The 57135-nt window shown below is 65.1% G+C and carries 56 protein-coding genes and 1 tRNA gene (1 of these 57 only partly in view); 41 read left to right on the forward strand and 16 right to left on the reverse strand.

The window, feature by feature from the left end; genetic code table 11:
* On the forward strand, positions 1-1115 hold a 1115-nt coding region (locus X741_RS154355; RefSeq protein ID WP_023777680.1), incomplete at its 5' end, for an RNA polymerase sigma factor.
* A gap of 3 nt (positions 1116-1118) precedes the next feature.
* Here the strand turns inward: X741_RS154355 and X741_RS154350 are convergent.
* The 6 genes from X741_RS154350 to hrcA all read right to left on the reverse strand — a co-directional run bounded on the left by X741_RS154350 (position 1119) and on the right by hrcA (position 6846).
* Positions 1119-1745 (reverse strand): glutathione S-transferase family protein, encoded by a 627-nt coding sequence (locus tag X741_RS154350; RefSeq protein WP_023777681.1) that lies wholly within the window; start codon positions 1743-1745, stop codon positions 1119-1121.
* Positions 1746-2082: 337 nt separating this feature from the next.
* Positions 2083-3063: a cysteine synthase A gene (gene cysK, locus X741_RS154345; protein WP_023777682.1), complete on the reverse strand. Its 981-nt coding sequence runs from the start codon at positions 3061-3063 to the stop codon at positions 2083-2085.
* 179 nt (positions 3064-3242) lie between these two features.
* Positions 3243-3860 (reverse strand): LysE family translocator, encoded by a 618-nt coding sequence (locus X741_RS154340; protein WP_023777683.1) that lies wholly within the window; start codon positions 3858-3860, stop codon positions 3243-3245.
* 187 nt (positions 3861-4047) lie between these two features.
* A complete protein-coding gene (locus X741_RS154335; protein ID WP_031249998.1) occupies positions 4048-5424 on the reverse strand; it encodes a sorbosone dehydrogenase family protein in 1377 nt (458 codons plus the stop codon).
* 72 nt (positions 5425-5496) lie between these two features.
* Positions 5497-5694 (reverse strand): hypothetical protein, encoded by a 198-nt coding sequence (locus tag X741_RS154330; RefSeq protein ID WP_013892036.1) that lies wholly within the window; start codon positions 5692-5694, stop codon positions 5497-5499.
* Positions 5695-5763: 69 nt separating this feature from the next.
* Positions 5764-6846, reverse strand: coding sequence for a heat-inducible transcriptional repressor HrcA (gene hrcA, locus X741_RS154325; RefSeq protein ID WP_023765306.1), 1083 nt, complete (start codon positions 6844-6846; stop codon positions 5764-5766).
* A 198-nt stretch (positions 6847-7044) separates the two neighbouring features.
* Between hrcA and rph the strand changes: the two genes are divergently transcribed.
* The 8 genes from rph to X741_RS154285 all read left to right on the forward strand — a co-directional run bounded on the left by rph (position 7045) and on the right by X741_RS154285 (position 12684).
* Complete coding sequence (gene rph / locus X741_RS154320; protein ID WP_023777685.1) at positions 7045-7761, forward strand: ribonuclease PH; 717 nt, start codon at positions 7045-7047, stop codon at positions 7759-7761.
* A 176-nt stretch (positions 7762-7937) separates the two neighbouring features.
* Positions 7938-8348 (forward strand): VOC family protein, encoded by a 411-nt coding sequence (locus X741_RS154315; RefSeq protein WP_023777687.1) that lies wholly within the window; start codon positions 7938-7940, stop codon positions 8346-8348.
* Complete coding sequence (rdgB, locus tag X741_RS154310; protein ID WP_023777688.1) at positions 8348-9040, forward strand: RdgB/HAM1 family non-canonical purine NTP pyrophosphatase; 693 nt, start codon at positions 8348-8350, stop codon at positions 9038-9040. The genes X741_RS154315 and rdgB overlap by 1 nt, the downstream gene beginning before the upstream one ends.
* Entirely contained in the window at positions 9037-10200 is a 1164-nt protein-coding gene (hemW, locus tag X741_RS154305; RefSeq protein ID WP_023777689.1) for a radical SAM family heme chaperone HemW, read from the forward strand. Before rdgB ends, hemW begins: the two co-directional genes overlap by 4 nt.
* Positions 10201-10202: 2 nt before the next feature.
* Positions 10203-10526, forward strand: coding sequence for a low molecular weight protein tyrosine phosphatase family protein (locus X741_RS154300; protein WP_023777690.1), 324 nt, complete (start codon positions 10203-10205; stop codon positions 10524-10526).
* Positions 10527-10551: 25 nt separating this feature from the next.
* The gene (locus X741_RS154295; protein WP_023777691.1) at positions 10552-10989 is read left to right on the forward strand and encodes an EamA family transporter; all 438 of its coding nucleotides are present in this window, start codon (positions 10552-10554) and stop codon (positions 10987-10989) included.
* A gap of 416 nt (positions 10990-11405) precedes the next feature.
* Positions 11406-12314, forward strand: coding sequence for a 16S rRNA (cytidine(1402)-2'-O)-methyltransferase (gene rsmI / locus X741_RS154290; RefSeq protein WP_023777692.1), 909 nt, complete (start codon positions 11406-11408; stop codon positions 12312-12314).
* Positions 12307-12684 carry a YraN family protein gene (locus tag X741_RS154285; protein WP_023777693.1) on the forward strand — a complete coding sequence of 126 codons (378 nt, stop codon included), beginning with the start codon at positions 12307-12309 and terminating at the stop codon, positions 12682-12684. Before rsmI ends, X741_RS154285 begins: the two co-directional genes overlap by 8 nt.
* 99 nt (positions 12685-12783) lie before the next feature.
* Here X741_RS154285 and X741_RS154280 read toward each other — a convergent pair whose 3' ends face one another.
* Positions 12784-13590, reverse strand: coding sequence for an undecaprenyl-diphosphate phosphatase (locus X741_RS154280; RefSeq protein WP_023777694.1), 807 nt, complete (start codon positions 13588-13590; stop codon positions 12784-12786).
* Positions 13591-13910: 320 nt separating this feature from the next.
* Here X741_RS154280 and X741_RS154275 point away from each other — a divergent pair, with 320 nt between their 5' ends.
* The 9 genes from X741_RS154275 to X741_RS154235 all read left to right on the forward strand — a co-directional run bounded on the left by X741_RS154275 (position 13911) and on the right by X741_RS154235 (position 22646).
* Positions 13911-14603 carry a glutathione S-transferase family protein gene (locus tag X741_RS154275; protein WP_023777695.1) on the forward strand — a complete coding sequence of 231 codons (693 nt, stop codon included), beginning with the start codon at positions 13911-13913 and terminating at the stop codon, positions 14601-14603.
* Positions 14584-15738: a tRNA epoxyqueuosine(34) reductase QueG gene (gene queG, locus X741_RS154270; protein WP_023777696.1), complete on the forward strand. Its 1155-nt coding sequence runs from the start codon at positions 14584-14586 to the stop codon at positions 15736-15738. Before X741_RS154275 ends, queG begins: the two co-directional genes overlap by 20 nt.
* Complete coding sequence (locus tag X741_RS154265) at positions 15735-16634, forward strand: SDR family oxidoreductase (protein ID WP_023777697.1); 900 nt, start codon at positions 15735-15737, stop codon at positions 16632-16634. The genes queG and X741_RS154265 overlap by 4 nt, the downstream gene beginning before the upstream one ends.
* A 50-nt stretch (positions 16635-16684) precedes the next feature.
* Positions 16685-17764, forward strand: a complete 1080-nt coding sequence (gene mepA / locus X741_RS154260; protein WP_023765321.1) for a penicillin-insensitive murein endopeptidase — start codon at positions 16685-16687, stop codon at positions 17762-17764.
* A gap of 178 nt (positions 17765-17942) precedes the next feature.
* Positions 17943-18962 (forward strand): glucokinase, encoded by a 1020-nt coding sequence (locus X741_RS154255; protein WP_023777698.1) that lies wholly within the window; start codon positions 17943-17945, stop codon positions 18960-18962.
* Between the two features lie 143 nt (positions 18963-19105).
* Positions 19106-20965, forward strand: coding sequence for an ABC transporter ATP-binding protein (locus X741_RS154250; RefSeq protein ID WP_023777699.1), 1860 nt, complete (start codon positions 19106-19108; stop codon positions 20963-20965).
* Positions 20962-21825, forward strand: a complete 864-nt coding sequence (gene dapB / locus X741_RS154245; protein ID WP_023777700.1) for a 4-hydroxy-tetrahydrodipicolinate reductase — start codon at positions 20962-20964, stop codon at positions 21823-21825. Before X741_RS154250 ends, dapB begins: the two co-directional genes overlap by 4 nt.
* A gap of 40 nt (positions 21826-21865) precedes the next feature.
* Complete coding sequence (locus X741_RS154240; protein WP_023777701.1) at positions 21866-22486, forward strand: 2,3-bisphosphoglycerate-dependent phosphoglycerate mutase; 621 nt, start codon at positions 21866-21868, stop codon at positions 22484-22486.
* A gap of 75 nt (positions 22487-22561) precedes the next feature.
* Positions 22562-22646: transfer RNA gene (locus X741_RS154235), tRNA-Leu, on the forward strand.
* A gap of 72 nt (positions 22647-22718) precedes the next feature.
* Here the strand turns inward: X741_RS154235 and X741_RS154230 are convergent.
* Positions 22719-23462 carry a cation transporter gene (locus tag X741_RS154230; RefSeq protein WP_023777702.1) on the reverse strand — a complete coding sequence of 248 codons (744 nt, stop codon included), beginning with the start codon at positions 23460-23462 and terminating at the stop codon, positions 22719-22721.
* Between the two features lie 62 nt (positions 23463-23524).
* Between X741_RS154230 and X741_RS154225 the strand changes: the two genes are divergently transcribed.
* Positions 23525-23950: a helix-turn-helix domain-containing protein gene (locus X741_RS154225; protein WP_023777703.1), complete on the forward strand. Its 426-nt coding sequence runs from the start codon at positions 23525-23527 to the stop codon at positions 23948-23950.
* 65 nt (positions 23951-24015) lie between these two features.
* On the opposite strand, the gene X741_RS0134520 is transcribed toward X741_RS154225, so the two are convergent.
* Positions 24016-24549, reverse strand: a complete 534-nt coding sequence (locus X741_RS0134520) for a DUF6428 family protein (RefSeq protein ID WP_245272698.1) — start codon at positions 24547-24549, stop codon at positions 24016-24018.
* 42 nt (positions 24550-24591) lie between these two features.
* On the opposite strand from X741_RS0134520, the gene X741_RS154220 reads away from it, so the two are divergent.
* From X741_RS154220 to X741_RS154185, 8 genes are all read left to right on the forward strand, one after another.
* Complete coding sequence (locus X741_RS154220) at positions 24592-24948, forward strand: metalloregulator ArsR/SmtB family transcription factor (protein WP_023765328.1); 357 nt, start codon at positions 24592-24594, stop codon at positions 24946-24948.
* Entirely contained in the window at positions 24941-25636 is a 696-nt protein-coding gene (locus tag X741_RS154215) for an MIP/aquaporin family protein (RefSeq protein WP_023777704.1), read from the forward strand. Before X741_RS154220 ends, X741_RS154215 begins: the two co-directional genes overlap by 8 nt.
* Positions 25633-26040, forward strand: coding sequence for an arsenate reductase (glutaredoxin) (gene arsC / locus X741_RS154210; protein ID WP_023777705.1), 408 nt, complete (start codon positions 25633-25635; stop codon positions 26038-26040). The genes X741_RS154215 and arsC overlap by 4 nt, the downstream gene beginning before the upstream one ends.
* Positions 26040-27254 carry an MFS transporter gene (locus X741_RS154205; RefSeq protein ID WP_023777706.1) on the forward strand — a complete coding sequence of 405 codons (1215 nt, stop codon included), beginning with the start codon at positions 26040-26042 and terminating at the stop codon, positions 27252-27254. Before arsC ends, X741_RS154205 begins: the two co-directional genes overlap by 1 nt.
* A gap of 133 nt (positions 27255-27387) precedes the next feature.
* Complete coding sequence (locus X741_RS154200) at positions 27388-28749, forward strand: DUF1800 domain-containing protein (RefSeq protein ID WP_031250003.1); 1362 nt, start codon at positions 27388-27390, stop codon at positions 28747-28749.
* A gap of 14 nt (positions 28750-28763) precedes the next feature.
* A complete protein-coding gene (locus tag X741_RS154195; protein WP_023777708.1) occupies positions 28764-29948 on the forward strand; it encodes a DUF1501 domain-containing protein in 1185 nt (394 codons plus the stop codon).
* Between the two features lie 137 nt (positions 29949-30085).
* On the forward strand, positions 30086-31750 hold the full coding sequence (locus X741_RS154190) for a cyclic nucleotide-binding domain-containing thioredoxin-disulfide reductase (RefSeq protein ID WP_023777709.1): 1665 nt from the start codon (positions 30086-30088) through the stop codon (positions 31748-31750).
* 24 nt (positions 31751-31774) lie between these two features.
* Positions 31775-32083, forward strand: coding sequence for a UBP-type zinc finger domain-containing protein (locus X741_RS154185; RefSeq protein WP_023777710.1), 309 nt, complete (start codon positions 31775-31777; stop codon positions 32081-32083).
* A 28-nt stretch (positions 32084-32111) separates the two neighbouring features.
* On the opposite strand, the gene X741_RS17920 is transcribed toward X741_RS154185, so the two are convergent.
* Positions 32112-32288, reverse strand: a complete 177-nt coding sequence (locus tag X741_RS17920; RefSeq protein ID WP_023777711.1) for a hypothetical protein — start codon at positions 32286-32288, stop codon at positions 32112-32114.
* Positions 32289-32385: 97 nt separating this feature from the next.
* Positions 32386-34371: a BTAD domain-containing putative transcriptional regulator gene (locus tag X741_RS154180; protein ID WP_023777712.1), complete on the reverse strand. Its 1986-nt coding sequence runs from the start codon at positions 34369-34371 to the stop codon at positions 32386-32388.
* A 263-nt stretch (positions 34372-34634) separates the two neighbouring features.
* Between X741_RS154180 and X741_RS154175 the strand changes: the two genes are divergently transcribed.
* From X741_RS154175 to X741_RS154165, 3 genes are all read left to right on the forward strand, one after another.
* Complete coding sequence (locus X741_RS154175) at positions 34635-35723, forward strand: pyridoxal-phosphate dependent enzyme (RefSeq protein ID WP_023777713.1); 1089 nt, start codon at positions 34635-34637, stop codon at positions 35721-35723.
* A 15-nt stretch (positions 35724-35738) separates the two neighbouring features.
* Positions 35739-37220 carry an aspartate aminotransferase family protein gene (locus X741_RS154170; RefSeq protein WP_023777714.1) on the forward strand — a complete coding sequence of 494 codons (1482 nt, stop codon included), beginning with the start codon at positions 35739-35741 and terminating at the stop codon, positions 37218-37220.
* Between the two features lie 83 nt (positions 37221-37303).
* Positions 37304-37660 carry a hypothetical protein gene (locus X741_RS154165; protein WP_023765343.1) on the forward strand — a complete coding sequence of 119 codons (357 nt, stop codon included), beginning with the start codon at positions 37304-37306 and terminating at the stop codon, positions 37658-37660.
* A gap of 40 nt (positions 37661-37700) precedes the next feature.
* On the opposite strand, the gene X741_RS154160 is transcribed toward X741_RS154165, so the two are convergent.
* Positions 37701-39218: a winged helix-turn-helix domain-containing tetratricopeptide repeat protein gene (locus X741_RS154160; protein WP_031250007.1), complete on the reverse strand. Its 1518-nt coding sequence runs from the start codon at positions 39216-39218 to the stop codon at positions 37701-37703.
* Between the two features lie 239 nt (positions 39219-39457).
* Between X741_RS154160 and X741_RS154155 the strand changes: the two genes are divergently transcribed.
* From X741_RS154155 to X741_RS154135, 5 genes are all read left to right on the forward strand, one after another.
* The gene (locus X741_RS154155) at positions 39458-39697 is read left to right on the forward strand and encodes a DUF1127 domain-containing protein (RefSeq protein ID WP_023765345.1); all 240 of its coding nucleotides are present in this window, start codon (positions 39458-39460) and stop codon (positions 39695-39697) included.
* Positions 39698-39857: 160 nt separating this feature from the next.
* Positions 39858-40229, forward strand: a complete 372-nt coding sequence (locus X741_RS154150) for a hypothetical protein (RefSeq protein ID WP_013891997.1) — start codon at positions 39858-39860, stop codon at positions 40227-40229.
* A gap of 122 nt (positions 40230-40351) precedes the next feature.
* Positions 40352-40978: a CDGSH iron-sulfur domain-containing protein gene (locus tag X741_RS154145; protein ID WP_023777716.1), complete on the forward strand. Its 627-nt coding sequence runs from the start codon at positions 40352-40354 to the stop codon at positions 40976-40978.
* A gap of 303 nt (positions 40979-41281) precedes the next feature.
* Positions 41282-43324: a hydantoinase/oxoprolinase family protein gene (locus tag X741_RS154140; RefSeq protein WP_023777717.1), complete on the forward strand. Its 2043-nt coding sequence runs from the start codon at positions 41282-41284 to the stop codon at positions 43322-43324.
* Positions 43325-43589: 265 nt separating this feature from the next.
* Entirely contained in the window at positions 43590-45761 is a 2172-nt protein-coding gene (locus X741_RS154135) for a malate synthase G (RefSeq protein ID WP_023777718.1), read from the forward strand.
* 121 nt (positions 45762-45882) lie between these two features.
* Here the strand turns inward: X741_RS154135 and X741_RS154130 are convergent, their stop codons facing one another.
* From X741_RS154130 to gshB, 3 genes are all read right to left on the reverse strand, one after another.
* Positions 45883-47415: a YifB family Mg chelatase-like AAA ATPase gene (locus X741_RS154130; RefSeq protein WP_023765350.1), complete on the reverse strand. Its 1533-nt coding sequence runs from the start codon at positions 47413-47415 to the stop codon at positions 45883-45885.
* Between the two features lie 190 nt (positions 47416-47605).
* The gene (locus X741_RS0134525; RefSeq protein WP_156937876.1) at positions 47606-48670 is read right to left on the reverse strand and encodes a hypothetical protein; all 1065 of its coding nucleotides are present in this window, start codon (positions 48668-48670) and stop codon (positions 47606-47608) included.
* 64 nt (positions 48671-48734) lie between these two features.
* Complete coding sequence (gshB, locus tag X741_RS154125) at positions 48735-49688, reverse strand: glutathione synthase (RefSeq protein ID WP_023777720.1); 954 nt, start codon at positions 49686-49688, stop codon at positions 48735-48737.
* Positions 49689-49935: 247 nt separating this feature from the next.
* Here gshB and X741_RS154120 point away from each other — a divergent pair, with 247 nt between their 5' ends.
* Positions 49936-51180: a glycosyltransferase family 2 protein gene (locus X741_RS154120; RefSeq protein ID WP_023777721.1), complete on the forward strand. Its 1245-nt coding sequence runs from the start codon at positions 49936-49938 to the stop codon at positions 51178-51180.
* Positions 51177-51584, forward strand: a complete 408-nt coding sequence (locus X741_RS154115; RefSeq protein WP_023777722.1) for a GtrA family protein — start codon at positions 51177-51179, stop codon at positions 51582-51584. The genes X741_RS154120 and X741_RS154115 overlap by 4 nt, the downstream gene beginning before the upstream one ends.
* A gap of 22 nt (positions 51585-51606) precedes the next feature.
* On the opposite strand, the gene X741_RS154110 is transcribed toward X741_RS154115, so the two are convergent.
* Positions 51607-52224 carry a class I SAM-dependent methyltransferase gene (locus X741_RS154110; RefSeq protein ID WP_023777723.1) on the reverse strand — a complete coding sequence of 206 codons (618 nt, stop codon included), beginning with the start codon at positions 52222-52224 and terminating at the stop codon, positions 51607-51609.
* Positions 52225-52395: 171 nt separating this feature from the next.
* Between X741_RS154110 and X741_RS154105 the strand changes: the two genes are divergently transcribed.
* The 4 genes from X741_RS154105 to X741_RS154090 form a co-directional block, all read left to right on the forward strand.
* The gene (locus X741_RS154105; RefSeq protein ID WP_023777724.1) at positions 52396-54213 is read left to right on the forward strand and encodes a hypothetical protein; all 1818 of its coding nucleotides are present in this window, start codon (positions 52396-52398) and stop codon (positions 54211-54213) included.
* Positions 54214-54402: 189 nt separating this feature from the next.
* Complete coding sequence (locus tag X741_RS154100) at positions 54403-55752, forward strand: EAL domain-containing protein (protein ID WP_023777725.1); 1350 nt, start codon at positions 54403-54405, stop codon at positions 55750-55752.
* A gap of 154 nt (positions 55753-55906) precedes the next feature.
* Positions 55907-56674 (forward strand): SDR family oxidoreductase, encoded by a 768-nt coding sequence (locus X741_RS154095; RefSeq protein WP_023777726.1) that lies wholly within the window; start codon positions 55907-55909, stop codon positions 56672-56674.
* Positions 56671-57135 carry the beginning of a 2-dehydro-3-deoxygalactonokinase gene (locus tag X741_RS154090; protein WP_023777727.1) on the forward strand. Its footprint extends 522 nt past the window's final position, so only the first 465 of its 987 coding nucleotides appear in the window; its start codon is at positions 56671-56673; its stop codon lies beyond the right edge, outside the window. The genes X741_RS154095 and X741_RS154090 overlap by 4 nt, the downstream gene beginning before the upstream one ends.

The raw sequence follows: 57135 nt of genomic DNA on the forward strand, positions 1-57135 counted from the left end.
TCGAACGCTGGCCGCGCACCGGCGTGCCCGACAAGCCGGAAGCCTGGCTGCTGGCGGTGGCGCGCCGGCGGCGTGTCGATGCGGTGCGGCGGCGGCTGACCAGCGAAGCCGGCCGCGAGCATCTCAGGCTGATCGCCGAGGAAGCGGAGGCGCGCATGACCAACGAAGACTTGCCCGACGAAGACATGCCCGACGAACGCTTGCGGCTGATGTTCGCCTGTGCCCATCCGGCGATCGAATCGAGCGTCCGCGCGCCGCTGATCCTGCAGACCATTCTGGGTTTCGATGCCGCGACCATCGCCTCCGCCTTCCTGGTCTCGCCGGCGACGATGGGCCAGCGCCTGGTGCGTGCAAAGACCCGAATCCGTGAAACCGGCATTCCGTTCCGCGTGCCGGAGCGGGCCGAACTCGGCGAGCGGCTGGACGCGGTGCTGGAAGCCATCTACGCCGCCTTCGCCGAAGGCTGGTCGGACCCGGCCGGCACCGAAACACAACGCCGCAACCTGGCGACCGAAGGCATCTGGCTCGGCCGGCTGGTGGCCTCGCTGATGCCCGATGAGCCGGAGGCGCTGGGTCTGCTTGCGCTGATGCTGTTTGCCGAGGCCCGCCGGGCCGCGCGGCGCGATGCCGAAGGCGACTTCGTGCCGTTGGCGCTACAAGATTGCGAGCTGTGGGACCGTGCCCTCATCAATGAGGCGGAGGCGCTGCTGTCCCGCGCCGCGCAGAGCCGCGTCATCGGCCGTTACCAGCTCGAGGCCGCAGTCCAGTCGGCGCACACGGCGCGACGGCTGACCGGTCGCACCGACTGGGTGGCGATCCGCGAGCTCTATGACGCGCTGTTTTCGATCGTCGGATCGCCCGTCGTGGCGATCAACCGTGCGGTGGCGATCGCCGAGGCCGAGGGCGCCGTGGCGGGACTGGCGGCCCTTTACGTGCTGGGTGACGACAAGCGCCTTGACGACTATCAGCCCTATTGGGCCGCACGCGCCGGCCTTCTGGCCAGGCTCGGGCAAGTGCCGCAGGCCACCCAAGCCTATGACCGGGCGATCGGCCTCGAGCGCGATCCGGCCGTACGGCGCTTCCTGCAAGGCAAACAGGCAGCGCTGCGAAATTGACCTTCAGCCCGGCCACATCTCGTGCGACGTGTTGAGCGTCTTCATCAGCGGATGGCCGCGCAGCTTCGCCCACAGGCGTTCAATGTTCGGCCATGCCACCCGCGCCGCCTCGATGTCGGGATGCCAGGCCACCAGCATGACGAGATAGATGTCGGCCAGCGAAAGGCCGTCGCCGACCAGCCAGTCACGGCCTTTGAGCGCGTTGTCGAGAACGGCGAAGCCACGATCCATCTCGGCGACCGCCGCCTGCTTGACGGCTTTGGTGCCGTCGGTGTCGGCCGTGTAGCGAGGCGCGTAGTAGAAACGCAGCACCGCCGGATAGAGCACCGACGACATGAAGGCCATCCAGCGCAGGAAATCGACGCGGGCCGGCGTGCCGATCGCCGGCGCCAGGCCGGCCTCGGGATGGCGCTCGGCCAGCAGGATGCAGATCGCCGCCGATTCGGTCATCGACTGCCCGTCCGGCAAGGTCAGCACCGGCACCTGGTTCAGCGGGCTGATGTCGAGGAAGGCCGGATCCGGCCGGTCGGTCTTCGGCACGTCGATCTGCTCAAACGGCGCGTTCGCCAGCGCCAGCGCCGCCTCGACGACGAAGCCGCCGCTGCCGGGACGTGTGTAGAGTTTGTACATCGGATTCTCCCCCGGCCCGCACCAATCAGGCCGTAGGGGATATGGACCGGAAGCAGGGTTATGCTCAAGCGGGCGGCGGTCGCCACGGCTGGTTTTTTCAGCGGGCCAGATGGCTGGTCGATGCAGAACTTTCTATGCTGTCGGGCCAGCGCCCCCCTCTGTCCTGCCGGACATCTCCCCCACGAGGGGGGAGATCAGCTTCGCCACCGATTTCGCCAATCGCAGGCGGTGCGAGAAAGGCGGGACGACCAACACGGCCAATCTCCCCCCTCGTGGGGGAGATGCCCGGCAGGGCAGAGGGGGGCGCGAAGGATCTCGGCGCTTAAGTTCCGCGCGCCTACGCCCCCAGCCCTTCGAACAGGATCGTCGACAGGTAGCGTTCGGCGAAGTCGGGGATGACCACGACCAGGGTCTTGCCTTTGTTTTCCGGCCGCGAGCCGACGACGATTGCCGCCTGCAGCGCGGCACCCGATGAAATGCCGACCGGCACGCCTTCGAGGCGGGCGACGAGACGGGCATTGGCGACAGAGTCCTCGTTCGAGACCTTGACGATCTCGTCATAGATCGTGGTGTCGAGGATTTTCGGCGCGAAGCCGGCGCCGATGCCCTGGATTTTGTGCGGACCGGGCTGGCCGCCCGACAGCACCGGCGATGCCTCCGGCTCGACGGCGACGACATGCAGCGAGGGCTTGTGCTTCTTCAGCACCTGGCCGACGCCGGTGATGGTGCCGCCGGTGCCGATGCCGGCAACGAAGATGTCGACCTCGCCATGCGTGTCGTTCCAGATCTCCTCGGCCGTCGTCTTGCGGTGGATCTCCGGGTTGGCCGGGTTTTCGAACTGCTGTGGGATGATCGCGTTGGGGATGGTCGCGGCCAGCTCGTCGGCCTTGGCGATGGCGCCTTTCATGCCTTTCGGGCCCTTGGTCAGCACCAGTTCGGCACCGAGCAGCGCCAGCATCTTGCGGCGCTCGACCGACATCGTCTCCGGCATGGTCAGGATCAGCTTGTAGCCCTTGGCCGCGGCGGCGAAGGCGAGCGCGATGCCGGTGTTGCCGGAGGTCGGTTCGATCAGCGTGGTCTTGCCGGGAGAAATCTTGCCGGCCGCTTCCAGCGCCTCGATCATCGCCACGCCGATGCGGTCCTTGACCGAAGCGATCGGATTGAAGAATTCGAGCTTGGCGACGAGCTTGGCGACGATGCCCTTTTCCTTGGCGAATTTGTCGAGCCGCACCAGGGGCGTGTCGCCGATCGTGTCGGTGATGGAATTGTAGATGCGGCCGCGGCCGGGGGCGCGGGCGGAGGTGACGGGCTTGTTCATTGGTTTCGCTCCCAGGAGTCAGGCAAGTAATTTCAGGCAATTGGGCAAAGGGCCTTCGGTCGCGCAAGATAGACCGTCAGCGAAGAATATCCGAGTGGGGCGCATGTCTAAAGCGCCTCCGTCTCGGAAAAGCGTTTTCCGAAAAGGCCGATATCTGGAATATTTTGGCAGAGCAGAGGCTATTGGCGGGCAGCGATCGCCGCCGCGGCGCCGACCATGAAGCCGGCGGCGGTGCGGTTCAGCACCTTCAGCGCACGCGGCGATTTCAGGAACCAGCGCGCCTTGGCGGCCAGCGCAAGGTAGGGCACCAGCACCACGAACAGGACGACGATCGTCAGCGCGACCAGAATGCCGTAGTCGGCCAGCGTGATGGTCTTCAGGTCGACGATGGTGGGCGTGATCGCCAGGTAGAAGATCATCGTCTTCGGATTGCCGAGCGTGACGGTCAGCCCGGCGGCGAAGCTCGACGCCAGCCCGCCCTTGCCCTTCCGGGCTTCGACGGTTTCAGCGGTGATGCCGGCGGTCCAGAAACGCCAGCCCAGAAATGCCAGATACGCGACGCCGGCCCATTTGATCGCCAGGAACATCATGCCGAAAGTCTGCGCGACGAAGGCGAGGCCGAGGACCACGGCGGTCAGGGAGGTGAGGTCGCCGAGCATCAGGCCAAAGGACATGGCCAGCGACGAACGGAAGCCGGAGCCGAGCGCCCGCGCGACCAGCGCGGTGACGCCGGGACCGGGAATGGCGGCGGCTATGCCGAGGGCGGCACTGTAGGCGAGAAAGCCGGTGAGGGTCATGGCTGGTGGTCCCGGATTGGCCTGCCTTGTCGCATGGAACGGACCAGAATTGAATTCCCTGAAGTCGGATTCCATTACACCAGACATCTGTGACACGTCGCGAAGGCCTCCTATCCGGCGCGCTTCGCGACCACCTATGCCCGGGGCGAGTCCGGGTGAGGGGGCCAGCGCTGCCCAGCAAGACTCGTCAGGAACGGCCGCCATCGTAGGTGACGCGCCAGATGGTGCCGTTGCCGTCTTCGGTCACGATCAGCGCGCCATCCTTGGCCACAGTCACGCCGACCGGCCTGCCCCACACCTCGCCGTTGGAGACGACGAAGCCGGTCATGAAATCCTCGTATTCGCCGGTCGGCTTGCCATCCTTGAACAGCAGGCGCACGACCTTGTAGCCGGTCCTGTTGCCGCGGTTCCAGGAGCCGTGCAGGGCGACGAAGGCATCGCCGCGATATTCCTTGGGAAACCCGGTGTTCGCGGGCAGGTCCTTGCCGTCGTAGAAGGCGATGTTGAGCGGCGCCGAATGCGCCTGCATCAGCACATCGGGAATATCGACCTTGCCGGCAAGGTCGGGGCGCTCGCCCTTGTGGCGCGGATCTTCGTTGTTGCCGATATAGTACCAGGGCCAGCCATAGAAGGCGCCTTCCCTGACCGATGTGGCGTATTCGGCTGGCACATTGTCGCCGAGCGCATCGCGCTCGTTGACGACGCACCACAGCGCGCCGGTCGCCGGCTGGACGGTCATGCCCGAGCAGTTGCGCAGGCCGGTGGCGACGGTGCGGCCGTTCTTGCCGTCGGGGTCGAAGGCCTGCACGTCGGCGCGTCCCTCTTCGGAGCCCCAGCTGGCGCCGAGCGGCTTTGACTTGATCCATGCATCGAGTCCGCCCCTCGGCCTCTTGCCCATGTCCCCGGCGGCGTTCGAGCCCGAGCCGACCGACAGATAGAGCGTCTTGCCATCGGGCGAAAAGGCGATGTCGCGGGTCCAGTGATGGTTCGATGGAATGTCGTCGACGATGGTTTCCGGGTCGGCGGATGCCTTGAGATCGCCATTGCGGTAGGCAAAGCGCACGATGCTGTCGCTGTTGGCGACATAGACCCATTGCGGGTCGCTGCCCGGCGGGTAGAAGGCAATGCCGTAGGGCTGGTTGAGATCGCCGGCGAAGATGCTTTTCTCGGCGGGCTTGGCGCTGCCCTCGGTCAGGCGGTAGACGCGGATCTGGTTGGCTTCGCTGTCGGCGACGAACAGGTCGCCATTGGGTGCCGCGCGTACCACGCGCGGATTGTCGATGCCGGACGCGATCAGCTCGGCCGAAAAGCCTTCCGGCAGTTGCGGTTTGGCGTCCGCCGGCCTTTCGGCAAGGCCGGCGCTGTTCGAGGCCGACTTGGCGAGATTGGGCTTCGGCAGGTCTTCCGGCTTGATCAGGCGGCGCACGCCGGGCTTGTCGGCGCGCCAGTCGCCAAAGGCGGCCGGACCCTTCAGCACCGGCTGGTCGGCCTGCTGGGCGAACGCCGCGGTCGCGAGGAGCAGTGCGGAAAGCCCCAGTCCGGCCATTCGGGTCCCAGCGATCATTGTCGTCCCTCCACCTGGTCGCGAACGAAGTCAACGGCCGGTTTGTCCCTGGGTTCCGTCTTGCTTCCGGGTTCAGGTCCCGGCGGCGTAAAAATCGTCGTCGAGGCGCTTTTCCAAGGCGACGAGATCCGCCGGCAGCGGCAGGCCCATGGCGCGCATTTCGCGCAGCTTCTCGCGCAGCTGTTCCTGGATTTCGTGCTGGTCTTCCGGCTGGTTGACCATTTCCTCCAGCAGCAGGCTGATCCGGGCCTTGAACTCTTCGAGCGCCATTCTTTTTCTCCTTGGCGGCCAGGAAGCGCAGGAAGTCGCCGCTCGCAGGCCGGCTGAATATCAATATACCTAGCGCAGCATGCGCGATATCAGCTGCGCCGTGTAATCCACCATCGGCACGATGCGCGCGTAATTCAGCCGGGTCGGGCCGATGACGCCGAGCGCGCCGACGACGCGGGCATCCTTGTCGCGATAGGGCGCGACCACCAGCGACGAGCCCGACAGCGAGAACAGCTTGTTTTCCGAGCCGATGAAGATGCGCACGCCCGATCCCTGCTCGGCCAGGTCAAGCAACTGGATCAACCCGTCCTGCGTCTCCATATCCTCGAACAGGTGCCGCAGCAGTTCGATATCGGCCTGCGCGGTGACGTTTTCGAGCAGGTTGGCCCGGCCGCGCACGATGAGCCGCGCCGGCAGGCCGCTTTCGGCGCCCGCCCATACCGCCAGCCCCTTCTCGACGAGATCCTGCGACAGCGTGTCCAGCGCTGCCCTTGTCTCTTCCTTGATGCGAGCGATCTCGGTCCGTGCCTCGGCCAGCGTGCGGCCCCGAATATGCGCGTTGAGGAAATTCGAGGCCTCGTGCAATTGCGAGACGGTGATGCCGGCGGGCAGCTCGACGACGCGGTTTTCGACGTCGCCATTCTGCGACACCAGCACGGCAAGCGCCTTGGTCGGCTCCAGCTGGATGAATTCGATGTGCTTCAGCGCCACCTCGTTCTTGGCGGCCAGCACCAGGCCGGCGCCGCGCGACATGCCCGACAGCATCTGGCTGGCCTCGGTCAGCATATGCTCCAGCGTCGCGCCCGAGCCCGAGGCCCGCACCTGTGCCTCGATGGTGCGGCGCTCCTCGTCGGAGAGGTCGCCAAGTTCCATGAAGGCATCAACGAAGAAACGCAGGCCCGCCTGCGTCGGCAGCCGGCCGGCCGAGATATGCGGCGCATAAATCAGCCCGAGATGTTCCAGGTCGCTCATCACATTGCGGATGGTGGCCGGCGACAGCGAGGAGGGCAGGATGCGCGACAGGCTGCGCGAGCCCACGGGCTCGCCATCCCTGAGATAGGAATCGACGATGCGCCGGAAGATGTCGCGTGAGCGCATGTCGAGTGATTGAAGTGCGGGCGATTGCGAACTCGGATCGACTGCCTTGGTCATACGGCCAAAAACCTCCTTGTTCAGGATATAGACTTCGGCACGGTGGGCGCAACCCGGTGTCTGCATCAGATCGCCCGGCGTCTGTGTCAGATCGCCCGGTGCCGCGTTTGCGCTCAGCCGGCCATTTTCCTTTGCGCCATGCTCCCCATGCGGCTACAAGCCGGCCAAGATTCCGAAAATGACAAGAAAGAAGCCTGAATGCGCCCCTCCAAACGCCAATTCGACGAAATGCGCGCCATCTCCTTCGAGCGCGGCGTCTCCAAGCACGCCGAAGGCTCGTGCCTGGTGAAGTTCGGCGACACCCATGTCCTGTGCACGGCGAGCCTCGAGGAGAAGGTGCCGGGCTGGATGCGCAATTCCGGCAAGGGCTGGGTGACGGCCGAATATGGCATGCTGCCGCGCTCGACCGGCGAGCGTATGCGCCGCGAGGCATCCGCCGGCAAGCAGGGCGGCCGCACGCTGGAAATCCAGCGTCTCATCGGCCGTTCGCTGCGCGCCGTGGTCGACCTGCAGGCGCTGGGCGAACAGCAGATCACCGTCGACTGCGACGTCATCCAGGCCGATGGCGGCACCCGCACCGCCTCGATCACCGGCGGCTGGGTGGCGCTGTACGACTGCCTGCGCTGGATGGAAGAGCGGCAGATGACCAGCGTTTCCAAGGTGCTGAAGGACCATGTCGCGGCGATTTCCTGCGGCATCCATGACGGCCAGCCGGTCATCGACCTCGATTATATCGAGGATTCCTCGGCCGGCACCGACGCCAATTTCGTCATGACCGGCAAGGGCGGCATCGTCGAGATCCAGGGCACCGCCGAGGGCGAACCGTTCTCCGAAGGGCAGTTCGCGGACTTGATGGGCCTGGCCAAGAAAGGCATCCAGCGCCTGGTGAGTTTGCAGCAGATGGCGGTGGCTTAGGGTTAAATGCCGAGCTTGAGCGCCCCCCTCTGCCCTGCCGGGCATCTCCCCCTCGAGGAGGGAGATCGGCTATGGTTGCGGGTTTCGCCAATCATCAACGTTGAGGCGCCGTCAGCGAAACTGCCAATCTCCCCCCTTGAGGGGGAGATGGCCGGCAGGCCAGAGGGGGGCGCCTCGTGACTCCCTCTGCCATTCTTGAGTCAGCGCTCTACGTCACAGACTTGCACGCAGCCGAACAATTCTATCGCGACACCCTCGGCCTTCACCTCCTCGGCAAGGTCGAAGGCCGCCACCTTTTCTTCCGCTGCGGACCCGGTGTGCTGCTCATCTTCAACGCCGAGGCGACCAAAATCCCACCCGCGCCCGATGCCAAGCTGAAGGTGCCGCCGCATGGCGCGGTCGGCGAAGGCCATCTCTGCTTTGCGGCGACCGCCGTGGAAATCGCGGCCTGGAAGGCCCATCTCAAGGCGAGGAACGTCGCCATCGAGAGCGAATTCGAATGGCCGCAAGGCGGCCGTTCGATCTATATACGCGACCCCTCGGGCAATTCGATCGAGTTTGCCGAGCCAAGAATCTGGGGCCTTTGATGCATTCGCCAACTGTTCACTCGCCAACTGTTCACTCACTTGACGGCAAGAAGATCGTCGTTGCCAGCCACAATGCCGGCAAGCTGCGCGAATTCGCCGATCTGATGGGACCGTTCGGTTTCGAGGCGAAGTCGGCCAAGGACTATGGCCTGCCGGAACCCGACGAAACCGGCACCACTTTCGAGGAAAACGCCTACATCAAGGCGCTGGCCGCCGCGAAGGCGACCGGACTGCCAGCGCTGTCCGACGATTCCGGCCTGTGCGTCGACGCGCTCGACGGCGCGCCCGGCGTCTACACCGCCAACTGGGCCGAAACCCCCGACGGCGGCAGGGATTTCGCCATGGCCATGCAGCGCACCGAAGTGGCGTTGCAGGAAGTCGGAGCCGCGTTGCCGGAGCACCGCAAGGGCCGCTTTGTCGCCGTCATCTGCCTCGCCTTTCCCGATGGCGAGGCCGAATATTATCGCGGCGAGGCCGAAGGCACGCTGGTGTGGCCGCCGCGCGGCGAGCTCGGCTTCGGCTACGACCCGGTGTTCTTGCCGGATGGTTTCGACAAGACGTTTGGCGAGATGAGCGCCGAGGAAAAGCATGGCTGGAAGCCTGGCCAGTCGACCGCGCTGTCGCACCGTGCCCGTGCCTTCCAGAAATTCGCCCAGGCACGATTGGATCTGGCGAGATTGGGCGAGGCATGAGCATGCTGCTCGACCGGGCCCCCGGCTTCGGCGTCTATGTGCATTGGCCGTTCTGCGCGGCCAAATGCCCTTATTGCGACTTCAACAGCCATGTTCGCCACCAGCCGGTCGACCAGGAGCGCTTTGCTTCTGCCTTCGAGGCGGAACTGGCGACGATGCGCCAGCGCACCGGCCCGCGTGAGGTCACAAGCATCTTTCTCGGCGGCGGCACGCCCTCGCTGATGAAGCCGGAAACCGTGGCCAGGGTTCTGGACGCCGTGGCCAGGAACTGGACCGTGCCTGACGGCATCGAGGTGACGCTGGAGGCCAATCCGTCCTCGGTCGAGGCCGAACGGTTCCGCGGCTACCGGACGGCCGGCGTCAATCGCGTCTCGCTTGGCGTGCAGGCGCTGAACGACAAGGATTTGCGCTTCCTCGGACGCCTGCACAATGTCGAGGAGGCCTTGCACGCCATCGGGCTCGCGCGGGAAATATTCCCAAGGCTGTCCTTCGATCTCATTTACGCGCGGCCCGGCCAGACGCCGGAGGCTTGGGCATCGGAGCTTGAACAGGCGATCGGCCATGCCGCCGACCATCTGTCGCTCTACCAACTGACCATCGAGGAAGGCACGCCCTTCCACGCGCTGCACGCTGCGAAGAAATTCATCATCCCCGACAACGACCACGCCGCCGACCTCTATGCGTTGACGCAGGAGATCACCACGGCACATGGTTTGCCGGCTTATGAGATCTCAAACCACGCCCGGCCGGGCGCCGAAAGCCGGCACAACCTCACCTACTGGCGATATGGCGAATATGTCGGCGTCGGTCCCGGCGCGCATGGCCGCTTCGTCGAGCATGGCCGCCGCACGGTGACGATCGCCGAGCGGATGCCGGAAACCTGGGCCAATCTGGTCGAGGCCAAGGGCCACGGCATCACCGGCGGCGAGATCCTGACGCGCTCGGAAGAGGCCGACGAGTTCCTGCTGATGGGGCTGAGACTCGCCGAAGGCATCGATCTGTCGCGCTACGAGGCGTTTTCCGGCCGCGGCCTGTCGAGCGCGCGGCTGTCGGTGCTGCAGGGCGAAGGACTGGTGGCGCCGATCGGCAATACACGGCTGCGCGCCACACCGGCCGGCATGATCGTGCTCGACGCCGTGGTGGCGGATTTGGCGCGCTAACTTTGAAAAACGTCCTCTTCGTCTGCAGCCAGAACCGCTTGCGCAGTCCCACGGCCGAACAGGTCTTTTCCAAGCGCCAGGATATCGAAGTCGCGTCGGCGGGAACCAACCACGACGCCGATACGTCGCTGACGCATGAGCTGGTCGCCTGGGCCGACATCATCTTCGTCATGGAAAAGGTGCACCGCACCAAGCTGCAGAAGAAATTCAAGGCCAGCCTGAACAAGGCCCGGGTCATCTGCCTCGATATTCCCGATGACTATGAGTTCATGGATCTGGAGTTGATTGAGCTTCTGAAGGCGCGCGTTTCACGCTATCTCGGTTGAAACCCTCACGCGCGAGGCCGCCCGAATGAACCTGACCTTCTCCTCCTGGCAATTCTGGGCGCTGCTGTCGGCGGCTTTCGCGGCCCTGACGGCGATCTTCGCCAAGGTCGGCATCGAGAACATCAGTTCCGATTTCGCCACCTTCATCCGCACGGTCATCATCCTGGCCGTGCTCGGGGCGATCCTGCTGGCCAGCGGCCAGTTCCAGTCGCCGGTCACGATCTCGGCAAAGACCTGGCTGTTCCTCGGCCTCTCCGGCCTGGCGACCGGGGCCTCCTGGCTCTGCTATTTCCGCGCGCTGAAGATCGGCAATGCGGCGCAGGTGGCGCCCATCGACAAGCTAAGCGTCGTGCTTGTGGCGGTGTTTGGCGCGGTCTTTCTCGGTGAGCGCCTCTCCGGAGCGAACTGGCTTGGCGTCGCCCTTATCGCGGCGGGTGCTGTGCTGGTCGCCTATCGGGGGTAGTGGCACGCTATGGCGTGCGCTCTTCGTTTCAAGACGGGTGATGAAGATATCGAAGCGATTGGGCATCGTCCGGTCAGTGCTCCGTCGTGCTTTGGGGTTCGGTGTCGGAAAGCCTGATGGTCGTGGGCACGGTGCTCATCGGCAAGCCGCGTGCGGGCCGCTTGCAGGCAGCCGTTTGTCCTTGGCAACGCGGTTGCGGCCGGCATAGTAGGGCTCGAAAGCATCCTGTATCTTGAGGCTGTCCATCATCTCCTCCCGGGGAATTAGGGACTAAATCTGCCAAACCCGGTTTCGTTCCCTACTGTGGCAAAGGAATGGCGATTGCCTTACATCGACGTGAGCTTTTGCAAGCCCGCGCCAGCCATGCCAAACAAGGATTTGGCATGGGCCAAACAGGCCGAAGGGAGAGTTGATCAGTGACCGGTGAGACGGGCAAGCGCAGCTATGTGGTCGGGCAGGCCGAGATCGCGGCCCGGCCGCTGGAGCCGGCGCTCTATCTGGTGGCGACGCCGATCGGCAATCTCGCCGACATCACGCTGCGCGCGCTGGAGACGCTAGCCGCCGCCGACATCGTCGCCTGCGAGGACACGCGAGTGTCGCGCGTGCTGCTCGACCGCTACGGCATCCGCCGCCGCACCACGGCCTATCACGAGCACAATGCCGGCGAGGCTGGGCCGAAGCTGATATCGGCGCTTCAGGCCGGGCAGAGCGTGGCGCTGATTTCCGATGCCGGCACCCCACTGGTGTCCGATCCAGGCTACCGGCTGGTCGGCGAAGCGCTCGACCAGGGCATTCGCGTCGTGCCGATCCCCGGTCCGTCGGCGCCGCTTGCCGCGCTGACGGCGTCGGGTCTGCCGTCGGACGCTTTCCTGTTCGCCGGCTTTTTGCCGGTCAAGGTTGGCCAGCGGCTGTCGCGGCTGGAAGCGCTGAAAGCCGTGCCGGCGACGCTGATCTTCTTCGAATCGCCGCGCCGGCTGGCTGAGTCGCTCGGCGCCATGGTTGAAGCCCTGGGCGGCGAACGCAAGGCCGCTATCGGCCGCGAATTGACCAAGACCTTCGAGGAGATGCGCACCGGCACGCTGCAAGCGCTGGCCGATCACTATGCGGCGGCCGATACGCCGAAGGGCGAGATCGTCGTCTGTATCGGTCCGGCAGAGGCCAAGGCGGACGAGCCGGCCGATATCGACCGGTTGCTTTTGTCGCTCGCCGCCGAGATGCCGACCTCCAAGGCGGCGGCGGAAGCGGCCAAGATGACCGGCGGGCAGAAGCAGACGCTTTACCGGCGGCTCTTGGAACTGAAGGATATGGAAGGCCACAGTGGCTGAGCGCCCGAGCGCCAGCCGCCAAAAGGCCTATCGGCGCGGCCATCGCGGCGAGTGGCTGGCCGCGGTGGCGCTGATGCTGAAGGGTTACCGGATCCTGGCGCGCCGCCACCGCACCCGCTTCGGCGAGATCGACCTCATCGCGCGCCGCGGCGACCTGGTGCTGTTCGTCGAGGTCAAGGCGCGACGCACGCTGATGGAGGCTATGGAGGCTATCGGCCACGAATCGGAGCGCCGCATCGAGGGGGCGGCCGACATCTGGCTGTCGCGGCAGGCGGATTATGGCAAGCTGTCGATGCGGTTCGACATGGTCGCCGTGCTGCCTTGGCGCTGGCCGGTGCATGTCGAGAACGCGTTTTATGGGAGGAGTTAGAGGGTTACTTACCGGCGTTGCTCGCCCTTCGCTGGCTCAGGGCGTTCGTCGTTCGGAAAGCCAAGCAATTGGCTTTCCGTCCGCTACGCGGACCACTCCTCACCCCCAGATCATCAACGCCACCAGTCCGACGCCGCCGACCACCAGCCGCCACCAGCCGAACAGCGAATAGCCGTTGCGCGAGACGTAATCGAGCAGGAAGCGCACCACGATGAGTGCCGTGACGAAGGCGGCGACGAAGCCGATGGCGATGATCGGCAGGTCGGCACTGCTCAGCACATTGCGGTTCTTGAACAGGTCGAAGGCGAAGGCGCCGACCATGGTCGGAATGGCGAGGAAGAACGAAAACTCCGCCGCCGCCCGCTTGTCGACGCCCAAAAGCAGCGCGCCGACGATGGTCGAGCCCGAGCGCGATGTGCCGGGAATCAGCGACAGGCACTGGAACAGGCCGATCTGCAGGTAAAGCCGGGTCGGAAACCGCTCGACGTCGCGATAGACTGGCTTGAGGTTCATGCGGTCCACCGCCAGCAGCACGACGCCGCCGATGATCAGCATGATGCAGATCAGCCTTGGGGATTCGAACAGCACCGTCTTGATGAAATCATGCGCCAGCGCGCCGATGATCGCCGCCGGCAGGAAGGCGATGAGGATGCCGATGACGAAATGCCTGGTCAGCCGGTCGTGCGGCAGTTCGAGCAGCATTTTCCAGAGGCGGCGGAAATAAACGCTGAGGATCGCCAGGATGGCGCCGAGCTGGATCAGGATCTCGAAGGCCTTGCCGGTCGAGTGGAAGCCGAGGAAATGGCCGGCGAGCAGGATATGACCGGTCGAGGACACCGGTATGAACTCGGTCAGCCCCTCCAGCAGGCCGAGCAGCAGGGCTTCGACGAAGGTCTGGCTTTCCATGGCTACCTCGGCATTTGCGTGATGGCTGACAGAACGGCTTGCTTGTCATGGCCTGCAAGTCCCCCTATAGGTCGCAGCACCCTGACGGCCCGCTAACCGGGCGGCCAAGACTTACCGGTGCGCCCTGCGATTCGCCAGTGTGGCAATCCGGAATTCGCCACAGCTGGGACGAGCGCGATGCGCGAATTCCGGATTCTGAGCCACACTGCCAACTTAAGTTCTGGTGTGGTTTGGATTTGAAGTTCCTGAACGCGGATGCCGTTGAGGGGACAGGAACTTCAAATCCGAACCACACCAGTGCGCTTTATCATCGCGGAACCATGCTGACGCTTTTCCACCATCCCATGTTCGCCACCTGCCGCTTTGTCCGCCTCGCCTTTGGCGAGTATGGCGAGGAGCTGGCGCTGATCGAGGAGAAGCCGTGGACGCGGCGCAAGGAGTTCCTGGCGCTGAACCCGGCCGGCACGCTGCCGATCCTTTTGGCCGAAGGCGACGTGCCGATCGTCGGTGCGACGGTCATCTCGGAATATCTCGACGAGACGCGCGGGGTCTTGAAGCGCGACAAGCGGCTGTTTGCCGAGGACCCGATGCAGCGTGCCGAAATCCGCCGGCTGATCGACTGGTATCTCAACAAGGCCGAAAGCGAGGTCACAAGGCATCTGGTGCGCGAGCGCGTGCTGAAGCCGATCATGCCGGAAACGGCGGGCGGCGGCTCACCCGATTCAGGCGCGATCCGTGCGGCGCGCGCCAACATCCGCCAGCACATGAAATACACCAACTGGCTGGCCGGCACCCGCCATTGGCTGGCCGGTTCCAGGGTCACCTATGCCGATCTCGCCGCCGCCGCGACGCTGTCGGTGCTCGACTATCTCGGCGAGATCGACTGGCGTGAACACGCTGCCGCGCGCGAGTGGTACACGCGGGTGAAGTCGCGGCCCTCCTTCCGGCCGCTTTTGACCGACCGGGTGCGCGGCCTGTCGCCGGTGTCGCATTATGCGGACCTCGACTTCTGACGCCGCGAAACTGCGCGCGCTGATCGACGCGGAGGCGCGTCGCGCCGGCTTCGACGCCGTCGCCGTCACCTCTCCCGATGCGATCCCGTTGGCGCCGTCGCGGCTGGCCGAATTCGTCGCCGACGGTTTTCACGGCTCGATGGACTGGATCGCCGAGACGCTTGCGCGGCGCAGCGAGCCTTCCACGCTCTGGCCTGAAGTGCGCTCTATCATCGTGCTGGCGATGAACTACGGACCGGACCACGATCCGCGCGACCTGCTGGCCAGGCGCGACCGGGGCGCGATCTCGGTCTATGCGCAAAACCGCGACTATCACGAGGTGATGAAGGGGCGGCTGAAGGAGATCGCCGGCAAGATCGTCGCGCGCGCCGGCGGCGACGTCAAAGTGTTCGTCGACACCGCACCGGTCATGGAAAAGCCGCTGGCGGAAGCCGCGGGCCTGGGCTGGCAGGGAAAGCACACCAATCTAGTCAGCCGCGAACACGGTTCCTGGCTGTTCCTCGGCACTATCTTCACCACCGCCGAACTTGCGCCCGACCGGGCCGAGATCGACCATTGCGGCTCCTGCCGCGCCTGCCTCGATGCGTGCCCGACCGATGCCTTCCCGGCGCCCTATAGGCTCGATGCGCGGCGCTGCATCTCCTACCTCACCATCGAGAACAAAGGGCCGATCCCGCATGAATTCCGCGAGGCGATCGGCAACCGCATCTATGGCTGCGACGATTGTCTAGCCGCTTGCCCCTGGAACAAGTTCGCCAGGGCGGCTTCCGAGGCAAAACTCGCCGCGCGCGACGATCTGCGCGAACCGGCGATCACCGACCTGCTCGAACTGGACGATGCGGCCTTCCGTGCCTTCTTCTCGGGCTCGCCGATAAAGCGCATCGGCCGCGACCGCTTCCTCCGCAACGTTTTGATCGCAGCCGGCAATTCCGGTGATCCCGCGCTCGCCGGCACCGTGCGCGGACTGCTGGACGATGCCTCGCCTCTGGTGCGGGGCGCGGCAATATGGGCGCTGGCGCGGCTTGTGCCCGATGCCGAATATGCCGAACGGGCCGCCATCGGCCTGGCAACCGAGAACGATGCGGCGGTGCGCGAGGAATGGCGCCTGGCGCGGCCAACCAGGGCACATGCATGAGCGAAAAACAGGTCTTCATCTTCGGCGCCGGCTACTCGGGCAAGGCCTTTGCCCGGGCCAACCCGGGTGCTGCCGCGATCATCGGCACCACGCGCTCGCCCGACAAATTCGAGGCGCTGCGCCAGGCCGGCATCGCACCGCTGTTGTTCGACGGCGCGCTGACCGCTGAAGTCGGCGAGGCGCTGAAGAAAACGACGCATCTGGTGATCTCGGTCGCCCCCGACGACGCCGGCGATCCCGTGCTGAATGCCGCCCGCGCGGCGATCGCTCGAATGCCGGCGCTGGAGTGGATCGGCTATCTCTCCACCGTCGGCGTCTATGGTGATTATGCCGGCGCCTGGGTCGATGAAACAGCCGAATGCCGGCCGGTGTCGAAGCGCTCGGTGATGCGGGTCGCGGCGGAACAGGATTGGCTGAAGCTCGGCCGGGATATCGGCCGGCCGGTGGCGATCCTGCGGCTATCGGGCATTTACGGTCCGGGCCGCAACGCCCTGGTCAATTTGGAAAACGGCACCGCGAGGCGATTGGTCAAGCCGGACCAGGTGTTCAACCGCATCCATTGCGACGACATTGCCGGCGCGCTCTGGCAGCTCATCGGGAGCAACAAAGGCGGCATCTTCAACGTCACCGATGATGAGCCGGCGCCGCCGCAGGATGTCGTCGCCTATGCCGCGTCGCTGATGGGCGTCACGCCGCCGCCCGAAATTCCTTTCGACACTGCCCAACTTTCGCCCATGGCGCGGTCCTTCTATGGCGAAAACAAACGGGTCGCCAATGCGGCGATCAAGGCGGCGGGCTATCGTTTTCGCTTTCCGGATTACCGCACCGCCTTCGACCATATGTGGGCTGACGGCAACTGGCGCGACGGCGAGGCGCGCAGCCCGATGAAGCGCTGACTGTTGCGTGCTATGATTCGGTCTTGGGCTTGCGTTGGGGATCCGGTTTCATGAATACGGCGATGCGGCTGGGCAAGAAATCACTGTTGGCGGCGGCACTTGGCCTGCTCGCTCTCGCTGCGCAGCCTGCAATGGCCGAGGAGCGGGCCAAAGACCTGTTCGGCGCCAAGAAACTGCCGGCGGCGACCGCGGCGCAGTCGATCGGCTTCTACTCCAAGGGCTGTTTCGCCGGCGGCGTCGCCATTCCAATGGACGGCCCGACCTGGGAGGTGATGCGCCCCTCGCGCAACCGCCGCTGGGGCCATCCGGCGATGATCGCGGTGATCGAGAAATTGTCGCGCGACGCTGCCGCCGATGGCTGGCCCGGCCTTTTGATCGGCGACATTTCGCAACCGCGCGGCGGCCCGATGATGACCGGCCATGCCTCGCACCAGATCGGCCTCGACGCCGATATCTGGCTGACGCCGATGCCCAGCCGACCGCTGTCGACGGCACAGCGCGAATCGATGAGCGCCACCTTGATGGTCGACGAGAAGACCCATCTGGTGAAGGACGCATTGTGGACGCCGCAGCACACGGCGCTTCTGAAACGGGCGGCAAGCTATCCGCAAGTCGAGCGCATCCTGGTCAATCCGGGCATCAAGAAAAAGCTCTGCGACACCGTCAAGGGCGACCGCGCTTGGCTGCGCAAGGTCAGGCCGTTCTGGGGCCACGACTATCATTTCCACATGCGCATCGGCTGCCAGCCGGGTTCGCCCAATTGCAAGGCCCAGGAAACGACGCCGGATGATGACGGCTGTGGCAAGCCATTGGCCTGGTGGTTCACGCAGGAGCCGTGGCGGCCCAACAAGAACCCCGATGCGCCGAAAGCCCGTGACGTGATGACGATGGCGAACCTGCCCAGCGAATGCCGCGCCGTGCTCGACGCGCCGGGGCCGGCCTCGGCCGAAGCCGCGACCTACCATGGCGGCGCCGTGCCGGTCGCGGTGGTCGCATCCGAACCGGAAGCGCCGGCACAGCCCGTCACCACGGTCAGCGGCGCTGGCGATTTGCCAAGCGCGGCCAATGCGTTCGCAGCCACCCCCAGGATGGGCGCTCCGGTGCCACGTCCGCGACCGCCGGCGAACTGACCGCCGCGCACAATGATAGCGTCCCTCGCCCCGTTTACGGGAGAGGATGCCGGCAGGCAGGTGAGGGGCGGCGCCGGCGCTTGAAAACTGGCACTGAAGCGGCTTTCCCTTTGCGGGACCATGCGCTAGTCAACGACGAGGCAGCGAGAAGCTGCCGAGAACGAGGCGGACGAAGAGCATGGCAGGCGATGACGACACTTTGCTGCGGTTTCCGATCCTGATCGGCGACATCGGCGGCACCAATGCGCGCTTTTCGATCGTGCTCGACGCCAATTCCGAACCTACCGAGCCGCAAATCGTCCAGACCGCCAACTACAACACCATCGACGAGGCGATCCAGGCGGCCGTGCTCGACCGCTCGTCGGTGCGGCCCAATTCGGCGGTGCTGGCGGTGGCCGGGCCAGTCGACGGCGACGAGATCGAACTCACCAACTGCCCTTGGGTGGTCAAGCCCAAGCAGATGTTTGCCAATGTCGGCCTGAGCGACATCGTCGTGCTCAACGATTTCGAGGCGCAGGCGCTGGCCGTCGTCGCGCTCGGCGAGGAGCACATGGAAAAGATCGGCGGCGGCACGCCGGAGCCCAATGCCGGACGTGTGGTGCTCGGACCCGGAACGGGCCTCGGCGTTGCCGGGCTGGTCCATGCGCTGCGCCACTGGATCCCGGTGCCCGGTGAGGGCGGCCATATGGACATAGGCCCACGCACGCCACGCGATTTCGAGGTTTTCCCGCATATCGAGAAGCTCGAGGGCCGCATTTCGGGCGAACAGATCCTGTGCGGACGCGGTCTCGTCAACGTCTACCGGGCGGTGGCCAAGGCCGACGGCAAGCCAGCGCCCTTCACCACGCCGGCCGAGGTCACCGGCGCGGCATTGGCCAAGACCGATCCGGTCGCGCAGGAAGCGCTGGAGACTTTCGTCACCTGCCTCGGGCGCACCGCCGGCGACCTTGCCCTTGTGTTCATGAGCCGTGGCGGCGTGTTCTTGACCGGCGGCATCGCGCAGAAGATCGTGCCGGCGCTGAAGCAAGGCAATTTTCGCGCTGCCTTCGAGGACAAGGCGCCGCACAGCGCGCTGATGCGCACCATGCCGGTCTATGTCATCACCCATCCGCTGGCCGCACTTCTGGGCCTTGCCGCCTATGCCAGGAACCCGTCGCTATTCGGCGTCCAGACGGCGGGCCGGCGCTGGCAGGCCTGAAGCTCAAGGGCCGCGATCCGCTTGGGCGCCCGCGACGAAGTTAATCAGCCGCGGCCATAGGCAAGCCGGCCGCATGGCGCTAAGAGGGGTGCCGAATTTGCAGCCCGGTCCTACGAGGCGGAAAACCACAAAGCGCTCCCGATTTGACCCTTCAAGCCCCACACAAACAGAAAGTCCGGCCCAGCGAGGTCACGGCGGTGCTCCGCCGCATCCTCGCTGAAAATGGCAATGAGTATCGCTGGACCTATGTCGTTGCCGTCACCTGCCTGCTGATTGTTTCCGGCACCACTGCCTTCACGGCGTGGATCATGGCCCCGATGATCAACCAGATATTCTACGAACGGCGCGGCGATATGATCGTCTGGATCTGCGCCGGTTTCATGGGCGCCTCGGTGCTGCGCGGCTTCGCCGGCTATGGCCAGGCCGTCGCGCTGGCCAAGATCGGCAACAATCTGGTCGCGCGCTACCAGAAGCGCAGCTTCGACCATCTGATGAAGCTCGGCGTCGACTTCTTCAACGATACGCGTTCCGGTCGGCTGGCGGCACAGGTCAACGAGAATGTCGGCGGCGTTCGCGATCTTCTGTCGCTGACGCTGACCTCAATCAGCCGCGACGCGGTCACGCTGGTCGCTCTCGTCGGCGTCATGATCTACCAGGATCCGGTGTTGTCGCTCAGCTCGCTGCTGATCGGCCCGCCGCTGATCTGGGCCGTCGTCTACATCACCCGCCGGCTGCGGCGCATCAACCGGGAATCCGTGCTGATCAATTCGCGGCTGAACGGATCCGTGCAGGAGGCCACGCAGGGCATCGCCATCGTCAAGGCCTTCACCCTGGAGCAGGAACTCGCACGCCGCATCGGCATCATGGCCGATACGGCCGAGCAGCGTAACAACAAGATCGCCCGCGTCTCGGAGCGGCTGTCGCCGATTTCCGAGATCCTGGGCGGCCTCGCCATTACCTCCGTGCTTGCCTATTCCGGCTACCGGGCGTTGGTGCTGGGGCAACCGCCGGGCGCGGTGTTTTCCTTCATCACCGCGCTGATCATGGCCTACGACCCGGCAAGACGCCTGGCGCGCACACAGGTGGGCATGGAACGTGCGCTGGTCAACGCGCGCATGATTTACGAGCTGCTGGACCTGGAGCCGAAACAGGGCGACGCGTCCGATGCCGTCGAGGCCAGGATCACCACCGGCGAGGTGCGGTTCGACAATGTGACGTTCGGCTACAGCGCCGACCTGCCGGTGCTGAGGGATCTGAGCTTTACCGCCGCCGCCGGCAAGGTGACGGCGATCGTCGGTGCGTCGGGCGCCGGCAAATCGACGCTGGTGGCGCTCCTGCAGCGCTTCTACGACGTCGACCAGGGCACCATCGAGGTCGATGGCCAGGACATCTCGAAAGTGACCAAGCATTCGCTGCGGCAGTCGATCGCCTATGTGGCGCAGGCACCTTATCTGTTCGAGGGCACGATCCGCGACAACATCCGCTACGGCCGTCTGTCGGCCACGGACGCCGAGATCGAACAGGCGGCCAAACAGGCGGCAGCCGACGAGTTCATCCGCCAGCAGCCGCAAGGTTACGACACGCCGGTCGGCGAAGGCGGCTCGACCCTTTCCGGCGGCCAGCGCCAGCGCGTCTCGATCGCCCGCGCCATCGTGCGCCAGGCACCGATCCTGCTGCTCGACGAGGCCACATCGGCGCTCGACAACGAGGCCGAGGCGCGCGTCCAGGAGGCGCTGACGCATGTCATGCAGGGGCGCACGACGATCGTCATCGCGCACCGGCTGTCGACGGTGATCAATGCCGACCACATCATCGTGCTGGAAGAGGGACGGCTGGTCGAGGAAGGCACGCACGCGACACTGATGGCCGACCCGGACAGCATCTATGCCCGCTTCCACCGCATACAGGGCGTCAAGGGCCTGGGGCTTGTCGACGACAGCGCGCCGATCCAAACTTCGGGTCGAGACCTAGGGACGCGGAACATCGCCGGGAGCACGGCATGAGCGAGACATCGGCAACGACCGGCAAGCCTGCAAGCGATGGCAAGCCTACAGGCGATATGGGCCTCGTGGTCGTGGGCGCGGCCGGCCGCATGGGCCAGACGCTGATCCGCGCCATCCACACCATTCCGGGCGCGCGCGTCATCGGCGCCGTCGAGCGGGCGGGCTCACCCCATCTGGGCAAGGATGCCGGCGAGCTGGCGGGCATCGGCATCATCAATGTGCCGATATCAGACGATCCGCTGCCGGCCTTCGCCAAGGCCGACGGCGTGCTCGATTTCACCACGCCGGCCTCGACGGTCGAGTTTGCCGGCTACGCGGCACAGGCGCGCATCGTCCATGTCATCGGCACCACCGGCTGCTCGGCGCAAGACAATGCGAAAATTGCTGCCGCCGCGCGCCACGCGACGATCGTCAAGTCGGGCAATATGAGCCTCGGCGTCAATTTGCTGGCGGTGCTGGTCGAACAGGCAGCGCGCGCGCTCGACGCCGACGATTTCGACATCGAGATCCTCGAAATGCACCACAGGCACAAGGTCGACGCGCCGTCCGGCACCGCGTTGCTGCTCGGCGAGGCTGCCGCCGCCGGACGCGATATCGCGTTGGCCGGCAATGACGTGCGTTCACGCGACGGCCACACAGGCGTGCGAAAAACCGGCTCGATCGGCTTTGCCACGCTGCGCGGCGGCTCTGTCGTCGGCGACCACAGCGTGATCCTGGCCGGCACCGGCGAGCGCATCACGCTGTCTCATCATGCCGAGGACCGTGCCATCTTCGCCCGCGGTGCCGTCAAGGCGGCGCTTTGGGCACGCGGCAAGAAGCCGGGGCTGTATTCGATGCGGGACGTGCTCGGCTTAAGCTGAGGCGGACCGTCACATCTTGTAGCGATTGTAGGGAGCAAACATGTCGAGAACCCTCGTGCTCGTGCGCCACGGCCAGAGCGAATGGAATTTGAAGAACCTGTTCACCGGCTGGCGCGACGTCGACCTGACCGAGCAGGGCCATGCCGAGGCCAAGGCCGCCGGGCAAAAACTGAAGGCGCGTGGCCTGAAGTTCGACATCGCCTTCACCTCCGCCCTGGTCCGGGCGCAGAAGACCTGCCAGCATATTCTCGACGCCGTCGGCCAGAGCGACCTCCAGACCATCCGCGACCAGGCGCTGAACGAGCGCGACTATGGCGACCTTTCCGGCCTCAACAAGGACGATGCCCGCAAGAAATGGGGCGAGGACCAGGTGCACGTCTGGCGCCGCTCCTACGACGTGCCGCCGCCCGGCGGCGAAAGCCTGAAGGACACCGGCGCGCGCGTCTGGCCCTATTACCTGCATGACATGCAGTCGCACGTGCTGCGCGGCGGCACCGTGCTGGTTGCCGCCCACGGCAACTCGCTGCGCGCGCTGATCATGGCGCTGGACGGCAAGTCGGGCGAGGAGATCGTCAAGCTCGAACTCGGCACTGGCGTGCCGGTCATCTACCAGCTCAACGCCGATTCCACCGTCGCGTCGAAGGAAGTGCTGGAGGGCTGAGCCGGCAAGCGGCGAACCGCTTTGAAAAAAGCGCGTTGACAGCAATCACTTGCCCGCTTACATGAGCCCGCACCAGCCCAGATGGCGGAATTGGTAGACGCGCACGGTTCAGGTCCGTGTTCCGCAAGGAGTGGAGGTTCGAGTCCTCTTCTGGGCACCAAATTCCCGTTTCGAACCGTTTTATGTGGTTCAGACGCTTAGACAAAAAGCCCGGTTCGTCCGGGCTTTTTTGTTATTCCGCGGCAGCAAGCTGTCGGCCCTGGCTGTACTCAGACCAAGCCTGTCTCAGGATCTGAACGGACGAGGTCAGGAATATCCCGGCCATCAGTGCGGCGACGACGAGATCCGGCCAGGCGGTGGATGTGCTCCAAACCCCTATGGCGGCAGCCATCACCACCACATTTCCGATGGTGTCGTTGCGCGAGCAAAGCCAGACCGAGCGGACATTCGCGTCGCCATCCTTGTAGGGACGCAGCAGCAGGACGGAGGCGAGGTTTGCCGCCAGCGCCATGAAGCCGATGACACCCATGACCTCCGCACTCGGAACGCCGAGGATCATGGTCTGGTAGGCCGTCGAGCCGAACACCCACAGCGCCATAACGAACAGCGACAGGCCCTTGAACAAGGCCGCCGTCGCGCGTGTCTGCAGGGTCGCGCCGATCACGGCGAGGCTGAGGCCGTAGGTGACGGTATCGGCGAGGAAGTCCAAGGCATCGGCCTTGAGGGCTTGCGATCCGGCCAGCTGCCCGGCAACCATCTCGGTGAGGAACATCGCGCCGTTGATCGCAATGACAGCCCAAAGCACGCGTTTGTAGCGAATATCCATGCCATCGAAGAGGGCCACGCCGCCCGAGCAGCATGAGGCATTCGCCGAGCCCACACCTGCCGCTTCCGCCTTGCCGATCCCGGCCGGCAGCACCAGAGGCGGCGGGCCTGCGCAGATCGTTGTTTCGTGAGCGCAGCAATCGTGAGCCATTGAAAATCTCCATGTTTCAAGCCACTCTAGTTCCTCTAGCCACTAGAGGTTCAAGGGGTTTTATGGATTTCTCAATCGGCAAGCTTTCGCGGCGAACGGCGGTGAAGGTCCCCACCATCCGCTACTATGAGCAGATCGGCCTGCTGCCGGCGCCACCGCGCACCGACGGGCAGCAAAGACGCTACGCCAAGGGCGCCGTTTCGAGGCTGGCTTTCATCAAACACGCCCGCGAACTGGGCTTTGAGATCGACGCCATTCGGACGCTGCTGGCGCTTCAGGACAGACCAGAGCAGTCCTGTGCGTCAGCCGACGCCATAGCCAAGGCCCGGCTGGCGGAAGTCGAGAGCAGGATCGCCAGCCTCAACGCTCTGCGACTGGAGCTGGCACGCATGGTCGATGAGTGCGCCTGCGGCCGGGTGGCTGAATGCCGGGTCATCGAGACTTTGGCTGATCGGAGCCATGAACACGGCCCTTTGGCCCTGGGGTGAAGTGTCCAATCCGCGTGGGCTCTGCTCGGCGGCCAGCCAAATGTCAGCTGCAGCACGGCTTTCCCTCAATTGCCGGTGCAACATGAAACGCTGGCCTTCTGTTGCGCCTCGAGCCATCGGTCGCGCGGCTTGCAGCTCGCTGGCCGCGGTGACAAGTCGACACGCACGGTGCCCGCGACGATTTCGGGCAGGGCCGCGCTGTAGAGTTGCATGGGCCGCACGCCGTCGCTGACCTCGAAGGTCAGCTTGGCCGAATGGTCGAGCCCGACATGCTCGGTTACCTTGCGGATGATGGCTGAGAACCTGGCCGCCGGCATATGCGTGCGTTCGGCCTCATCCACATCAAGCAACTGCACAAAGATCTCCGACCAGGATTCGGGATTGGCGCCGCAATCGAGCGCGGCGAACTGGCCGGCCTTCACTTCGGTCACGTGGTAGCCAGACCGCACCGCGTGTCCGTCATAGACAAACACCAGGGCTTTTTCCCCGTGGGCGGACAGGAACCCAAGCAAGCCCTCTATGGTGATGTCGGCCGAGCCGGGCGGCAGGATATGGTCGAATTCGGGGTGGTCGAATTCGGTGTTGTCAGGGCCGACCATCTGCGGTAATCCTTATTTTGATATTTTTAGGATTATTGAAATATGGATGAACGTCAAGCCCTTTCCGCATTCGGGGCGCTGTCGCAGGAAACGCGCCTGAGGCTTTTGCGGCGGCTGGTCATTGCCGGGCCAGACGGCATCGCCGCCGGCGTCCTGGCCGAGCAGATGGAGGTCTCGCCCTCCAACGTCAGCTTTCACCTGAAGGAACTTGAACGCGCCGGCCTGGTCGCTGCGCGGCGAGATTCCAGGTCGATTGTCTATAGCGCCGCGTATGACGCGCTGACCGGCCTTATCCGGTTTTTGATGGAGGATTGCTGCTCCGGCCGGCCGGAAATCTGTTCGCCGGCGCTCAACCCGACATGCTGCGTCCCGAACGATGGAAGCCGTGCCGATGCCTGAATACAGCGTGCCGCGCCGTGTCGCGGCCGAGGCGCTCGGTACTGCTTTCCTCGTCGCCACGGTGGTCGGCTCCGGCATCATGGCCGAGACGCTGACGCAGGACAAAGCTGTTGCGTTGCTCGGCAACACGCTGCCGACAGGCGCCATTCTTGTGGTCCTCATCACCATCCTGGCGCCCATCTCCGGAGCGCATTTCAATCCGGCGGTCACGCTGGTCTTCACAGTCCTGCGGCAGCTGCCGATGAGCTTGGCTGGACTGTACATCGTGGCCCAGACCCTCGGCGGCATTGCCGGCACGGTGACGGCGCACGCAATGTTCGGCCAGTCGTTCGTGCAGGCCTCAACGCATATACGCACCGGCGGCGCTCAATGGCTGTCTGAAGGTGTCGCGACCTTTGGCCTGGTCGCCGTCATCCTGGCGGGCGTGCGGTTCGAGCGGAAAGCTGTTCCCTGGCTGGTCGGTCTCTACATCACCGCCGCTTACTGGTTCACGGCATCGACGTCGTTCGCCAACCCCGCGGTTGCCCTGGCGCGTTCGCTGTCCAACACCTTTTCCGGCATTCGGCCTGCCGACCTTCCCGGGTTCATCGTCGCCGAACTGGCCGGCGCACTCATCGCCGCCGGCACGATGAGCTGGCTGCTTTCGCCAGCCTCGACCGTCGCACACACCGAAAGGGCAGCACCATGACTGTCACCATCTATCACAACCCGGCTTGCGGCACGTCACGCAACACGCTGGCTCTGATCGAAGCGAGCGGCGAAACGCCCGAAATCATCGAGTATCTGAAAAATCCACCCTCGCGCTCTCGCCTTGTCGGCCTGCTCAAGGCCATGAGCATGCCCGCGCGGGCGCTGCTGCGTGAGAAGGGCACGCCCTATGCCGAGTTGGGCCTGGCTGACGCAAAATGGAGCGAGGACGAGTTGATCGACCAGATGCTCGCCCATCCAATTCTTATCAACCGGCCGATTGTCGAGACCCCGCGCGGCACGCGGCTTTGCCGGCCGTCGGAACTGGTGCTGGACTTGCTCGACCACCCCGTGGTCAGCTTCACCAAGGAGGATGGTGAAGCGGTGACCTATCCCGCCCGTTGATGAGCCGAGACCAATCGACGCCGGACCGTCGCGTCATCGTCACGACGCTCGGGCTCACGCAAATCATGGCGTGGGGCTCTTCCTACTACCTGCCGGCCGTGATTGGCCCTGCCGTGTCGGCTCGAACCGGCTGGCCGTTTCCCTGGGTGATCGGCAGCCTGTCGCTCGGGCTGTTGGTCGCGGGCCTGATATCGCCGCATGTCGGGGCGGCAATCGAACGCCATGGCGGCCGCATGACACTCGCCTTCAGCGCCGTTTGCCTCGGCATCGGCCAAGCCGTGCTTGCCGCGTCGCCGAACCTGCCCGTCTTCGTCGCCGGCTGGCTCATCATGGGTTTCGGAATGGGCGCCGGCCTTTACGATGCGGCCTTCGGCACGCTCGGACGGCTGTATGGGCGCGGTGCCCGTTCGACGATCACCAGCCTGACGCTGTTTGGCGGCTTCGCCAGCACGGTGTGCTGGCCGATTTCGGCGCTTCTGCTCGATGCGTTCGGCTGGCGCGGCGTGTGCCTGGTGTATGCGGCAATCCAGCTCCTGGTGGCGTTGCCCGCCTATCTGCTCGTGCTGCCGCGTGGCGTTCCCGCCGAACCCCCGCTCGCGGCGGCCACCGGCCCGGAAGCCGGCCTGGCGCCGCGCAGCCTGCCCCTGATGGCCACGCTGGCGGCAAGCATCACGCTGTCGGCGGTCATATCATCGACATTGTCGGTGCATCTGCTGACCGTGTTGCAATCGACTGGGCTTGCACTCGCTGCCGCGGTTGGCCTTGGCGCGCTGGTTGGCCCTTCGCAGGTCGGTGCCCGGGCCGTAGAGATGGCCATCGCCCGCTATCATCATCCGATATGGACCAAACTGGCCTCGGTGGCATTTGTCGTCTTCGGCGTTGCTGCGCTGTGGACCGGACTGCCGATGCTGCCCGTCGCCCTTGCGCTTTACGGCGCCGGCATCGGCCTGGAATCCATCGCGCGTGGCACGTTGCCTCTGGCGCTGTTTGGCGCCCCCGGTTACGCGAAACTGATGGGACGGCTTGCCATGCCAAGCTTGATTGCCCAGGCCGCCGCGCCTTCGCTGGGCGCTCTCTTGCTGGAGCATGTCGGCGCGTCGGGCTTGCTGTCGGTGCTGCTTGGGCTCGCCCTTGTCAATGTCCTATTGGTCGCCGCTCTGCTCACTTTTAAACGCAACTCCTCGCGACCTGTCCGCACCATCGTACCATCCTAGTCTAGATCGGATACACCGGTCGCGTACCACTATTGCACGATAGCATACCTCCACCGGCCGCTTTTTTTTGCTGGTTGGCAACGTATGTTGCCCAGTACGTTCAATATTGAGTCCATGGACAGGGTGGGAATGAGTGGTTTTCGCATCCGCTTCGATTGGTTATCATCGTTTCGGACTCGGGCCGCGATCCCGCGATCTGTCTCTATTGGATGGCGATCCACGCACTGTTCTTCTCAATGAGCTGGATGAGCCGGACATTGCCCTCCTTACTGGTGGAGGTCTCCTGTCCGCCGCCGAAATCATCACGCAACGACATCGCCAGGATCACCTTCCGCGCGGCTATCTCGCGGCGGCGATCCGCCGCCTCACCTTCTTCGTGCCGATCGATCGCCGGGTGCTCGAAGCGGAAGTGCGGGCCCGGATAGACCGCGCCCTGATCGCCAGGACAGGGCTCGTCGAGCGGCTGGTGACATTCTGGATGAACCATTTCGTGGTCGAGACCAGTGCCAATGGCACTGTCCGGCGCACCGCGGCGGCATTCGAGCGGGAAGCCATCCGGCCTTTCGTGCTCGGGCGGTTCGAAGACATGCTTGTCGCTGTAACCCGGCACCCGGCAATGCTTTCCTACTTCAACAGCGCCAATTCGGTCGGGCCGAATTCGGTGATCGGGCGCCGGTCCGGGCGCGGCTGCAATGAAAACCACGCGCGCGAATTGCTGGAATTGCACACGGTCGGGGTCGAGGCGGGCTATTCGCAGGCAGATGTCAGCGCGCTGTCGAAAGTGTTGACCGGCTGGAGTTACAGGGGCGCCAGCGAGGATGATGAACTCGCCGATGACTACGGCCGCTTTTGCTTCACCGCGGATGCACACGAGCCTGGCGGCCAGCAGGTCATGGATGTCGACTATCCGCAAACCGGCGTGGATCAGGGCGAAGCGGTTCTGTCCGCCCTGGCGGGCCATGAAGCAACGGCAAGGCGGATCGCCTGGAAGCTCGTCCGTCACTTCATCAACGATGATCCCGCGCCCGACATTGCCGAAACGATCGCGGCAATCTTCCTGGAGAGTGCCGGGGATCTGAAAGCGTGCGTACGAATGCTGCTTCTCCACGACAAGGCGTGGGGCCCGGCGGTGAAGATCAAGAGTCCCAGCGAATTCCTGTGGTCGGCTCTCAGGGCACTGGATCTCCGCACCGATGTCGCGCAGGTCGCGCGCGTGTTGAGTGCACTTGGGCAGCCATTGTGGAATCCGAACGCTCCCAATGGCTTTCCTGATCACGCCGATAGCTGGCTGGCGGGCAATGCGATGACCGATCGCCTCGATTTCGCCGAAGAGCTGGCGGCGCGCGCCCGTGTCGACCTGGATCCGCTGGCCCTCGTCGATGCGGTGCTGGGCACGGCCTGTTCCGCAACCACGCGGGAGCATATCGCGCACGCCCGAAGCAGATCCCAGGCGCTGGCTTTGCTGCTCATGAGCCCGGAGTTCCAACGCAGATGACGGGGACGCCCCCCATGCCTGCCTCAAACGGCAGTTTCGTCGCCTGGTCGAGAATGCCACGCATGGCCCACGCGGCGCCGCGCGATCCACGGATGGTGGTCGTGATCCTGCGCGGAGCCTTGGACGGTCTGGCCGTTACGCCACCCATCGGGGACCCGGATTACGCGCGGTTGCGGGGCGAGCTTGCGATTGGCGTGGCCGGCATAGGCCGCATCCTGTCATTGGACGGGTTTTTCGGCTTGCACGACGCAATGCGGACATTGCACGACCACTACGTGGCCGGCGACACCCTGATCGTCCATGCCGCCGCCACGCCCTACAGGGATCGATCCCATTTCGACGGCCAGGATGTCCTGGAAAGCGGCATGCCCGGACCGAGAGATACAGCATCCGGCTGGCTCAATCGTGCGGTGCTGGAACTTCCGGTCGGCGACCGGATCGAGGTTGCCCGGCCGGTCGGACTGGCCGTCAGCCCCACTGTCCCGCTGATTTTCCGCGGTGCCGCACCCACATTGACATGGACGCCGCCAAATTTCCGGTCAGCCTCCCCGGACACGCAAGATCGCCTCATGGGGCTTTATGGCGAAATCGATCCGGCGCTCTTGCGTGCCTTTATCGAGGGCCGCGAGATAGACAGCCTGTCGGCTCATGGCGACGATCCGGTGCCGCGCACAAGAATGGCCGGGCCTTCCTTTCGCGAAGCTGCGGAGGGCGCGGCGAAATTGCTTGCGGCCGAGTCCGGCCCGCGCATTGCCGCACTCAGCTTCGACGGCTGGGACACGCACGCGAAAGAGGGCGCCAAGGACGGGAAGCTGGCAAGGCTGTTGGCGGCCCTGGACGGCGCTTTGGAGGGTTTGGTCAGCGGCCTGAAGTCCGTCTGGCACGATACCGTTATCGTGGTCATCACCGAATTCGGGCGTACGGCGCGGATCAACGGCAATGAGGGGACCGATCACGGTACCGCCACGACGGCCTTCCTGATGGGTGGCGCCGTCAACGGCGGACGGGTGGTCGCGGACTGGCCGGGACTTGGAACCTCGCAATTGTATCAAGGCCGGGACCTGATGCCGACCACCGATCTTCGGGCGGTGCTGAAGGGCCTTCTGCGCGACCATCTCGGCATCTCGGAGCTCGCTTTGTCGCAGCGTGTATTCCCGTCCAGCGTCGCCGTCAGGCCTTTGAACGGGCTGATCGGGTAGCGCGCGCTGAACATCTGCGCCCGACGCCGTCTGTCGGCACCTCGTGTCGCTGGCCTCGCCTCCCGGCTAGGCATCAAACAAACCGCTTCAAACCCGACGCCCGCTTCGTTACGCTCAAGACCATGTCTCAATCCAGCATGTCTCAATCCAGCACCGCGATCTTCGGCGCCCGTCGCGACCAGGCCTTTCCAACGCTGGCCGAGGTGGACATCGACCGGATGCGCCGGTTCGGCGAGGCCGCCGCCTATGCCGCCGGCGAGCCCATCATCAAGGCCGGCGACGTGGCGCCAGGCCTGATCCTCGTGCTGTCGGGCAAGGTCGATATCACACAGGATGGCGGGCTCGGCCGGCGCGAGACCATCGTCACCCATGGACCCGGCAGCTTCGTCGGCGAACTGGCGCAGCTTTCGGCCCGCCCCTCGCTGGTCAATGCCGAGGCCGCCGAACCGGTCGAGGCGTTCGTCATCCCCTCGCAGCGTGTGCGCGACCTGATGGTGCAGGAGGCCAATCTCGGCGAGCGCATCATGCGGGCGCTGATCCTGCGCCGTGTCGGGCTGCTGGAAAGCGCTACCAGCGGGCCGATCATCATCGGACCATCAGACAATGCCGACGTGTTGCGGCTGCAGGGCTTCCTGGCCCGCAGCGGCCAGCCGCACCGCGTGCTCGATTCCGCCAGCGACCCCTGCGCCAAAACCCTGGTCGAGCGCTTCGACGTCGATCCACACCATCTGCCGGTCGTGCTGTGTCCGAACGGCAGGCTGCTGCGCAACCCCACCGAGAAAGACCTCGCCCGCTGCATCGGCCTGCTCAGGCCGATCGACGCCGATACGCTGTATGACGTCGCCATTGTCGGCGCCGGGCCGGCTGGGCTGGCGGCCGCGGTCTATGCGGCGTCCGAAGGGCTGTCGACCATCGTGCTCGACTGCCGGGCGTTCGGCGGGCAGGCCGGCGCCTCCTCGCGCATCGAAAACTATCTCGGTTTCCCGACAGGCATTACCGGCATGGCGCTGATGGCGCGCGCCTACAACCAGGCGCAGAAATTCGGCGTCGAAATGGTGATCCCCGACGAGGCGAAGCTGTTGAGCGCCGCGACCGACAAATCCGGCGCCCGCTATCTGCTCGATGTCGGCGACGGCGAGACCGTGCGCGCGCGCAGCGTGGTCATCGCCAGCGGCGCGCGCTATCGCCGCCTCGATGTCGCCAATTTGACGCAGTTCGAGGGAACCTCCGTGCACTATTGGGCCTCGCCCATCGAAGGGCGGCTCTGCGCCGGCCAGGAAGTGGCGCTGGTCGGCGCCGGCAATTCGGCGGGCCAAGCCGCGGTCTACCTCGCCAGCCATGCGCACAAGGTGGTGCTTTTGGCGCGTGGTGGCAGCCTCGAAGCCTCGATGTCGCGCTATCTGGTGGAGCGCATCAGGGCGCAGCCGAACATCGAGGTGCTGACCGAGACCGAAATCGAGGCGCTGGAGGGCGAGGGCGGCAATCTTGCCACGGTGCGCTGGCGCAACCGCGTCAGCGGCGAGGAGACGACACGCCCGATCCGCCATCTCTTCCTGTTCATCGGCGCCGACCCCAACACCGACTGGCTCGCGCAGTGCAACGTGACGCTGGATGCCAAGGGGTTCATCCGCACCGGGTCAGAGCTGGGGCCGGCGCACGGCCTGATGGAGACCAGCCTCGGCGGCGTGTTTGCCATTGGCGACGTGCGCTGCGGCTCGGTCAAGCGCGTCGCGGCGGCCGTCGGCGAGGGTGCCCAGGTGGTCGCCGCATTGCATGCCTATCTTGCGCAAACGAAGAGTTGAGCCTCAACTGGCAGGGAGAGTGTGATGGCGGATGAATGCAAGCATGCGGCTGGGATCAAGGACGTTACGCCGAGCGCGCTTGGCTGCGAGGAGTGCCTGAAAAGCGGCTCGTGGTGGGTGCATCTGCGGCTCTGCCGCACCTGCGGCCATGTCGGCTGCTGCGACGACTCGCCCAACCGCCATGCGACAAAACATTTTCATGCCACCAGCCATCCGATCATCGAAGGCTACGATCCGCCGGAAGGCTGGGGCTGGTGCTATGTCGACGAGGTCTTTCTCGACCTCGGCGACCGCACGACGCCGCAGAACGGTCCGATCCCGCGATTTTATTGAGACCGTCCCGGAGGCGGTTCGGCCAGGCCTATCGCACCGACCCCGTAATCGTCCGGTCGATATCGGGAACGGATTTGCGCTCGTTGCCCGCAAGGGCGGCGATGGCGAGCAGGCTGGCCACCACCGGAACGAACAGGATGGCGACGCGGGCCTGTACATAAAGAATGGCGCGCCATTCGCTGCGCTTGTCGGGGCTGTCGCTCATCATACTCGCTTTGCCATGGACCCCCCGGGCGTCACATAGAGGTGAACGGTTAAACAACTCCTTCCGGCTTCGTTAACGGGTGCAGCGCGCAAAGCTTTCAGTTCAGGCCAATCCGCCTGGCGCCTTGCCGGAACAGCGCCTCGGCATCCGGCTCGAAGCGGAAGGTGCCGATGAAATCGTCGGCGCGGTAATCGGGCATTGTCTTGCGGATGGCGGCGGCGAAACCGTGCGCCTCGTCGAGTCGACCGGCCAGCGCCAGGCAATGCGCGGCGATCGCCAGGATGATGGCATGGGCGTTGGGCCGTGCCGCCGCCTTCAGCGCCCATTCGGCCGCCTCCTCGAATTGGCCGAGCCGGACATGCGACATCGCCCGCGCGCCCAGCATGCCGAACAGCAGCGGGTCGAAGGGGCTGAGATGCCGCGAATGGTCGGACGAACTTATCGCCGCCTGCGGGTCGCCCGACTGCGAATGCACGAAGGACAGCGCGTAGTGGCCGAGCGCGAAATTCGGGCTGAGGTCGACCGCGCGTTCGAGTTCGGAGAGCGATCCGTCCTGCTCGCCGCGCAGCCACAGCGCCCGCCCCATCGCCCAGTGCGCGGCCGGATTGTGGTCGTCGACCAGCACGCTCTGGCCGGCGCTTTCGAAGGCCAGCGCGCTTTCGCGGTCGCGGTCGCCCCAGCGCTGGAAGGCGGCCTGCCAATGGGTGAAGGAGAGGCCGGCATGGGCGCGGGCAAAGGTCGGATCGAGTTCGACGGACGTGGCAAAGAGGTTCCGCGCCTGCTCGTTTTCCGCCTGCGTGAAACGGTACATGTGCCAGAGGCCGCGATGATAGGCCTCCCAGGCATTGAGCGAATTGGGCGCCTTCAGCATGGCGCGGTTGCGCTCGACGGTTTCGATCTCGGCCGAGATCGACGAGACGATGCTGTCGCCGATATCGTCGAGCACGGCGAAGATGTCGTCGGGCCGGCGTTCGAAGGTCTCGGCCCAGACGATCCTGGCCGTGCGCACCTCGATAAGCTCGACGCTGACGATGAGGCGGCCGGCCGGGCTGCGCACCGTGCCGGTGGCGACGTAGTCGACATTCAGTTTTCTGCCGGCTTCGTCCGGCGCGATGTTCATCTGCGCCAACGCGAACACCGATCCGCGCGCGATGACGAAGAAATCCCTGAGCTTGGCGAGACGGGTGATGATGTCGTGGGTGAATCCATCGGCAAGCCCGCCGCGCGTGCCGCCGGCTTCCTCGACAAACGGCATCACCGCCAGCGAAGCGTGGCTTGGTTCGACCGCGCCGGCATCGCCCGATGGCGCCAGCGGCTGCGACAGCGCGGACACCGGCGGCACCCGGAGCGAGACCGCCGGCGCCTGATCGCGGATCGTCCGCCAGGCGGCGCGAAGCGGTGCGAAATCCAGATCCTCCGACTGGAACAACTGTTGCGCCGTCGCCAGATGCCGCTCGGCCGCGCCAACCTCGCCGCGCCGGGCCATGCTGGCCAGCAGCGCGGCGTGTGTGCGCCCGTCGAACGGCGCCAGTTCCACCCATTTGTCGAGATGGCCGATCGCCTCGTCGCAATCCGCAGGCAATCTTTCGACAAGCTGCTCCAGCACCGCCGCATGGCAGGCGCCGAGGCGGCGCCGTTGCGCGATCAGCCAACTGTCGAAAAGCGGGCTGCGCTCGAGCTCCAGCCCGTCTAGGAAGGCGCCGGCGAAGAGCCCGGCCAGCGTTCGCAACGGCGCCAATTCAAGCGTGTCGATCCCCTGTGTCGCGGCGTGGCTCACCTCCAGCGCGTCGACAGGACAATCGTCGAGATCGAGTGCGACCGTGTCGCCCTGCGTCAGGACGCGGCGCCGGTCCGGCGTGTCGAGCACGCCGCGCAGCTTGCTGAGGCACCAGCGCAATTCGCCACGCGGGTCGTTCGGCACATCCCACAGCATTTCGCACAGGCGGCCGCGCCCGACCGGATGCGGCGCCAGTGCCAGATAGGCAAGCAATGCGCGCACCTTGCGCGATGCCGGCAGCACCACCGGCACGCCATCGCGCATTACCGCCAGCGATCCGAGCGTGCGCACGGAGAGGATCGGCATGTCGCGATCCAGTCTCGATGGTGCGGATTCCACGGCTGTTTCCACGCCTGCTCCCACGCTGGCCTGTCGGCCCCTGCTGTATCATCAAACACGATACGGCATCCGGCAGCGCGTTTTCGCGCCGGCCGCGGCCATTGCCGCAGTGCCGTCCGATCAATCCTAGCGCGGCAAGGTCTCCAAACCTCGCCGCCCAAACCGTCGGTTTGTAACCGGCCTGTGAAGGCAGACACGACGACGAGACACAACGATCGAGGAGATCAGAGATGTTGAACAAACAAACGATCAGGACCACCGCCGGGCGCGGCCGCCTGTTCGACAGCATTCTGGATACCATCGGCGACACGCCGGCGGTGCGCATCAACAATCTCGGACCGGCTCATGCGACCATCTACGTCAAGGCCGAGTTCTTCAACCCGGGCGCCTCGGTGAAGGACCGCCTGGCGCTCAACATCATCGAGGAAGGCGAGCGCAGCGGTACACTGAAGCCCGGCCAGACTGTGATCGAGGCGACGAGCGGCAACACCGGCATCGGGCTTGCCATGGTCTGTGCGCAGAAAGGCTACCCGCTGGTCGTCACCATGGCCGATAGCTTTTCCGTCGAGCGCCGCAAGCTGATGCGCATGCTGGGCGCCAAGGTGGTGCTGACGCCGCGCGCCGAAAAAGGCTTCGGCATGTACAAGAAGGCGGTGGAACTGGCCGAGGCCAATGGCTGGTTCCTCGCCCGCCAGTTCGAGACGGCGGCCAACGCCGCCATCCACGAGGCGACCACCGCGCGCGAGATCATCAACGACTTCGCCGGCTCGCGGCTCGACTGCTTCGTCACCGGCTATGGCACCGGCGGCACCGTCGTCGGCGTGGGGCGCGTGCTGCGCCGCGAGCGGCCGGACACCCGCATCGTGCTCGCCGAACCGGCCAACGCGCAGCTCATCGGCAGCGGCAAGGCGCAGCAGCGCGGCGCCGATGGCGCGCCCGCGGCCAGCCATCCGGCCTTCGAGCCGCATCCGGTGCAAGGCTGGACGCCGGACTTCATCCCCAATGTCCTGCAGGAGGCGATCGACACCAGCCTCTATGACGAGGTGATGCCGATCGCCGGGCCCGAGGGCATCAAATGGGCCAAGGCGCTGGCACGCCAGGAAGGCATCTTCACCGGCATTTCCGGCGGCGCCACCTTCGCCGTGGCGCGTCAGGTCGCGGAGAATGCGGCGGCCGGCGCGGTGATCCTGTGCATGCTGCCCGACACCGGCGAACGCTACATGTCGACGCCGCTCTTCGACGGCATCGAGGCCGAGATGGACGCCGACGAGACGGCGCTGTCGCGTTCGACGCCGGGCTGCCAATTCCCTGTGGCTTGACGGGAGGAGGCTGTCATGGACGTCGCGGCGGAAAGCCTCGGCATGGTGACCGAGGAAACGCTTGACCCCTTGGACTGGGCCGAAGTCCAGGCCCTGTCGCATCGGCTCATCGACGAGGCCGTCGACTATCTGCGCGACGTGCGCGGCCGCCCGGTCTGGCGGGAGATGCCGGCTGATGTGAGAGAGGCTTTCACGGCACCCCTGCCGCGATCGCCGGCGCCGCTGGACGCGGTCTATGGCGAGGTCTCCCGCACGGTGATGTCCTATCCGATGGGCAACGTCCATCCGCGCTTCTGGGCCTGGTACATGGGATCGAGCAATTTCACCGGCGCGCTCGGCGATTTCCTGGCGGCGATCCAGGGCTCCAACCTCGGCGGCGGCAACCACGCCGCCGGGCTGATGGACAGCCAGGTGGTGAACTGGTGCAAGGAGATGCTGGGCTTCCCGGCTTCGGCCTCCGGCACGCTGGTCAGCGGCGGCTCGATGGCCAATATCATCGGACTGACGGTTGCGCGCAACACCAAGGCCGGCATCGACGTGCGCGAACACGGCGTCGCCGCCATTGAAAAGCCGCTGCGCTTCTATGGCTCGGACCAGATACATTCCTGCCACCGCAAGGCGATGGAAGCGCTCGGCCTCGGCAATCGCGCGCTGCGACGCATCCCGTCCGACGCCGGGCTGCGCATCGACATATCGGCCTTGCGGGCAGCGATATCGGAAGACCGTGCGGCCGGCTTCAAACCGGCCTGCCTCATCGGCAATGCCGGCACGGTGAACACCGGCGCGATCGATGATCTGCGGGCACTCGCCAAACTCGCGCATGAGGAAGACCTCTGGTTCCATGTCGATGGCTGCATCGGCGCGCTGATTGCGATTGCGCCTGACAATGCGCATCGCGTTGCCGGCATCGAATGGGCGGATTCGATCGCGCTCGACCCGCACAAATGGCTGCACGCGCCGTTCGAGGCCGGCTGTGCCCTGGTCAGGGATGCGATCGCGCATCGCCGCACTTTCGCGGTCACGCCCGAATATCTGGAATCGACGCCGCGCGGCCTTGCCTCCGGCGACTGGCTGCACGATTACGGCCTGCAGACCTCGCGTGGCTTTCGCGCGCTGAAAGTATGGATGGCGCTGAAACAGCACGGCATCGACAAGTTCGGCCGTCTGATCGACCAGAACATCGCGCAAGCCTCCTATCTCGTCGGGCTGATCGAGGCCGAGCCGTCGCTGCAACTGGCCATGCCGCCCACCATCAACATCGTCTGCTTCCGTTATCAGCCCGGCGTAAGCGGCGAGGCGCTGAAGGCGCTCAACACCGAAATCATGCTGCGGCTGCAGGAGCAAGGCATTGCCACCCTCTCCGATACCACGGTGCATGGCGAGCACTGGCTGCGCGTGGCGATTGCCAACCATCGCACAAGGCGCGACGACCTCGACCTTCTGGTGCGGGAAACGATGCGGTTGGGACGGGAGATCGCGGGTTCAGCGTCTTCCTAGCGACCACGTCTTCCTGGTGATCGAGTCTTCCTAGTTCCCGGCAGGCATGCGATTCTGCCGCGATGATTCGGGGAGGTCCGGCGGTGACGCTGTTTCGCATGGCAGCATTTGCGGCATTGGTCTTCGCCACTTCGGCGCAGGCCGCCGACATGGCCTTCTTCGTCAAGAACCTGCGCAAGGAAGCGGTTGCGGTCGAGCTGTTCAGCCGCGACCGCGAGACGGTCTGGCCGGGCAACGACAAGGTGTTCCTGATCGATCCGGGCTCGCAGAAATCGGTGCCGCTCACCTGCAATCAGGGTGAGCGCATCTGCTACGGCGCCTGGGTCGACGGCAATGATCAGATCTCCGCCGGCGTCGGGCCTGATAACGACCAACCTTGCGATACCTGCTGCTTCATCTGCGTGGAGCACTCGACCGAAACGATCGATCTGGTGCCGTGATCGGCGCTTCTGACCCTGCACGGGAGATCGCGCAGGCGCATCAATCCGGAAGGCCGGCCTTGCGGAAGCCGTCGACGAAATGCTCGAGCATCGCGTCGTCGCGGAAAGGCTCGGTCCAGACCCAGTGGCTGGTTGTGAAATGCGGGTTGCTGACGAGGAACAGTTCGACCTCGGCCCGCGCCTCGTCGAGCCGGCCCAGTTGGGCCAGGCTTGCCGCCAGGAAACGGCGTGAACTCGTGCGATAGGTCTCGTCCCTGCGCAGGGTCTCGACCGCGGCTTCGTAATCGCGCGCCGCATATTGCGCCTGGCCGAGGGTGAGATAGTACCAGCTTGCCGGGAACGGATTGAGCCGAAACGCCTTGCGGATTTGCTCGAGACCCTCCTCGACCCGCCCAGCCAGTGTCGCGATGTCGGCCAGTGTTGCCCAGGCGTCTGCCTCGTTCGGGTCGAGTTCGAACGTCCTGGCGAATTCGGCATCCGCCTCTTCGAAGTTGCGCTCATAGGCAAGCAGATTGCCGAGGACCCAGCGGCAGCCGGCATCGTTGGGATCGATCGCCACGGCCTTGCGCGCCAGCTCCAGGGCGACGCGGCGGTTGGGCTCGACGGGTTCGCCCCAATGCACCCACCCCATCCAGTGGTTCATGGCCAGCCAGCGGTAGGCTTCGGCATAGTCCGGATCGAGCGCGATCGCGCGCGTCAGCATCAGATGCGCTTCCCGCGCCGTCTGCGGCGTATCGTCGATCAGCTTGCGCGCCCGCACGCAGAGATCGTAGGCCTCGAGACTGCTGGGCCGGTTGCGTGGCGGCGGCGCGCGCAGCCGGCCGAGCAGCGCCTCGACGATCTTGGCGATCACCTCGTCCTGTACGGCAAAGATATCGTCCAACCGGCGATCGAAGCGTTCCGCCCACAGGTGTTCGCCGCTCATCGCGTCGACCAGCTGGGCATTGATGCGCACGCGATCCGCGGCGCGCCGTGCGCTGCCTTCCAGCAAATAGCGCACGCCAAGCTCCCTGGCGAACTCGCGCACGTCCATCGCTTTTCCCTTGTAGGCAAAGGTCGAGTTGCGCGCGATGACGAACAGGCCGGAGGCCCGCGACAGGTCGGTGATCAGGTCTTCGGTCAAGCCGTCCGCGAAGGCTTCCTGCCCGGGATCGTTGCTGAGATTGACGAAGGGCAGGACGGCGATCGATGGTTTGTCGGGCAGCGGCAAGGTTTTTCGCTTCACGCCGGCAAGCTGTTCGATGGCCCCGGTAAAGCGGTAGCCGACGCGCGGAACCGTGGTGATCCATTCACCGCCATCGATGGCCGGACCAAGCAGCTTGCGCAGCTGCGCGATCTGGACGGTGAGGTTGCCTTCCTCGACGGCGGTGCCCGGCCACGCCGCATCCATCAACGCCGCCTTGGCCAGGATTTCCCCCGGCCGTTCGACAAACGCCGCAAGCAGCTTCAGCCCGCGGTAGCCGACGGCAACGGGCTCGTCGTTCCGAAGCAGCGTCCCTGCGTCCGGATCAAGCACGAACGGACCGAAGGCAAAGCGCGATCCCTGCATGGAGCGCATCTATAGAGCAATTCCGCGAAAAGTACGAAGCGCTTTTCCGGGCGGAAGCAGGGCGCGCTTTCCCAGCTGGAATTGCATCGAAAACAAACAGTTAGAGCCCGTTTGGAACTTTTGAGAACTATTTGGGAGGCTTTAATTACGGCACCGTCCATATCCGGCAGAATTCAACCTCATTCATTCAGGTCGAGGGGCTCCCAACCCTTGGAACCCCCAACCCTTGGAACGCCATGGAGGTTGTCATGAACAATACCCTTGCATCGGTCCGGCATCAGGCAGCGCGGCCTGCCGGGCGGACGTCGCGCCGGCATTACAGCCTGGCGGCCCTGCGCAGCGCGATCGCGGCCTGGCGGAACCGGGCCCGCTTTCGCTGGGAGCTCAAGCAGATGTCGCTGGCCAATCCCCATTTGATCGACGACATCGGCCTGACGAAACGGCAAGCCGATGCGGAGATCGCCAAGCTGCCCTTCTGGCAACGATGACAGCCGAAAGCACGGGGGAACCTTGAGGTCCGGGGTCGGATTGTTGAAGGGCGGGGTCGGATTATTGAAGGGATTGTCGCCGTCGTCCCTTTAGCGATCGCCTGCATCATGCCATGATCCCGGGATCGGCCGTGGGGCCGATTCTTCATCGGGGGTTTTCATGTCTTTCACTTTCGCGCGCCGGTTCGCCGCCGCGTTTTCGCTTGCCGTCCTTGTCGCACCAGCCGCCCATGCCGGCGACGTCACCTTTGCCATCAAGAACAGCCATCCCAACGCCATGCGCGTCGAGCTCTACAGCCAGGACCGCGATTATATCTGGCCCGGCGGTGGCAAGGACTTCTATCTCGACGATGGCGAGACCAAGCAGCTGCCGATCTCCTGCAACGAGGGCGAATCGATCTGCTACGGCGCCTGGGTCGATGGCGACGAGGAGACCTACTGGGGCGTTGGCCCCGGCAACAAGGAAAAATGCGAGGATTGCTGCTACACCTGCAGCGGCGGCGAGACCGAGGAAATCAATCTGGTCCCCTGACCGGCTTGCCAGCTTGACGTTTTTCCCGCCGACGCCCTAGCCTGCGTCGAGACGATCACCCAGAGCGCGCCGTACAGCTCCCTTTTGAGATGCGGCGTGCTCCAGGCAACAGGAGCACGGCAATGGCGGGCACAGTCGAGGGCGAGAAGATCGACGTCGGGTTCTCCGGCAAGCGCTGCATCCACTCGCGCAACTGCGTGCTCGGTGACCCGCACGTCTTCGTGCCCAACGCGCCGGGCCAATGGATCCATCCCGAGGCGGCCAGCGTCGAGAAGATCGTCGCCATCGCCGAAAGCTGTCCGTCCGGCGCCATCACCTACACCAGGAAGGATGGCCGGCCGCAGGAACAACCGCCAGTGGTCAACACAGTGCGGCTGCGCGAAAACGGCCCGCTGGCCGTGCACGCCGAGATCGTGCTCGCCGGCGAGACCTTCCACCGCGCCACGCTCTGCCGTTGCGGCGCTTCGCAAAACAAGCCGTTCTGCGACGGCAGCCACACCAAAGCCGGGTTCACCGCCACCGGCGAACCGGCGCTGAAGGACACGCCGGCGCTCGACGCGAGGAATGGCCTGCTGACGGTGACCCCGACGACGAACGGCCCGCTCAAGCTCGAGGGCAATCTCGAGATCGTCACCGGCACCGGCCATACCGTCGACCGCACGCAACGCACCTTCCTCTGCCGCTGCGGTCACTCGGCCAACAAGCCGTTTTGTGATGGGTCGCATAAGAGGGTTGGGTTTGTGGGGTAGCCGTTTAGGTCGGCGGGACAGCACCCCCCTCTGTCCTGCCGGACATCTCCCCCGCAAGGGGGGAGATTGGCAGCATCTCTGGCGGCACCCTCTCTGCGGCGCTGAAGGTTTGCGAAAGCGTGGGTGACATCTGATCTCCCCCCTTGCGGGGGAGATGTCCGGCAGGACAGAGGGGGGTGCTGTCCCGCCGACGTTACTTGTTCGCCAACAACAATCTCTCTCCCTTGGCCCAGCGCTCGCGGCTTTATCGGCCGGCCCGTATCGGCTAAGGGCTGAGCCAGAAAATTCGCCATCGGACCGCCAATGACCGCCAAGACCAAGCCAAGACCGCTGTTCCTCGGGATCGATACCGGCGGCACTTATACCGATGCCGTGCTGTGGTCCGAGACCGAAGGCCCGCAGCAGGAGCCGAACAAGGGCAAGGTGCTGGCCAAGGCCAAGGCGCTGACCACGCGGCACGACCTTGCCGTCGGCATTTCCGGCGCTGTCGACGCGGTGCTGCACAAGGCCGGCACGGATCCGGCCGCGATCAAACTGGTCTCTATGTCGACGACGCTCGCCACCAACGCGCTGGTCGAGGGCCAGGGCGGCCGCGTCGCGCTGGTCATGATCGGCTTTTCCGAGGCAGATCTCGCCCGCGACGGGCTGAAGGCAGCACTCGGCACCGATCCGGTGGTGTTTTGTCCGGGCGGCCACGATGTCCACGGCAATGCCGCCAAGCTCGATCTTTCCGGGCTTGAGGCCGCCTTGCCGGAACTCGGCGCCTCGGTGTCCGGCTTTGCCGTCTGCGCCTATTTCGCCACCCGCAATCCGGCGCATGAGGTCGCCGCCCGCGAGCTGATCCGGGAAAAAACCGGCCTGCCGGTCACATCGAGCCACGAGCTGTCGGCCAAGCTCGGCGGCCCGCGCCGGGCGCTGACTACCTTGCTCAACGCCAGGCTGATCTCGATGATCGACCGGCTGGTGGCGGCAACCGAGGGCTTTCTCGCGGAGCGCAACATCGCCGCCCCCTTGATGGTGGTGCGCGGCGACGGCGCGCTGGTCTCGGCGGCGTTCGCCCGCCAGCGGCCGATCGAGACGATCCTCTCCGGCCCTGCCGCCAGCCTGGTCGGCGCCCGCCACATGACCGGGCTCGACAATGCCGTGGTCTCAGATATCGGCGGCACCACGACCGACGTTGCCGTGCTCGATGGAGGTCGTCCACGCCTCGATCCGGAAGGCGCCACCGTCGGCGGCTTCCGCACCATGGTCGAGGCCGTCGCCATGCGCACCTTCGGCCTTGGCGGCGATTCCGAAGTGGCGCTGGAAGATGGCGCGCTCAACCCGAGGGTCCTGCTTGGGCCGCGCCGCCTGGTGCCGCTGGCACTGGCTGGCATGGCGCATGGTGACGCCGTGAGATCGGAACTCGAGCGCCAGCTGCGGGCACCCAATACCGGCCGCATGGATGGCCGTTTCGCGGTGCGCACCGGCGTGCCGGACAGGCTCGCCGCCGGGCTGACCGCTCCGGAGGCGCGGCTCTACGAGGCGATCGGCGCGACCCCGCTTGCCCTCGACAGGCTGCTGACATCGAATGCCCAGAACGCCACCTTGAACCGGCTGGTCTCGCGCGGGCTGGTGCACATTTGCGGCTTCACCCCCTCGGACGCGGCGCATGTGCAGGGCAAGCAGTCAAACTGGGATGCCGCCACCGCCCGCCTCGGTGCCGAGCTGTTCGCCCGCAAGCGCGACGGCCGTGGCCAGCCCATCGCCGCGTCGCCCGAGGTGATCTCGGAGCGGGTGCTGGTGACGCTGACGCGCTGGTCGGCCGAATACATTCTCGAAACCGCCTTTGCCGAGGACGGGCTCGACGGCGCGGCCACGGTCGCGCACGCGCTGGTGCAGCGCGCCGTCGACGCCCATCCCGGCATCGCCCGCCTCAGCGTCGCACTCGACCGGCCGGTCATCGGCCTCGGCGCCTCGGCGCCGCTGCACTATGCCGGCCTGGCGCCCCTGGTCGGCAATGAGTGCGTTGTGCCCAATGATACCGATGTCGCCAACGCGCTCGGCGCCGTCGTCGGCCAAGTCAGGGTCTCGGCCGAGGCGCGGGTCAGCCAGCCCAAGGAGGGGCTGTTCCGCCTTGCCTCGGGTGAAACCGTGCGCGATTTCCTCGACGAGGCAGCGGCGCTCGCGGCCGCCGAGGCCGATGTCCGCGCCATCGTCGCCCAGCGCGCCAGGGACGCCGGCACCGACAGCGCCGAGATCGACGTCGCGACCGAGTTCAAGGTTTCCACGGTCGAAGCCCAGCGCATGTTCATCGAGGCGCATGTGGTCGCGGTGGCCTCGGGACGGCCAAGGATCGCGGTGTGAGGGCGATCTCCCCCCTTGAGGGGGAGATGTCGCCGAAGGCGACAGAGGGGGTCGCCGGACATAAGGCGCTAGCCTCTTCTGTTCAAAGCAGGAGGTCGCATCCAGTCGAACCGACCCCCTCTGGCCTGCCGGCCATCTCCCCCTCAAGGAGGGAGATCGGCAGCGTCACCGCTCGCCAAAACGCTCGCCTTCAACCTAAGCTGAATTGACCCTGCAACCCCAACATGTCAAACGCCCCGCAAAGCCTTTCATCTGGAGCAGCCTGATGACCGATCGCGTCGAAATCGCCGGATTGCGGATTGCCCGCGAGCTGCATGATTTTGTGGCCGCCGAGGCGCTGCCCGGCACCGGCATCGAAGCGGCGGCCTTCTGGAACGGTTTTTCTGCCATCGTCCACGACCTCGCGCCGAAGAACCGGGCGCTGCTGGCAAAACGCGACGCCATGCAGGAGAAGCTCGACGGCTGGTATCGGGACAATGGTGCCCCGATCGACATGGAGGCCTACAAGGGCTTCCTCAAGGAGATCGGCTATCTCGTGCCCGAGGGGCCGGCTTTCAGCGTGTCGACGGACAATGTCGACGCAGAGATTGCTGTCGTCGCCGGACCGCAGCTGGTGGTGCCGGTGATGAATGCACGCTATGCGCTCAACGCCGCCAATGCGCGCTGGGGTTCGCTCTACGATGCGCTCTACGGCACCGATGCCATCCCCGAGACCGACGGCGCCGCGAAGGGCAAGGGCTTCAACCCCGCGCGCGGCGCCAAGGTGATTGCCTGGGCCAAGGTCTTCCTCGACCAGTCGGTGCCGCTGACCACGGGAAAGTGGGCCGGCGTCAACGGCCTCTCGGTGGCGCACGGCGCGCTGAAACTGGGTGAGGGCGCCGGCGTCACCACGCTCGCCGATCCCAAGCAATTCGTCGGCTATCGCGGCGACGCCGCCAACCCGCAAGCCGTGCTGCTGGTGAAAAATGGCCTGCATGTCGAGATCGTGATCGACCGCGACAACCAGATCGGCCGCACCGATCCGGCTGGCATTGCCGATGTCATCCTGGAATCGGCGCTGACCACCATCCAGGATTGCGAGGATTCGGTCGCCGCGGTGGATGCCCAGGACAAGGTCGTGGTCTACCGCAACTGGCTCGGCCTGATGAAAGGCGATCTGGCCGAAGAGATCACCAAGGGCGGCAAGAGCTTTGTCCGCAAGCTCAATCCTGATCGCTCTTACACCGCACCCGTCGGCGGCCAGCTCACCGTGCCCGGCCGTTCGCTGATGCTGGTGCGCAACGTAGGTCACCTGATGACCAACCCGGCGATCCTGGACCGCGACGGCAACGAAGTGCCGGAAGGCATCATGGACGCCGCGATGACGGCGCTGATCGCGCTGCACGATGTCGGGCCGAACGGGCGGCGGATGAATTCGCGCGCGGGCTCGATGTATGTGGTGAAGCCCAAGATGCACGGGCCGGAGGAAGTCGCCTTCGCCGTCGAGATTTTCGACCGCGTCGAAGCCCTGCTCGGCATGCCCGGGAATACCATCAAGATGGGCATCATGGACGAGGAGCGGCGCACCACCGTCAACCTCAAGGAGGCGATCCGCGCCGCACGCGAGCGCGTGGTGTTCATCAACACCGGCTTCCTCGACCGCACCGGCGACGAGATCCACACCTCGATGGAAGCCGGCCCGATGATCCGCAAGGGCGACATGAAGCAGGCCGCCTGGATTTCCGCCTACGAGGCGTGGAATGTCGACACCGGGCTCGAATGCGGGCTCGCCGGCCATGCCCAGATCGGCAAGGGCATGTGGGCGATGCCGGATTTGATGGCGGCGATGCTGGTCGAGAAGATCGCCCACCCCAAGGCCGGCGCCAACACCGCCTGGGTGCCGTCGCCGACGGCGGCGACGCTGCATGCCACGCATTACCACAAGGTCGATGTCCACGCGGTGCAGGCGGCGCTGAAGAGCCGTCCGAAGGCAAAACTCGACGACATCCTCTCGGTGCCGGTGGCCGTGCGGCCGAACTGGACGCCCGACGAGATCCAGCGCGAACTCGACAACAACGCGCAGGGGATTCTGGGCTACGTCGTGCGCTGGATCGACCAGGGCGTCGGCTGCTCCAAAGTGCCCGACATCAACGATGTCGGCCTGATGGAAGACCGCGCCACGCTGCGCATTTCCTCGCAGCACATCGCCAACTGGCTGCGCCACAAAGTGTGCTCGCAAATCCAGGTGCGGGATTCGCTGCAACGTATGGCGGCCATCGTCGACCGCCAGAATGTCGGCGATCCGCTCTACCGGCCGATGGCGCCGGATTTCGACAATTCAATCGCCTTCCAGGCCGCCTGCGACCTGGTGTTCAAGGGCACGATCCAGCCCAACGGCTACACCGAGCCGGTGCTGCACGCGCGGCGGCTGGAGCTGAAGGCAAAAGCGACGGCCTGAAAACGCATCCCGTTTCACACAAACGGCGAACCGCCCTATCTCTTTGTTCTAACGCAATTCCCAAGGGAAAGCGCTATGCGCTTTTCCCGGAAAATCGTTTCACGCTTTTCCTGGAATTGCTCTACGCCGCCTGCGCCATCCGCTCCGAACTCATGCGATAGGAAATCGCTTCGGCCAGATGGATGCGGCCGACGGTTTCGCTGGCGTCGAGGTCGGCGAGCGTGCGCGCGACCTTCAGCACCCGGTGATAGGCACGCGCCGAAAAGGCGAGTTTTTCGCTGGCGTCCTTGAGCAATGACAGGCCGGCGGCGTCGGGCATGGCGATCTCCTCGATCATCGCCGGCGCGCAATGCGCGTTGGTGGTGGCGCGGGTGGCGCCGAGCCGTTCGAAGCGTTCGCGCTGGATGGTGCGGGCGCGGGCAACGCGCAGTGCGACCGCCGCGCTTTTCTCCGCCCGGTCGGGCCGGATCAGGTCGCTCGCCGAGACCGCCGGCACTTCGATCCTGAGATCGATGCGGTCGAGCAGCGGGCCCGAAATGCGCGCCTGGTAGTCGGTGCGGCAGCGTTCGCCGCGCAGGCAGCGATAGCCCGGCTCGCCGGCCATGCCGCAACGGCACGGGTTCATCGCCGCCACCAGCTGGATGCGCGCCGGATAGGTGACGCGGTGGTTGGCGCGCGCGATCATGCAGTCGCCGGTCTCCAGCGGTTGGCGCAGCGCATCGAGCGTCTGCGGCGTGAACTCCGGAAACTCGTCTAAGAACAGCACGCCGTGATGAGCGAGCGATACTTCGCCCGGCCGTGCGCGCATGCCACCGCCGACCATCGCCGCCATCGAGGCCGAATGATGCGGCGCGCGGAACGGCCGCCGGTCGGTCAGCTTGCCTTCGCCGAGTTCGCCCGCCACCGAGGCGATCATCGAGACTTCGAGCAACTCCTTCGGCGCCAGCGGCGGCAGGATCGACGGCAGTCGCTGCGCCAGCATAGATTTGCCCGATCCCGGCGGCCCGATCATCAAGAGATTGTGTCCGCCGGCCGCCGCCACCTCCAGCGCCCGCTTGGCGGTCTCCTGGCCCTTGATGTCGGCGAGGTCGGGCAGGTCCAGCGCCGAGGCGTGGATGCCGGCCTCCGGCCGCGACAGCACCTGCGTGCCGCGGAAATGGTTGGCGATGGCAATAAGGCTGCGCGGCGCCAGAATGTCGAATTCCCGCCCCGCCCAGGCGGCTTCCGGTCCGCAGGCGAACGGGCAGATCAGCCCCTTGCCCTCGGCATTGGCGCCGATCGCCGCCGGCAAGGCACCGGCAACGGCGGTGATCGTGCCATCGAGCGAGAGTTCGCCGAGCACGACATAGCCGGCCAGCATGTCTCCGGGAATGGCGCCAAGGGCGGCCATCAGGCCGAGCGCGATCGGCAGATCGTAGTGGCTGCCCTCTTTCGGCAGGTCGGCGGGTGCCAGGTTGATGGTCACCTTCTTCGACGGCATCGACAGGCCGGACGCATGCAGCGCCGCCTGCACCCGCTCGCGGCTTTCGGCCACAGCCTTGTCGGGCAGGCCGACGATGTGCATGTTGACCTTGCCAGGCGCGATCATCACCTGCACGTCGACCGGCACGGCCTCGATGCCCTGGAAAGCGACCGTGCGAACCCGCGCCACCATTTTTAAGCCCCCGGGCCGCAACCCCTGCGATTGACCAAGAATGACCCGTCGCGGAGACAATCACAATTCTTCGGTCAAATCAAGAACATTACGAGAACAAGCAAACGCTGCGGTTGCAGGCGGATCGTGCCCGGTTGCAAAAGCGGAACATGGTTAAGACAAAATGAAAACGGCCGCTTCCGCTTGCCGTCTAAGCGGTGATGAAAGCATCGACCGTACCTGAAAGGGATCGATCGATTGCGATCTGGGGTGGAAGCCACTCCATGACAGGATATCGGAAAGGCCAAGGCATGGAGACCCGGCGCAAAGAGCCGCTTTCCAGAAAAATCTCATTTACAAGGTCTATGAACCGCCCGCGGTCCCGTTCAACTCGTTTCAAAGTTTGCGAACGAATATAGGTCCGGGGAATTCGTCGCTCCTTTAGCGCCAAGACAGCCTCCGCGATGGATCGAGGATCGGGTGGAACCGTAAGCGAATAGTCGTCATCCAGATAAAGGTCTCGGCCACCATGGTTCGGCGTCGTGACCACAGGAAGCCCCGCGAGAAGATATTCCGTGCTGGCGAACATTGGCCCCTCCACTTCGGAGAGACAAATTCCCACGGCTGCACGGTTTAGATGCATGTTCACTTGAGCCGGCGCCAATCGGACAGGCTTGCCGGTGCTGTCGAACTGATTAACAAACAGGTGGCCCGGCGCGAGCTCCCTGTGCCGATTTATTCGTGCTCTTTCCGACTCCGCCGTGGATGACTCGATTGAATCGCGATAAAAGACAAATGCGCAACTCTGGATGCCAAGCGACAGGTCGTGGCGTTTCCACGAAGCCAGTTGCGCGTTGTAGATTGCATCAAATTCCACAGCGACGTCGTCGAGCGGCCTGAATATGTATTCGGAGGTGGTCGAGGTCTTGTTGTGCAGGAAAGCGGCCTCACCGGACTGGTTCAACAGATCCACCTCGGCTTGTGTGTTGCACAGGAAGATCAGCGAGTGACGGGGGTTCCTAAGCCTATGCAGAACGGCATAGGTCCGGATCGTTTTGACGCTGGAATTGTTTTCGATGGACCAGGTTGGGGAGATGAGAAACCAGGCGCGATGGCTGCGTGGAAGATGAGGCATATGACTTGCCAATCCGAGGGGCGTACCGGACATTCCCGAATAGGATATGAACGGATCGTCCGACAGCAAGCTTGCCTGAAGAGCAGGTTGCGCCTTCGCGGAAGGATGCCCTTTCCGGAGGTTGCGGCGATGGCGCAGCATAGTTCCGACAATCTCGAATCCGGTAGGAGGGCGGTACCCGTGCCGTAGAGCCAACATGCGGCGATTACGTGGCCGACTTCAGCCGCTTTCCCTCGACTGCATCCCAGAACAGGCTGGCGATATCGGCGCCGCCGAAGCGCTGGACTTCGCGCACGCCGGTCGGCGAGGTCACGTTGATCTCGGTCATGTAGTCGCCGATGACGTCGATGCCGACCAGAATGAAGCCGCGTTCTTTCAGCGAGGGCCCGATACGGGCGCAGATCTCGCGCTCGCGTTCGGTCAGTTCGGTCTTCTCGGCGCGGCCGCCGACATGCATGTTGGAGCGAGAATCGTGCTCGGCCGGCACCCGGTTGATGGCGCCGACCGGTTCGCCGTCGACCAGGATGATGCGCTTGTCGCCCTTGCGCACGTCCTTGAGATAGCGCTGCACGATGTAGGGCTCGCGGAACATCTGGCCGAACATTTCGAGCAGCGAAGCGAGGTTGCGGTCGCCCTCGAGCAGATGGAAGATGCCGGCGCCGCCATTGCCGTAGAGCGGCTTGATGATGATGTCGCCGAACTCCTTGCGGAAGGCGGCGACTTCGAGCGGATCCTTGGTGATCAGCGTCTCCGGCATCAGGTCGGAGAACTCGGTGACGAAGATCTTTTCCGGACTGTTGCGCACCCAGGCCGGGTCGTTGACGACCAGCGTCCCGGGATGGATGCGCTCCAGGATGTGCGTGGTGGTGATGTAGTTCATGTCGAAGGGCGGATCCTGGCGCAGCAGGATGACGTCCATCTCCGACAGGTCGGTGCGCACCTTCTCGCCCAGCGAATAATGGCTGCCCTTCTCGTCGCGCACCTGCATCGCCTCGATGCGGGCAAACACCTTGCCGTCGCGCATCGACAGCCGGTCGGGCGTGTAGTGGAAAAGCTGGTGGCCGCGCCGCTGCGCTTCCAGCGACAGCGCGAACGAGGTGTCGCCGGTGATCGACACGGTGGAGATGTGGTCCATCTGGACGGCGATTTTGAGCTTCATGGCAAGTCCCCAGCACAGTCGACGAGAGCGATATAAGCGTCCCGGCGCCTTCTGCCAATCGCCACACCCGGAAGATCGGCAACAGCAAGACGCAAACCCGCACGCCCGATCCCGACAAGGACCGCGACAGGGATCGCGACAAGGCAAGTGCCCGCGTCATCGTTTTCTTAAGCCTTCCCACACAAGAATAGGCCTCGAATACCCCAACGGCAGGCGCCGGACGGGGGCCCCCGATGGAACCACGACCATGAACGCGCTCACCGCCATCCGCGCCGCCTCGACCAAACAGCTTGAACTCACCATCCTGATGCCGTGCCTCAACGAGGCCGAGACATTGGCTGTCTGCATCGGCAAGGCCAGGGCCTTCCTCGACAAGGCCGGGATTCTGGGTGAGGTGCTTATCGCCGACAATGGCAGCACCGACGGCTCGCAGGAGATCGCTGCCCAAGGCGGCGCCCGCGTCGTCCCGGTGGCGCAAAAGGGCTATGGCGCCGCGCTTCTGGGGGGCATCGGCGCCGCCAGGGGCCGCTTCATCATCATGGGCGATGCCGACGACAGCTACGATTTCGGTGCGCTTGATGCCTTCATTGCGCGCTTGCGCGACGGCGCCGACCTGGTGATGGGCAATCGCTTCCAGGGCGGCATCGAAACCGGCGCCATGCCGCCGCTGCATCGTTATCTCGGCAATCCGGTGCTGAGCTTCGTCGGCCGCCTGTTTTTCCGCATCAGGACCGGTGACTTCCACTGCGGCCTGCGCGGTTTCAACGCCGACAGCATCCGCAAGCTCGACCTGCAGACGACGGGCATGGAATTCGCCAGCGAAATGGTGGTGCGCAGCGCGCTTGCCGGCCTGCGCATCGAGGAAGTGCCAACCACGCTCAAGCCTGACGGCCGCAGTCGGCCGCCGCACCTCAGGACCTGGCGTGACGGCTGGCGGCATCTCAAATTCCTGCTGGTCTACAACCCGCGCTGGATGTTCTTCATACCGGGCACGGTGCTCGCCAGCCTTGGCCTGTTATTTGCGGCCCTGCTGGTGTTCGGGCCGTTGCGGGTGATCGACAATCTTTCGCTCGACCTCAACACCTTCGTCGCCGCCTGCTTCATGATCATCACCGGCATCCAGCTCATCACCTTTGGCGCCATATCGCGATACTATGCCGAGATCACCGGCATCCTGCCGCGCAGCCGTGGCTCCGATTGGCTGACCAGGACCATCAGCACCGATCGTCTTGCCGCCAATGCCGGCATCTGCTTCGCCGGTGGCGTGCTGTTCGTCGGCTATGCCGTGCTGCGTTGGGCACATCTTGGCTTCGGCCCGCTGAACGATTCCGAAATCCCGCGCATCGTCGTGCTGGGCTTGAGCCTGATCGTCATTTCGTTCCAGGCCTTCTTTTCGGCATTCCTGCTCGGTGTCCTGGAGATCCCGGTCAAGCGGCTGAAAGCCGGCCAACCCACCGGATCAGGCGAATCCGTCGCGACTGCTGAAAAATGAACCAGCTCGTGCGAAAATTCGCCGCGGTACGGCTTATCCGGTTCGCCGTCGTCGGCATTGGCGCGGCGCTGCTGTTCTTCGTACTGTCGTGGGGCTTGGTGTCGGCCGGCTTGCCGCCGTTCGTCGGAAGCGTGATCGCCTATATGCTGGCCTTTGTCGTGGCCTATTCGGCACAGCGTGGCTGGACGTTCGAGGGACAGCACGACCATCGCCGTGCGTTGCCACGTTATCTCGTCAGCCAGTTGGCCTGCGCGGTGTTTGCGGGCCTGTTGGCCCATGTCGCGGTTTCGGTATTTTCCGCGTCGCCGCTGGTGATGTCTGCCGGCATCACGGTCGCTGCGGGCGCGGCGAGCTACGTGCTTTCATCAATTTGGGTTTTTCGCGACGACCAAGGAGCCGCGTGAAAGTGTTCGACCGGTCCGCGCGTTAGCGAAGCGACGCGACGAAGTGCAGACCCCTGTCGAACAGCAGGTTTGCCGGAAACGGATACAGCGACAGGTCTTCTCGCCAGCTTTGGGCTCTGAGTCCGATCCCCCCGAAAATCGCCTCCCATTCCTGCCTGGACAGGTAATTGTAGGGCAGCCTCACATCGTGGCCCTTGTTTCCCACCCAGTCCATGAACCGGAGCGAACCGTAGGCGAAGAGCCCGTCCCGCAGGTGATCCTTGATGACAACGCCCTTCCGGGCGACCCTTGCGGCTTCGGCGACGAGATGGCCGGGATTGTCCGTGTGGTGGAGAACGTCGACTATGGTCACCCAGTCGAACGATTTTGACGCGGCCGGAATCGTAACACCGTCGAAAACCTCTACGGGAATGGCCGTACGCGGCCGGACAAAGACATCGATCCCGCGAAACCTCAGCCCCGGTTTCCTGTCCATAACCGCCTTGGCGAGCGAGCCATCGCCGCAGCCGAGATCGAGAACGGTGCCGCTATCGCCCAGCACGGCGCCGATATGGTCGGAGAGGACCCGGACGCGGCGTTGAAACACCGCCCGGCCGTGGGCGGCATTCAGTATCTTTTTTTCGATCGCCACAACGCTCATGCCCAAGGTCCAGACCGAATTGCCCGTTCATTCCCTGGTCCGGGACCATATTTGCGAATAACAAACAAAGCGTTTCGCGACATCGGGTTGCCGGTGCAACACCGGTTTAAGGTTTGCGCAGTGAGTTCGCGATAGGTTTCCTTCGCCAAAGAGAGCGCCAGAGGCCGTCCCGTGACTCCCGCCGACACCATGATTTCCGTCAAGGCAGCGCAGCCTGCGTCACGGCGCAACGACCTCGCGGTTGCGGTCGTCGCCACGCTGGCGATGGTTGCCGTCAACGCTCTCGGCGGTTTCCCGGGCTTGACCGATGCCGGCGGCGACAATGACAGTCTGCTGCGTCTGGTCGAGGTTCGCGATATGCTGGCCGGCCAGGGCTGGTTCGACCTGCATCAGTACCGGATGGGCGTTGAAGGCGGCTTCGTCATGCACTGGTCGCGGCTGGTCGACGCCCCGCTCGCCGCCATCATCTTCGTGGCCTCGGCGCTGACCGGCAGCATGGCCGTGGCCGAAACCATCGCGGAGGTGCTCTGGCCGGCGCTGCTCTTCTGCCTGGCTCTGCTCTTTACCATCCGCGCGGTGCGCAGTTTTGCCGGCGCGGGCGCCGTGCTGCCGGCTGTCGTCATCGGTGCCGCGGCGCTGCATTTCATCGGCATCTTTTCGCCCGGCGCGCTCGATCATCACAACGTCCAGCTGACGCTGACCATGGCCAGCTTGAGCCTGCTGCTCGAGGCGCCCGTGCGGCGATGGGCCGCCCTGCTTGCCGGCTTATGCGCGGCGCTGACGCTGGCGGTCGGCATGGAAACGGCGCCCTATGTCGCCACCATCGGCGTCTGCGTCTCTCTGCTGTTTGTCGCCGACCCCAGCGGCGAGCGGCGGATCGCCAAGGATTTCGGCCTCGGCTTTGCCGGCGTTTCGGCGCTGGTCTTCCTCACAACCATCGCCCCATCAGTTTGGGGCCAGCCGCAATGCGATGCCTTTTCGACCGTGCAGTTCGTGGTGGCCGCTCTCGCCGGATGCGGCCTCGCCGCCGCGGCCTCTCTCGACATGGCCAACTCCACGCTCGGCCGGCGCCTGATGGCGCTCGGTCTGCTTGCGCTCACGTTGGCGGCTGTCATGTTGTGCTTTTTCCCGCAATGCCTGGCTGCACCCTATGCCGAGATCGACCCGCGCCTGAGCCAAATTTGGCTCGGCCATATCGAGGAGGCGCAATCGATCATCCAGCTTGTCTTGGATGATCCGGCCATGGCCGTGGCACGGTTTGCCACGCCGCTGGTGGCGATCGTGCTGATGGCGCTTCACTTCAGCCATGGCGGCTGGCGGCGGCAGGACAGCCTCGTCGGCGCGCTGCTGGTTGTGGCGGTCCTGGTCAGTGCCTGGGAGGTGCGCGGCTCGACCTTCTCCATTGCCCTGGCGGTGATCCCGCTTTGTGCCTGGATCGCCAAGTGGCGGCAACGGGCCGAAGCCAGCCCGTCGCGCAACTCCGTGCTCAGGATGGCCGCGGCCTGGCTGATCTCGGTCAACGCGGTCTGGTCGGGCGCGGCCGGGGCGGCATCGAGCGCCTTCGAAACCAATGCGGCCGTCAAGGACGCCAGCGCCGATGCGCCCTGCCATGGCAAGGCGTCGTTCGCCGCGCTCGGCCGCATGCCGGGGACCACGGTTCTCAGTATCTCCAATCTCGGCTCGCCGATCCTTGCCTTCACCGGCCATCGCGCGCTCGCCAGCCTCTATCACCGCAACGTCGCCGGCAACGTGCTCGCATTGGACGCCTTGCTGGGCTCGGCCAGCGACGCGAAAGTCGTCGTCGACAACCACCATGTCGGCCTTGTCGCGCTCTGCCGCGGCAATCCGGAGAGCCGGCTGTTCGCGTCCACCGCGCCGGACGGCTTTCTCGCCGGGCTGATGCGCGGCAGCGTGCCGGATTGGCTGGAGCCGGTGGCGGAGACCCGTGGCGCCCCGCTGGAGCTCTATCGCGTCCGTCCCACCGATTGAGCCGGTTGAAAATCGGCGTGAAGAACTGGTTGAAATCGGCGTGAAGAAAAGGCCTTTTCAAGCGCCACGGACACCTTCGCGGAGGCAATGCATTTTAGCCGCGAAAAATCGATTTTCGGGATACGTTTCCTAAAGAGTTTCCTGCCAGTCTCGAACATAAATTCCGACGTCAAGAAAACAGGGACACCGATGCAAACTCCGTTTGGCACCGGTCAGGCAAACAGGGAGAGCACGGATCTGGCATTCACAGATCCGTTGACCGGGCTTGGCAACCATCGCCGCTTCTTCGACAAGGTCGATCGCCTGATCAGCGATCGTGCCGACGATCCCGCACCCTTCACTGTAGGCATCCTCGACCTTGACGGCTTCAAGCCGATCAACGATTTGTTCGGCCACAAGGCCGGTGACGACATCCTGATCCAGGTCGCGATGCGGCTGCGCGCCTCGATGGACGACCACTCGACGGTCTGCCGCATCGGTGCCGACGAATTCGCCTTCCTCTATCCGCTGGTGTTCTCAGAGGAAGCAGCGGCCGAGAAATCCCGCATGCTGATCGAGATCCTGTCGGCGCCCTACGATGTCGGCGAACGCACCGCCAGGCTGTCGGCCTCGGTCGGCTGCTCGCTGTTCTATTCGGGCGACGAGACCACCGAGATTCTGATCAACAAGGCCGAAACGGCGCTCTACCACGCCAAGCGGTCCGGCCGTGGCCGGGTCGTCGTCTACACCCGCGAGATGGAAGAGGCGGCCAAGCGCGTCACCCGCATCGAGCAGGCGCTGCGCCGTGCCGTCTCGGCCGGCGAGGTGGAGCCGCATTTCCAGCCCATCGTCGACCTCACCACGCGCCGCACCATCGGCTTCGAGACACTGGCGCGCTGGACCGACCGCGACCTCGGCGCGGTGCCGCCGACCGTCTTCATTCCCATCGCCGAGGAGCGCGGCATCATCGGCCCGCTGTCGCAGCTGGTGCTGCGCAAGGCGACCGAGGCAGCCCGCAGCTGGCCGAAGGACCTGTTCCTGTCGTTCAACCTGTCGCCTTCGCAGCTCGTCGACCAGAACACCGGCCTGCACATATTGGCGATCCTCGACCGCACCGGCTTCGATCCGCATCGGCTGGAGATCGAGATCACCGAGACCGGCCTGATGAACGACCCGGCTTCGGCCGCGCAGATCGTCGAGGACCTGCGCCGCGTCGGCATCCGCGTCTCGCTCGACGATTTCGGCACCGGCCAGTCCTCGCTCGGGCGTCTGCGCGAATTCCATTTCGACAAGCTCAAGATCGACCGCGCCTTCGTCTCCTCCATTCTCGATGACCGGCCGTCCGAGCACATCATCCGCGCCATTCTCGCCATGTGCGAGGGGCTTGGCATGGATGTGGTCGCCGAAGGCATTGAAGAGGAGGCGCAAGCCGATCGCCTGGTGCAGTTCGGCTGTGCCGGCGGGCAGGGCTATCTGTTCGGCAAGCCGGTCGATGCCGATGCCACGCTCGGCTATCTCCGCGATTCCTTTCGCGGCGCCTTGCGCGCCAAGGCGATCTGACCGGCGCTAGCGGCATTCCCCACCATGCGACGATGCCGCTTCGCGGTTCCGTCGCCTTTTTGTCTGACATAAGCCCTTGAATCCGCCTTTTCGCCCTTGCCCACGCGACGTCTCTGGCTAGGATGCGCGCCGATTGAGCGCGGAGAGAAAAGACATGATGCCATCGGCGGATTTTGCCGACCTCAAGGGCGCCTCGGTGCTGATCACCGGCGGCGGCTCCGGGATCGGCGCGGCACTGACCGAGGGTTTCGTGCGCCAGGGCGCCAACGTCGCCTTCATCGACATCGCCGATGAGCCCAGCATCGCGCTTGCCGATCGCATCGAGAGGGATTTCGGACGGCGGCCTCTCTATCTCAGGACCGACCTGCGCGATGTCGAGGCGCTGCGGGCCTCGGCTGCGAAGGCCACCGACGCGCATGGCGATGTCACCGTGCTCATCAACAATGCCGCGTGGGATGAACGCCACGCCGTCGAAGACGTGACGGTCGAGTTCTGGGACAACAACCAGGCAATCAATCTCAGGCCGCATTTCTTCACCGCGCAGGCCGTGGCGCCGGGCATGAAGCGGGCCGGCGGCGGCTCGATCATCAACTTCACCTCGACATCCTATCTGATCAACCATCCCGACATGCCGGCCTACACCGCCGCCAAGGCGGGCATCCTCGGTCTCACCAAGGGCCTGGCCGGCAAGCTCGGGCCCGACCGCATCCGCGTCAACGCCGTCGCGCCCGGCTGGGTCATCACCGAGCGGCAGCAGCAACGCTGGGTGACCGAAGAGGCGCTTGCCGCCCATGTCGCCAAACAGTGCATCAAGGAGGTCATGCGGCCGGACGACATGGTTGGCACCGTGCTGTTCCTGGCCTCGGATGCCTCGCGCATGCTGACCGCGCAAATGCTGATCGTCGATGGAGGTTTCCTGTGAGCCCAGGGTTTGTCGGCAACGCGCCGGCGGTGGCCGCCGTCGACTGGGGCACGACCCGCATGCGGGTCTGGCTGGTCGACGGCAGCGGCAAGGTGCTTGCCGAACGCCGCGGGGACGACGGCCTGATCACGGCGCGCGAAAAGGGTTTTTCGAACGTGCTGGAAGGCCACTTGGCCGCCATGGGCGCGCCTGAAGCGTTGCCTGTTATCATCTGCGGCATGGCCGGCTCTCGTCAGGGCTGGATTGAAGCGGCTTACGTGCCCGTGCCGGCACCGATCGGCGCGATCCTGCGCGGCGCCGCCCGCATCGAAGGCGAGCGCCGCGACATCCGCATCGTTCCCGGCCTTGCCCAGCGCCTGCCCGACGCGCCGGATGTCATGCGCGGCGAGGAAACACAGCTTGCCGGCGCCGGCCTGCCGGCCAGGGGCAGTGAGCTGGTCTGCATGCCCGGCACGCACTCG

Source organism: Mesorhizobium sp. LNHC221B00 (genome assembly GCF_000502935.1).
Taxonomy (GTDB): domain Bacteria; phylum Pseudomonadota; class Alphaproteobacteria; order Rhizobiales; family Rhizobiaceae; genus Mesorhizobium; species Mesorhizobium opportunistum.

Coding starts and splice junctions, on each gene's coding strand:
- X741_RS154350 (WP_023777681.1), bottom strand. CDS start 1,745: ATGTACAAACTCTACACACGTCCCGGCAGCGGCGGCTTCGTCGTCGAG.
- cysK (WP_023777682.1), bottom strand. CDS start 3,063: ATGAACAAGCCCGTCACCTCCGCCCGCGCCCCCGGCCGCGGCCGCATC.
- X741_RS154340 (WP_023777683.1), bottom strand. CDS start 3,860: ATGACCCTCACCGGCTTTCTCGCCTACAGTGCCGCCCTCGGCATAGCC.
- X741_RS154335 (WP_031249998.1), bottom strand. CDS start 5,424: ATGATCGCTGGGACCCGAATGGCCGGACTGGGGCTTTCCGCACTGCTC.
- X741_RS154330 (WP_013892036.1), bottom strand. CDS start 5,694: ATGGCGCTCGAAGAGTTCAAGGCCCGGATCAGCCTGCTGCTGGAGGAA.
- hrcA (WP_023765306.1), bottom strand. CDS start 6,846: ATGACCAAGGCAGTCGATCCGAGTTCGCAATCGCCCGCACTTCAATCA.
- rph (WP_023777685.1), top strand. CDS start 7,045: ATGCGCCCCTCCAAACGCCAATTCGACGAAATGCGCGCCATCTCCTTC.
- rdgB (WP_023777688.1), top strand. CDS start 8,348: ATGCATTCGCCAACTGTTCACTCGCCAACTGTTCACTCACTTGACGGC.
- hemW (WP_023777689.1), top strand. CDS start 9,037: ATGAGCATGCTGCTCGACCGGGCCCCCGGCTTCGGCGTCTATGTGCAT.
- X741_RS154295 (WP_023777691.1), top strand. CDS start 10,552: ATGAACCTGACCTTCTCCTCCTGGCAATTCTGGGCGCTGCTGTCGGCG.
- X741_RS154280 (WP_023777694.1), bottom strand. CDS start 13,590: ATGGAAAGCCAGACCTTCGTCGAAGCCCTGCTGCTCGGCCTGCTGGAG.
- X741_RS154275 (WP_023777695.1), top strand. CDS start 13,911: ATGCTGACGCTTTTCCACCATCCCATGTTCGCCACCTGCCGCTTTGTC.
- queG (WP_023777696.1), top strand. CDS start 14,584: ATGCGGACCTCGACTTCTGACGCCGCGAAACTGCGCGCGCTGATCGAC.
- X741_RS154265 (WP_023777697.1), top strand. CDS start 15,735: ATGAGCGAAAAACAGGTCTTCATCTTCGGCGCCGGCTACTCGGGCAAG.
- mepA (WP_023765321.1), top strand. CDS start 16,685: ATGAATACGGCGATGCGGCTGGGCAAGAAATCACTGTTGGCGGCGGCA.
- X741_RS154255 (WP_023777698.1), top strand. CDS start 17,943: ATGGCAGGCGATGACGACACTTTGCTGCGGTTTCCGATCCTGATCGGC.
- dapB (WP_023777700.1), top strand. CDS start 20,962: ATGAGCGAGACATCGGCAACGACCGGCAAGCCTGCAAGCGATGGCAAG.
- X741_RS154240 (WP_023777701.1), top strand. CDS start 21,866: ATGTCGAGAACCCTCGTGCTCGTGCGCCACGGCCAGAGCGAATGGAAT.
- X741_RS154230 (WP_023777702.1), bottom strand. CDS start 23,462: ATGGCTCACGATTGCTGCGCTCACGAAACAACGATCTGCGCAGGCCCG.
- X741_RS154225 (WP_023777703.1), top strand. CDS start 23,525: ATGGATTTCTCAATCGGCAAGCTTTCGCGGCGAACGGCGGTGAAGGTC.
- X741_RS0134520 (WP_245272698.1), bottom strand. CDS start 24,549: ATGGTCGGCCCTGACAACACCGAATTCGACCACCCCGAATTCGACCAT.
- X741_RS154220 (WP_023765328.1), top strand. CDS start 24,592: ATGGATGAACGTCAAGCCCTTTCCGCATTCGGGGCGCTGTCGCAGGAA.
- X741_RS154215 (WP_023777704.1), top strand. CDS start 24,941: ATGCCTGAATACAGCGTGCCGCGCCGTGTCGCGGCCGAGGCGCTCGGT.
- arsC (WP_023777705.1), top strand. CDS start 25,633: ATGACTGTCACCATCTATCACAACCCGGCTTGCGGCACGTCACGCAAC.
- X741_RS154205 (WP_023777706.1), top strand. CDS start 26,040: ATGAGCCGAGACCAATCGACGCCGGACCGTCGCGTCATCGTCACGACG.
- X741_RS154195 (WP_023777708.1), top strand. CDS start 28,764: ATGCCTGCCTCAAACGGCAGTTTCGTCGCCTGGTCGAGAATGCCACGC.
- X741_RS154190 (WP_023777709.1), top strand. CDS start 30,086: ATGTCTCAATCCAGCACCGCGATCTTCGGCGCCCGTCGCGACCAGGCC.
- X741_RS154185 (WP_023777710.1), top strand. CDS start 31,775: ATGGCGGATGAATGCAAGCATGCGGCTGGGATCAAGGACGTTACGCCG.
- X741_RS17920 (WP_023777711.1), bottom strand. CDS start 32,288: ATGAGCGACAGCCCCGACAAGCGCAGCGAATGGCGCGCCATTCTTTAT.
- X741_RS154180 (WP_023777712.1), bottom strand. CDS start 34,371: ATGCCGATCCTCTCCGTGCGCACGCTCGGATCGCTGGCGGTAATGCGC.
- X741_RS154175 (WP_023777713.1), top strand. CDS start 34,635: ATGTTGAACAAACAAACGATCAGGACCACCGCCGGGCGCGGCCGCCTG.
- X741_RS154170 (WP_023777714.1), top strand. CDS start 35,739: ATGGACGTCGCGGCGGAAAGCCTCGGCATGGTGACCGAGGAAACGCTT.
- X741_RS154160 (WP_031250007.1), bottom strand. CDS start 39,218: ATGCGCTCCATGCAGGGATCGCGCTTTGCCTTCGGTCCGTTCGTGCTT.
- X741_RS154155 (WP_023765345.1), top strand. CDS start 39,458: ATGAACAATACCCTTGCATCGGTCCGGCATCAGGCAGCGCGGCCTGCC.
- X741_RS154150 (WP_013891997.1), top strand. CDS start 39,858: ATGTCTTTCACTTTCGCGCGCCGGTTCGCCGCCGCGTTTTCGCTTGCC.
- X741_RS154145 (WP_023777716.1), top strand. CDS start 40,352: ATGGCGGGCACAGTCGAGGGCGAGAAGATCGACGTCGGGTTCTCCGGC.
- X741_RS154140 (WP_023777717.1), top strand. CDS start 41,282: ATGACCGCCAAGACCAAGCCAAGACCGCTGTTCCTCGGGATCGATACC.
- X741_RS154135 (WP_023777718.1), top strand. CDS start 43,590: ATGACCGATCGCGTCGAAATCGCCGGATTGCGGATTGCCCGCGAGCTG.
- X741_RS154130 (WP_023765350.1), bottom strand. CDS start 47,415: ATGGTGGCGCGGGTTCGCACGGTCGCTTTCCAGGGCATCGAGGCCGTG.
- X741_RS0134525 (WP_156937876.1), bottom strand. CDS start 48,670: ATGCTGCGCCATCGCCGCAACCTCCGGAAAGGGCATCCTTCCGCGAAG.
- gshB (WP_023777720.1), bottom strand. CDS start 49,688: ATGAAGCTCAAAATCGCCGTCCAGATGGACCACATCTCCACCGTGTCG.
- X741_RS154120 (WP_023777721.1), top strand. CDS start 49,936: ATGAACGCGCTCACCGCCATCCGCGCCGCCTCGACCAAACAGCTTGAA.
- X741_RS154115 (WP_023777722.1), top strand. CDS start 51,177: ATGAACCAGCTCGTGCGAAAATTCGCCGCGGTACGGCTTATCCGGTTC.
- X741_RS154110 (WP_023777723.1), bottom strand. CDS start 52,224: ATGAGCGTTGTGGCGATCGAAAAAAAGATACTGAATGCCGCCCACGGC.
- X741_RS154100 (WP_023777725.1), top strand. CDS start 54,403: ATGCAAACTCCGTTTGGCACCGGTCAGGCAAACAGGGAGAGCACGGAT.
- X741_RS154095 (WP_023777726.1), top strand. CDS start 55,907: ATGATGCCATCGGCGGATTTTGCCGACCTCAAGGGCGCCTCGGTGCTG.